This is a genomic window from Aeromonas sp. SE22 (assembly GCF_038739755.1).
In the GTDB taxonomy this organism is placed as follows: domain Bacteria; phylum Pseudomonadota; class Gammaproteobacteria; order Enterobacterales; family Aeromonadaceae; genus Aeromonas; species Aeromonas jandaei.
Genome location: NZ_JBCGFD010000003.1, coordinates 114653 through 172323, shown reverse-complemented (window position 1 = coordinate 172323; position 57671 = coordinate 114653). Strand labels below are relative to the sequence as shown.

Annotated in this window: 49 protein-coding genes, 1 tRNA gene and 1 pseudogene (1 of these 51 cut by a window edge); 40 read left to right on the top strand and 11 right to left on the bottom strand. The window is 52.6% G+C overall.

From position 1 onward, the window contains the following. Nucleotides 1–134 precede the first annotated feature (134 nt). A complete protein-coding gene (locus AAHA39_RS07775; protein ID WP_320656877.1) occupies nt 135–1559 on the bottom strand; it encodes a hypothetical protein in 1425 nt (474 codons plus the stop codon). A gap of 449 nt (nt 1560–2008) precedes the next feature. On the opposite strand from AAHA39_RS07775, the gene AAHA39_RS07770 reads away from it, so the two are divergent. From AAHA39_RS07770 to mcrC, 4 genes are all read left to right on the top strand, one after another. Then, complete coding sequence (locus AAHA39_RS07770; RefSeq protein ID WP_136501422.1) at nt 2009–2212, top strand: helix-turn-helix transcriptional regulator; 204 nt, start codon at nt 2009–2011, stop codon at nt 2210–2212. A 363-nt stretch (nt 2213–2575) separates the two neighbouring features. Further along, a complete protein-coding gene (locus AAHA39_RS07765) occupies nt 2576–3541 on the top strand; it encodes a YagK/YfjJ domain-containing protein (protein WP_320656876.1) in 966 nt (321 codons plus the stop codon). Nucleotides 3542–3995: 454 nt separating this feature from the next. Beyond that, the gene (locus AAHA39_RS07760) at nt 3996–6203 is read left to right on the top strand and encodes an McrB family protein (protein WP_160882119.1); all 2208 of its coding nucleotides are present in this window, start codon (nt 3996–3998) and stop codon (nt 6201–6203) included. Nucleotides 6204–6205: 2 nt separating this feature from the next. Beyond that, the gene (mcrC, locus tag AAHA39_RS07755; protein WP_320656875.1) at nt 6206–7381 is read left to right on the top strand and encodes a 5-methylcytosine-specific restriction endonuclease system specificity protein McrC; all 1176 of its coding nucleotides are present in this window, start codon (nt 6206–6208) and stop codon (nt 7379–7381) included. A gap of 192 nt (nt 7382–7573) precedes the next feature. Here the strand turns inward: mcrC and AAHA39_RS07750 are convergent, their stop codons facing one another. Then, a complete protein-coding gene (locus AAHA39_RS07750; protein WP_320656874.1) occupies nt 7574–7918 on the bottom strand; it encodes a helix-turn-helix domain-containing protein in 345 nt (114 codons plus the stop codon). A gap of 270 nt (nt 7919–8188) precedes the next feature. Here AAHA39_RS07750 and AAHA39_RS07745 point away from each other — a divergent pair, with 270 nt between their 5' ends. From AAHA39_RS07745 to AAHA39_RS07640, 22 genes and pseudogenes are all read left to right on the top strand, one after another. Next, a complete protein-coding gene (locus AAHA39_RS07745; protein WP_320656873.1) occupies nt 8189–8554 on the top strand; it encodes a hypothetical protein in 366 nt (121 codons plus the stop codon). 17 nt (nt 8555–8571) lie between these two features. Then, nucleotides 8572–9258 carry a hypothetical protein gene (locus AAHA39_RS07740; protein ID WP_320656872.1) on the top strand — a complete coding sequence of 229 codons (687 nt, stop codon included), beginning with the start codon at nt 8572–8574 and terminating at the stop codon, nt 9256–9258. Nucleotides 9259–9342: 84 nt separating this feature from the next. Beyond that, a complete protein-coding gene (locus AAHA39_RS07735) occupies nt 9343–9906 on the top strand; it encodes a lecithin retinol acyltransferase family protein (protein ID WP_320656871.1) in 564 nt (187 codons plus the stop codon). A 35-nt stretch (nt 9907–9941) separates the two neighbouring features. Beyond that, the gene (locus tag AAHA39_RS07730) at nt 9942–10367 is read left to right on the top strand and encodes a DUF2787 family protein (RefSeq protein ID WP_320656901.1); all 426 of its coding nucleotides are present in this window, start codon (nt 9942–9944) and stop codon (nt 10365–10367) included. Nucleotides 10368–10377: 10 nt separating this feature from the next. Continuing rightward, the gene (locus tag AAHA39_RS07725) at nt 10378–10806 is read left to right on the top strand and encodes a hypothetical protein (RefSeq protein WP_320656870.1); all 429 of its coding nucleotides are present in this window, start codon (nt 10378–10380) and stop codon (nt 10804–10806) included. After that, nucleotides 10781–11092 carry a hypothetical protein gene (locus AAHA39_RS07720; RefSeq protein WP_320656900.1) on the top strand — a complete coding sequence of 104 codons (312 nt, stop codon included), beginning with the start codon at nt 10781–10783 and terminating at the stop codon, nt 11090–11092. Before AAHA39_RS07725 ends, AAHA39_RS07720 begins: the two co-directional genes overlap by 26 nt. Nucleotides 11093–11157: 65 nt before the next feature. Next, a complete protein-coding gene (gene radC / locus AAHA39_RS07715; RefSeq protein ID WP_265763432.1) occupies nt 11158–11655 on the top strand; it encodes a RadC family protein in 498 nt (165 codons plus the stop codon). After that, nucleotides 11652–11843: a hypothetical protein gene (locus AAHA39_RS07710; protein WP_290041077.1), complete on the top strand. Its 192-nt coding sequence runs from the start codon at nt 11652–11654 to the stop codon at nt 11841–11843. The genes radC and AAHA39_RS07710 overlap by 4 nt, the downstream gene beginning before the upstream one ends. Before the next feature lie 85 nt (nt 11844–11928). Further along, a complete protein-coding gene (locus tag AAHA39_RS07705; protein ID WP_320656869.1) occupies nt 11929–12435 on the top strand; it encodes a hypothetical protein in 507 nt (168 codons plus the stop codon). Then, complete coding sequence (locus AAHA39_RS07700; RefSeq protein WP_320656868.1) at nt 12435–12650, top strand: hypothetical protein; 216 nt, start codon at nt 12435–12437, stop codon at nt 12648–12650. Before AAHA39_RS07705 ends, AAHA39_RS07700 begins: the two co-directional genes overlap by 1 nt. Beyond that, nucleotides 12647–13009: a hypothetical protein gene (locus tag AAHA39_RS07695; protein ID WP_320656867.1), complete on the top strand. Its 363-nt coding sequence runs from the start codon at nt 12647–12649 to the stop codon at nt 13007–13009. Before AAHA39_RS07700 ends, AAHA39_RS07695 begins: the two co-directional genes overlap by 4 nt. Before the next feature lie 78 nt (nt 13010–13087). Further along, nucleotides 13088–13630: a hypothetical protein gene (locus AAHA39_RS07690; RefSeq protein ID WP_320656866.1), complete on the top strand. Its 543-nt coding sequence runs from the start codon at nt 13088–13090 to the stop codon at nt 13628–13630. A 442-nt stretch (nt 13631–14072) separates the two neighbouring features. After that, complete coding sequence (locus AAHA39_RS07685; protein ID WP_320656865.1) at nt 14073–14387, top strand: hypothetical protein; 315 nt, start codon at nt 14073–14075, stop codon at nt 14385–14387. Nucleotides 14388–14389: 2 nt separating this feature from the next. Next, a complete protein-coding gene (locus AAHA39_RS07680) occupies nt 14390–14806 on the top strand; it encodes a type IV toxin-antitoxin system YeeU family antitoxin (protein WP_320656864.1) in 417 nt (138 codons plus the stop codon). Nucleotides 14807–14944: 138 nt separating this feature from the next. Then, nucleotides 14945–15453: pseudogene (locus tag AAHA39_RS07675) on the top strand (JAB domain-containing protein). A gap of 99 nt (nt 15454–15552) precedes the next feature. Next, nucleotides 15553–16092: a hypothetical protein gene (locus AAHA39_RS07670; RefSeq protein WP_320656863.1), complete on the top strand. Its 540-nt coding sequence runs from the start codon at nt 15553–15555 to the stop codon at nt 16090–16092. Next, nucleotides 16092–18116 carry a DNA phosphorothioation-associated putative methyltransferase gene (locus AAHA39_RS07665; RefSeq protein WP_320656862.1) on the top strand — a complete coding sequence of 675 codons (2025 nt, stop codon included), beginning with the start codon at nt 16092–16094 and terminating at the stop codon, nt 18114–18116. Before AAHA39_RS07670 ends, AAHA39_RS07665 begins: the two co-directional genes overlap by 1 nt. Nucleotides 18117–18235: 119 nt before the next feature. After that, nucleotides 18236–19318 (top strand): DNA sulfur modification protein DndB, encoded by a 1083-nt coding sequence (dndB, locus tag AAHA39_RS07660; protein WP_268031512.1) that lies wholly within the window; start codon nt 18236–18238, stop codon nt 19316–19318. Next, nucleotides 19318–20952: a DNA phosphorothioation system sulfurtransferase DndC gene (gene dndC, locus AAHA39_RS07655; protein ID WP_268031513.1), complete on the top strand. Its 1635-nt coding sequence runs from the start codon at nt 19318–19320 to the stop codon at nt 20950–20952. The genes dndB and dndC overlap by 1 nt, the downstream gene beginning before the upstream one ends. Further along, nucleotides 20942–22951 (top strand): DNA sulfur modification protein DndD, encoded by a 2010-nt coding sequence (gene dndD, locus AAHA39_RS07650; RefSeq protein WP_268031514.1) that lies wholly within the window; start codon nt 20942–20944, stop codon nt 22949–22951. The genes dndC and dndD overlap by 11 nt, the downstream gene beginning before the upstream one ends. Continuing rightward, complete coding sequence (gene dndE / locus AAHA39_RS07645) at nt 22951–23298, top strand: DNA sulfur modification protein DndE (RefSeq protein WP_268031515.1); 348 nt, start codon at nt 22951–22953, stop codon at nt 23296–23298. Before dndD ends, dndE begins: the two co-directional genes overlap by 1 nt. A 1-nt stretch (nt 23299) precedes the next feature. After that, nucleotides 23300–24604, top strand: a complete 1305-nt coding sequence (locus AAHA39_RS07640) for a class I SAM-dependent methyltransferase (protein ID WP_268031516.1) — start codon at nt 23300–23302, stop codon at nt 24602–24604. A gap of 42 nt (nt 24605–24646) precedes the next feature. On the opposite strand, the gene AAHA39_RS07635 is transcribed toward AAHA39_RS07640, so the two are convergent. The 4 genes from AAHA39_RS07635 to dptF are packed head-to-tail and all read right to left on the bottom strand — an operon-like array spanning nt 24647 to nt 33450. Then, nucleotides 24647–25474 (bottom strand): restriction endonuclease, encoded by an 828-nt coding sequence (locus tag AAHA39_RS07635; protein ID WP_268031517.1) that lies wholly within the window; start codon nt 25472–25474, stop codon nt 24647–24649. Then, the gene (dptH, locus tag AAHA39_RS07630; RefSeq protein WP_320657327.1) at nt 25471–30546 is read right to left on the bottom strand and encodes a DNA phosphorothioation-dependent restriction protein DptH; all 5076 of its coding nucleotides are present in this window, start codon (nt 30544–30546) and stop codon (nt 25471–25473) included. The genes AAHA39_RS07635 and dptH overlap by 4 nt, the downstream gene beginning before the upstream one ends. Beyond that, entirely contained in the window at nt 30527–31834 is a 1308-nt protein-coding gene (gene dptG, locus AAHA39_RS07625) for a DNA phosphorothioation-dependent restriction protein DptG (RefSeq protein ID WP_320657328.1), read from the bottom strand. The genes dptH and dptG overlap by 20 nt, the downstream gene beginning before the upstream one ends. Before the next feature lie 2 nt (nt 31835–31836). Continuing rightward, the gene (gene dptF, locus AAHA39_RS07620) at nt 31837–33450 is read right to left on the bottom strand and encodes a DNA phosphorothioation-dependent restriction protein DptF (RefSeq protein ID WP_320657329.1); all 1614 of its coding nucleotides are present in this window, start codon (nt 33448–33450) and stop codon (nt 31837–31839) included. Between the two features lie 262 nt (nt 33451–33712). Between dptF and umuD the strand changes: the two genes are divergently transcribed. Further along, a complete protein-coding gene (gene umuD / locus AAHA39_RS07615; protein WP_320657330.1) occupies nt 33713–34156 on the top strand; it encodes a translesion error-prone DNA polymerase V autoproteolytic subunit in 444 nt (147 codons plus the stop codon). Then, nucleotides 34137–35396: a translesion error-prone DNA polymerase V subunit UmuC gene (gene umuC / locus AAHA39_RS07610; protein WP_320657331.1), complete on the top strand. Its 1260-nt coding sequence runs from the start codon at nt 34137–34139 to the stop codon at nt 35394–35396. Before umuD ends, umuC begins: the two co-directional genes overlap by 20 nt. 123 nt (nt 35397–35519) lie before the next feature. Here the strand turns inward: umuC and AAHA39_RS07605 are convergent. Together AAHA39_RS07605 and AAHA39_RS07600 are read right to left on the bottom strand one after the other, a co-directional pair. Beyond that, nucleotides 35520–35595 (bottom strand) — tRNA-Thr (locus tag AAHA39_RS07605). A gap of 86 nt (nt 35596–35681) precedes the next feature. Then, complete coding sequence (locus AAHA39_RS07600; protein ID WP_041208825.1) at nt 35682–36422, bottom strand: phosphatase; 741 nt, start codon at nt 36420–36422, stop codon at nt 35682–35684. Nucleotides 36423–36894: 472 nt separating this feature from the next. On the opposite strand from AAHA39_RS07600, the gene AAHA39_RS07595 reads away from it, so the two are divergent. The 3 genes from AAHA39_RS07595 (at nt 36895) to ruvC (ending at nt 40587) form a co-directional block, all read left to right on the top strand. After that, nucleotides 36895–37548, top strand: coding sequence for a TetR/AcrR family transcriptional regulator (locus AAHA39_RS07595; RefSeq protein WP_005334507.1), 654 nt, complete (start codon nt 36895–36897; stop codon nt 37546–37548). Between the two features lie 48 nt (nt 37549–37596). Beyond that, nucleotides 37597–39921: an acyl-CoA dehydrogenase gene (locus tag AAHA39_RS07590; protein ID WP_320657332.1), complete on the top strand. Its 2325-nt coding sequence runs from the start codon at nt 37597–37599 to the stop codon at nt 39919–39921. A gap of 144 nt (nt 39922–40065) precedes the next feature. Further along, entirely contained in the window at nt 40066–40587 is a 522-nt protein-coding gene (gene ruvC, locus AAHA39_RS07585; protein WP_320657333.1) for a crossover junction endodeoxyribonuclease RuvC, read from the top strand. A 96-nt stretch (nt 40588–40683) separates the two neighbouring features. Here ruvC and AAHA39_RS07580 read toward each other — a convergent pair whose 3' ends face one another. Beyond that, a complete protein-coding gene (locus tag AAHA39_RS07580; protein WP_320657336.1) occupies nt 40684–43785 on the bottom strand; it encodes a hypothetical protein in 3102 nt (1033 codons plus the stop codon). Between the two features lie 520 nt (nt 43786–44305). Between AAHA39_RS07580 and AAHA39_RS07575 the strand changes: the two genes are divergently transcribed. Next, nucleotides 44306–45238 carry a LysR family transcriptional regulator gene (locus tag AAHA39_RS07575; protein ID WP_320657337.1) on the top strand — a complete coding sequence of 311 codons (933 nt, stop codon included), beginning with the start codon at nt 44306–44308 and terminating at the stop codon, nt 45236–45238. Between the two features lie 82 nt (nt 45239–45320). On the opposite strand, the gene AAHA39_RS07570 is transcribed toward AAHA39_RS07575, so the two are convergent. Together AAHA39_RS07570 and malX are read right to left on the bottom strand one after the other, a co-directional pair. Beyond that, nucleotides 45321–46511, bottom strand: coding sequence for a MalY/PatB family protein (locus AAHA39_RS07570; RefSeq protein ID WP_320657334.1), 1191 nt, complete (start codon nt 46509–46511; stop codon nt 45321–45323). Between the two features lie 87 nt (nt 46512–46598). Beyond that, nucleotides 46599–48170: a maltose/glucose-specific PTS transporter subunit IIBC gene (malX, locus tag AAHA39_RS07565; protein WP_005353570.1), complete on the bottom strand. Its 1572-nt coding sequence runs from the start codon at nt 48168–48170 to the stop codon at nt 46599–46601. 280 nt (nt 48171–48450) lie between these two features. Between malX and AAHA39_RS07560 the strand changes: the two genes are divergently transcribed. The 8 genes from AAHA39_RS07560 to AAHA39_RS07525 form a co-directional block, all read left to right on the top strand. Continuing rightward, a complete protein-coding gene (locus AAHA39_RS07560; RefSeq protein WP_005344074.1) occupies nt 48451–49488 on the top strand; it encodes a Mal regulon transcriptional regulator MalI in 1038 nt (345 codons plus the stop codon). Between the two features lie 376 nt (nt 49489–49864). Continuing rightward, entirely contained in the window at nt 49865–50704 is an 840-nt protein-coding gene (locus AAHA39_RS07555; protein ID WP_208737959.1) for a hypothetical protein, read from the top strand. Between the two features lie 77 nt (nt 50705–50781). Further along, nucleotides 50782–51966: a hypothetical protein gene (locus AAHA39_RS07550; protein WP_342690009.1), complete on the top strand. Its 1185-nt coding sequence runs from the start codon at nt 50782–50784 to the stop codon at nt 51964–51966. A gap of 123 nt (nt 51967–52089) precedes the next feature. Next, nucleotides 52090–52605 (top strand): AAA family ATPase, encoded by a 516-nt coding sequence (locus AAHA39_RS07545; RefSeq protein ID WP_320656806.1) that lies wholly within the window; start codon nt 52090–52092, stop codon nt 52603–52605. Nucleotides 52606–53247: 642 nt separating this feature from the next. Further along, the gene (locus AAHA39_RS07540) at nt 53248–55158 is read left to right on the top strand and encodes a PTS fructose transporter subunit IIABC (protein ID WP_320656805.1); all 1911 of its coding nucleotides are present in this window, start codon (nt 53248–53250) and stop codon (nt 55156–55158) included. A gap of 527 nt (nt 55159–55685) precedes the next feature. After that, entirely contained in the window at nt 55686–57092 is a 1407-nt protein-coding gene (uhpT, locus tag AAHA39_RS07535) for a hexose-6-phosphate:phosphate antiporter (RefSeq protein WP_156853287.1), read from the top strand. 206 nt (nt 57093–57298) lie between these two features. Continuing rightward, nucleotides 57299–57604, top strand: coding sequence for a PTS fructose transporter subunit IIB (locus AAHA39_RS07530; protein ID WP_033114409.1), 306 nt, complete (start codon nt 57299–57301; stop codon nt 57602–57604). Then, a protein-coding gene (locus tag AAHA39_RS07525; RefSeq protein ID WP_320656804.1) for a PTS sugar transporter subunit IIA crosses the window boundary here: on the top strand, nt 57604–57671 show its beginning. Its footprint extends 700 nt past the window's final position; 68 of the gene's 768 nt are visible here — the first part of the coding sequence; its start codon is at nt 57604–57606; its stop codon lies beyond the right edge, outside the window. Before AAHA39_RS07530 ends, AAHA39_RS07525 begins: the two co-directional genes overlap by 1 nt.

Genomic DNA, 57671 nt, shown 5'->3' with positions numbered 1-57671 from the left:
GAAAGCACAGATATGAGCAATACTTCGCTCGAGCCATGAAAGTATAACGCCAAAAGCTGCGAATTTAGTTTTTTAGCGTGCTTGAGTAATCCATTGCTAAATTTTGTGGATTTACTTTAATCCTTAGGCTGTTGCTAAAATTTATATTTAGATCTATTCCTTACTGGCTTGCGTTGTGCTCCCTTACCAAATGAACGTGCTTTTTTACCATTTGAAAGGATTGTGTCCACATGGGCTAAAATATCCTGCCTAAATAGAGATTCTAACTCTTCATATAAAGCATGACTACTATTAACACCATCCATCAAATTAAACTCATACCGATCTCCAGGATAAGCAAAAACATCCCCTTCGCCGTCTTTTATGATAGTACTTTTCCAGAGCTGCCCGATCGTCTCTCTTATGTCAAGTTTATGCTCCCACCCTCGACCTAAAAACAAAAAAACATGCATGTAGTATCCTCTGACAGAGCAATAGTCCAACTTCCAAATATATCCATCTACATGCCTAAACAATGGATTTCTCAAGCAGTTTATGAAAAGCTTGCGCCGTCCTTCTACTAACTCTTCTAGCTTATCTTTGAAGCCTTCGGCTTGGGAAGCAATTTTCAATGGTTCCTTATCCAAGCCTTTTGTTTCAGGCTGTGTAGCTACATTACTTGACTCAATATGGATGTCATCATATTTAGCATACATATTTTCTATTTCTTGTTTGAAACCCAAGCTAAACCTGACCACATAACGAGCTTTCCCTTCCTCTTTTTCTTTTACGTAGCCAAATATGGATTTAATATTTTGCTCAACATTAAATACTCTCACCCTTACACTTTCTTTATAGCTGTTCGAGTCAAAGACAACGTTAAGAAAGCTTACCAATCCACCAATAACATCATCTGAGTAATATTCATTGAAATCAATATCACCATCAATTGACAGTCTATGAAACTTTATAGCTTTAATAAAGTATGGCACTGCAGGGTGCACATTGAAACGCCTCCCAAAGTCTTCATCTGAAATAAATGCGTTAATATTTGAAGAAATTAGCTTTCTAAGTATTTTTCTAACCTCTTTCTTCTGTGCCGCACTATACACAGGCAATAAATTCTTTTGACTTGCCATTCGCTCCTTTATTAATTCGAATGCCTTACTAACACTCTTCTCATCTTCCAAATTACTTATTTCAAAAATCCGCCGACCAATCATAGGTAAATGGTAGTAACTGTATTTTCGAATAGTCCTAATATATCTAAGCAACATAAAAATTCGTTCAAAGAAATCAGCGTCACCCGAAACAATCCGACTTCTTTTCAGGTAATGGCGCCGATCCACCCCAAAAGATTTTATAAAACGAAGTCTATAGTCATCAATTTCAGATGTTTTGAGCATAAGGCCTCTACTTATCGTAGCTGCAATATGGGCATAAGTTCTATTTCTTTGAGCTGCTTTCAGTAGGGAATCGCTATACTCATAAATTGAAAACTTTTTAATTATTTCTTCTGTTTCACCCTTATCTACTCTCCTCCTTTCTTCTTTTGCTATCACATCAATTTCGTCAGTCATGAGTTTTCTCCTTTTACGTCACTAGCTGTGATGATGAATTACTTGTCTATCAAACAACCATAACTCCGCCTGAATATCACGATAAAAATGCAAAGAAGCAAACGTAGACATCTAGATGGCTCGGCTGCACACTTAGCTGTAAATCACGATACACAACCATGATCACACTTAACATGGGAAGTGACTTTGCATGGCAAAGCGAAACTCTTTTGAGTTTTCAATCATCCTTCATGGGCTATGTGCATGCTCCTACCTGTATGGCTATTACTCCGGCTATCGCTACCTATGCGCACCGAGAGGGTGACCATTCCAAACCATAGAAAGTTACCAATATGAAGGCACATACTTGTATTTGGCATCATGACCACTCAGCTCGCTGAACTACCATCTTTTTTTTAACTGGCTCGCTCTTCTGATGAAACAACCCACTACATCATCAGGAGTACACCATGAACAACACCATCAAAGTCCTGCGCATCAAAGACCTCACCAACAAGATTGGCATGGCCAGGTCTACTATCTATGACTGGCTTAACCCCAAGTCTCCTCGTTATGACGAGACATTTCCTAAACCTTTCAAGATAGGTCAGTCCTCTATTGGCTGGTTTGAGCACGATATTGATAGCTGGCTTATTGGTAGAAGCCAGTCTTGAATGCCCTTAGTGAGCTCCATAACTTCCAGTGTTATAAATCATGCCTTGATAGGCTAATGGATTAGGGAAATAGCCATTCCTTCTTATATATGTTTTTTGGTATTTTCGTAGGTGAGGCAGGCATATCACATTTAGGTATATTTATTATTTAATATCACTTCTATTCAATACTATTCCTACGCTATGTACAGCCACCCATATACACCCAATAACCATTACCACTATCGCGTACCATTACATCACTCCCATGTGGTGGTCATGCTACCACCAACATAGTTAGCCAATACCACTCCATCAATCGCCCCTATATACGCGTGTGTCTATCACACAGCGTAGGGTTACTCCTGCCTAAGCGAGGCCTTCATGTTTAACTCAGTCAGACTATTAGATATCCTATCCATAACAGACCTGTTCCAAAATACAACGCTCCCTATTGTCAGGGCTGTTGATTCAGCCCTAGGTAAGTCACGCATCACTTGCATTGACCGTAGGCTATCAACCAAACTCTTTAATGTATTGGATACTGTGTGTCATTATTTTTATTGTCATGAGGAGGTATCGTCAGCGCATCCAACGGTAGCGCTATTCCTAACGCATATGCGAGAGGTTTATGGATTGCACCTCATCCATGAGAGATCTCTCGATAGTGATGTCGGTGACGAATTAGCCAGGGATATCAATAACGCTCTGTATGCGTTTCTAAGAGAGCTCAAGAGTAAGGCGCACCGTAAGCGCCTCAATAACCTCAAACGCGCTGAGAACCGCAATCAGCTCAGTATAGCGACTTATGTTAATAGCCTATTCGACCAGCATGCCAAGCTATTAGTCATCCGATTGGATATCGGCTATCACGAAGACTACTACGACCAGCTCACGTTAGACCTCGTGACGAATGACCTACGTTGTTACCTTCGTCGAATACAGAATAAATATCCTGCATTGATGGGGTATATCTGGAAACTGGAGTACGGTGTTGATAGACATTTTCATACCCACATTACGTTCATTTTTAATGGGGCTGTACACCAACGAGATATCTCGCTGAGTAGAGCGCTGGGGGATCTGTGGGAGGATATGACCGACAATAACGGGACCTATTTCAACTGCCAGGTCAGGCGGGAGGAATATCAGAGATGGGGTACTGATGGGATTGGGATGGTGCACTACAGCGATACAGTCAAGCGTATACACCTGATTAATGCGCTGAGTTATCTGACCAAGCTGGATACGCAGATATTGGCGGGATTGCCAGCCGGTCGTCGGACCTTCGGGCGTATGGAGATCAGCCGCACTCCCTCTCGCAGGGGCAGACCACGGAGTGCTGACTAATCATCTGATCATGCCAAAGCGGTTCACATACCTCCAGTTGATTTCTGAGCTCAGTGAGCCGTCAGCGTAAGTCCCAACACAACTGCAATGCTGATAAGTCTAAAGGAACCTATGGTATTGCAATGGTGAAATACGATGAGCCGGAGGAGGAGATGAGACAGACCTAGGCTTCGCAGCGAAAACTTGGAGTGGTATCGTAAGGCTCCCCACAAGGGGCCTGATCATGACAGCATGAACAAAACCTAATTATTACCACCAGCGACTTCAACTTTAAGAGCCATCGGGGTGGCGACTCAGTCCGACAAGGCCCTCATCGCCCTAATGAAACGGTAATAGCATGTGAAACTGCTGAGGTAACACGGCTTCGGCTGCTGCATCCATAGCTCCACATCGGATCCTTTCGAGATCGATGAGGGTGATTGGAAACTAGGAAAATAATAATGGAGACCTGGATATGAATTCTAAACCTGAAGGCGCCGGGGCTAGAGCCTGTTGGTTTGTTGGTGCTTCATACGGCGGCACTGATGATCAAACCCTCCGTTTTCTGCAGGGAGGTATTTGGGAAAATGGGTATCAGGACAAATACCTCGACGCAGTGAAGTCCATCCAGGTGGGGGACCGTATTGCGATAAAGTCCTCCTATACGCGGAAGCACGATCTTCCCTTTGATAACCGAGACCAAACCGTTTCCGTTATGGCTATCAAAGCTATTGGCACGGTAAGAGAGAATCGTGGTGACGGCCGCACCTTGACGGTTGACTGGAAACCTTTCGACCCTCCGCGTGAGTGGTATTTCTACACCAATAGAAGCACGGTCTGGCGGGTCTTGCCTGGCGACTGGACCACAGACGCTTTGATCGGATTCACATTCGAGGAAAAGGCACAAGACATCAACCGGTTCCGCAACGCCCCTTACTGGCGAGAACGTTTCGGTGACAGCACCGTCGACAAACGCCGCTTTAGCTGGACCCACTTTTACGAGGCGATAGCCGACAAACTAGTTACCTTTCGGAATAGGCGAGATGAGCTGATTGCCGGAATCCACGTTATTGCCTCTAAAGTGAATAGTCTTTCAAACCTGCAGGACCAATTCGCGGATGGTTCCTCTGGCCCCATTAAGGACATCTGCCCATTTACGGCCATGGGCATATTTAACCGTGGGATCACCGATGCAAATCGCAAAGCTATTGCGAGCGAGCTTGCCAGTCTGCTTGGAGTGTCTGAGCCTGTTCCAGACTCCTTTGAAGGGATACCCATTCTCAACAATCAGAAGTCATGGTTTTTCGGGTTCGACAACAAGCGCCAACCAGATGATATTGACACCCTCTGGGAAGTCTTTGCCCAGGCAATCGCTTTTGCGGAATCGGATGATGTAGAGACTCGGTCGGCATTTGTCTCAGCCTACGACAACGCGACGCAGCGCTATGGGGTGGGGTGGAACCTTACCATGGGGTTGTACTGGATTCGTCCCTGGAATTTTCCAACCCTTGATGGCCAGTCCCAGCGTTACATCAACAAGAAACTCAACATTCAGATTGATATGAACGGTCCTAAGGGACGCTGTAATGCTACTGATTATCTGGCAATGCTGGACACCCTTGAGGCTCGCTTCCAAGAGGATGCGTATCCTGTTCACTCATTTCCGGAGTTGTCACTTGCCGCTTGGCTTTTCAAGGATAGTGCGACATCTGCCCACCCTAATGCCACAGACCCTGATGTGCAGGATGACGAAGGGGATGCCACATCCGAGGTAGAGGTAACGGCTGCACCCATTGAACCTTACTCCGTCGATGACATTATTACGGATGGATGTTTTATTGCGCGGGAAAAACTAGAAAAGATTCTCGAGCGTCTTCGGACCAAGAAAAACTTGATCCTCCAAGGGCCACCTGGCACAGGAAAGACCTGGCTGGCCAAGCGATTGGCTTTCGCTTTGATGGGGCAACGCGACGATAGCAAAGTCCGTGCTGTGCAGTTTCATCCAAATTTATCTTACGAGGATTTTATTCGGGGTTGGCGGCCGGTGGGGGACGGTAAACTCACGCTTGTGGATGGACCTTTTGTAGAGATGATGAAGGCGGCCTCGAAAGCTCCAACGTTGAGGCATGTTGTAGTCATTGAAGAGATTAATCGCGGGAATCCAGCACAGATTTTCGGTGAGATGCTTACGCTCCTTGAGGCGGATAAAAGAACCCCGAATGAGGCCCTTGAGCTTTCCTACAAACGGTCAGATGGCGAACGTGTTTTTATCCCAGACAACCTCTATGTCATCGGTACGATGAATATTGCTGACCGTTCCCTTGCGTTGGTCGATCTGGCGTTGCGTCGCCGCTTTGCCTTCATTGAGCTTGAGCCCATGTTCGGCAAGCTCTGGCGCGATTGGGTTCAATCTCACTGCGGTATTGATTCAGAAATTCTTGTCGAAATCGAGAAACGTCTCATTGCCCTCAATAACGAAATTTCAGCCGACATTAGCCTCGGGTCTCAGTTCAGGGTGGGACACAGTTATGTCACACCACCGTTTGGTATTCCGATCAGTGATGCCCGGGAATGGTTCCGCCAGGTGGTCGATACGGAGATCGGTCCGTTGCTCAATGAATACTGGTTCGATTCGCTCGAAAAGTCCCAGAAGGCTAGAGCGTGTTTGTTGGAAGGATTCTGATCGTGACACCTGAAGTGGCCAATTTGATGTCAGACGCCGAGGAAGAGATTGGCCGTATCGGTAGCATCCCGGTGCGTAATCTTTGGCTGCTGATGCTGTATGCATCTGATTTATTTAGAGATATAGAAAAGGCGAAGGTCGCCGTAGAGGATAACCCTGATGACATCCCAGACCTAGTTGCAGAAATTCTGTGCCGTCGCGTCGAGCGTCGTATTCGGCGCAACTTGAGTTATGGCTATCAATCCCGTGAGGCTGTTCTTGGCCGCGTGCGTGGGCGTATTGACCAACTGAACACAGAAAGGCGTCGATTACTTGATCGCGGAAAGGTTGCTTGCCGATTCGATGAGTTGACCATCGATACAACCCGAAACTGCTTTGTACGGGCAGCTCTGGAAGAAATATCCAAAGTCGTTCGCCGTAGGTCGTTGGCACACCGATGCAGATCGTTGGCAGCAAGCTTGAAACGCATGGGGGTAATTGGAAAACGTCCCAATCGTAGCGAGGTATCCATGGATCGCTTCGGGAGGCTCGACGCAGATGATAAGCCGATGTTGGCTGCGGCTCATCTGGCTTTCAATATTGCCCTTCCTACAGAGGCCACTGGCGCAAAACAATTATCGTTGCCGGATAGAGACATTACTTGGATTCGGAAGCTTTACGAGAAAGGGATCGCCGGATTCTATGATGTCGTGCTTTCCAAGAGCGGGTGGCGCGTCGATGCGGGCAAAACAATGAGCTGGCAGATTGAAAGAAAGACTCTCGGCATAGACAAGATCCTTCCCTCGATGCGAACCGACATCATCCTAGACCACTCGGATGCGGGACGCCGTATCGTCATTGACACGAAGTTCAACTCCGTTGTGAAACGTGGCTGGTATCGGGAAGAAACACTTCGCAGCGGATATCTCTATCAGATTTACGCCTACTTGAGGTCTCAGGAAGGTAAAGGTGACCCTCTAGCCGAAAACGCCTCTGGGTTGCTCCTTCATCCCTCGGTTGGCTATATGGTATACGAGGCTGTCGTGATCCAGAACCATGAGATTCGATTTGCCACCGTAGATCTGGGCTCGTCGGCTAGAGAAATCCGAGAGCAGCTTTTGCAGGTTTTGGCATTTCCTCCAGAATACTATTCCACGGAAAGTCACCTTGAAAATAAAACTGGGAAGGACTCCTTATGAGTATCTGACAACCATGAGGCAATATGGGTGATCAGTTAGAGGTCCCAGTTATCGCGCAGCCAGTACGACTGAAAACAATTTCGGATAGATATCATCAGGAGACATCAAGCACAGATCGCACTAAATCCACTTGAGAGCACCATTGTTGCCTCCCAAGTTATCAGGTCTGTCATCGGTACACACTACGAGCCATTAAGGTGCCAGTCGTGCCACCAGCTTATCAACCACCTCCATCACCAGCTCTCTGTCGGCTGCATCGAGCTTGGCTAACTGTTGGCTGAGCACAATGCCTTGTTCGATGGGGCGGTTGCTGGTCTCACGCAGAAAGTCTGCAAGCTCACACTCAAACAGCTGAGCCAGCTCAGCGAGCCGCACGACCGTCGGCACTACGAGACCTCGCTCCATTCGAGAGACGGCTTCCATACCTATCTTTAAGTGCTCTGCCACTTGCTCCTGAGTCAGCCCCGCCTGCTGGCGTTGGCGTCCAATCGCTTTGCCCACGCTCTTGGCCAACTCTTCAGAGTTGATGCTTGTCATACGTCCTCCAGTCAACCCTGATAGTTGACTATGGACTTTTATTGACATTAAGGACCCTTTGCGATGAGTATCGCCTTATTAGATCTAATCCGGTGAAATAGTCACCCCAACATCGAAAGGAGTTCGACACGACCTAACCTCAATCCATCCCCTTGGTGGCATTTGGCTATCAGCCTGCACCACCATTAACCCATTACGTTTACACCCGTTAGTCCGACAGGCTCGCCTCGTCGGTCAGGCATCCCTTTGCCATTTTATTAAGGAGAGATCATGAATCGCACACTGCTTTATCCCTTACTGCTGGCCTCTGGCCTATCACTGAGTGCCTGCAATGCAGAGTCTGCCGATGGCCCAGAATTCAATCTAGACGTGGAGTACACCGCTATTGGACGGCCTCAGATCGTCGTCACCTCGCTCAACGATCAAGTCACTATTCAGAAAGTGCTGATCAATGGCGGCAAGAGTAAATGCCGGGTGATGCTGCGCAATGATATCGGTGGTCAGCTTGGGGGGACCCATTTCCCACTCAAGCTCAATTACACCGAAAGCTGGCGACTGGTCATGACCGAACCGTGCCGATTGAGAGAGGTCACCCTCTTCACCAATCTGGGCAATGCCTCTTACACCATTGAATAAGTCGTCTGGAGAGTGACATGACAGAAAGAATCAAACTGGCACTGTGGTGCACATGGTTATCGCTGTTTGCCTTACCGGCCTGGGCGGCGCCTGAATTCACGGTGCCAACAGTCACTAAGCGGGTACCGGCCAACGTTGAAGGCACCCTCAATTTCGCCAGCATGCAGTTTTGGATAGAGACCTCGAAAGGGGAACGCATCATGCTGATGCCGCAGGATGAAGATGAGCCAAGGCTCATACCCAGTGTCAGCCAGCCGGTTGCCCTGAACGGTTTTATGCTCACCTATTCAGATGGCAGTCGTTACTTCGAGCCCTCCTTTGCACCTGCGTCAGCTGCATCAAGTACCACGTCATTTACCATCGTGAAAAATGGTGATGACAACATCGAGATCCGGCATGGGGGTGAAGTGCTGCTGCGCACCGATGAATATGACGCCATCAAACTCACGCACCGTTTGCCGCTGGCCAACGGGCAGGCGGTCTTGTTTGAGCTGCACAGTGGCGGAGTGGCATGCCCGGTGCTCTACCAGTTAGCTATTGCTCAAGCGGGGGCGCTGACCATGCTTTCACAACCCTTTGGTACCTGCAGCGATGAAGGCAAGCTGACCCCCGCCCCCAACGGTTTCACCCTCGACCTGCCCGGCAATCCCAGCGAGCGCTGGGTATGGGATGCCAGCAGCTTGACGCTGCGAAAGCAGTCCTGACCACAAGTCTCCACACATTCACCACCATCAGGGCACCTTCGGGTGCCCTCTTTTTTATGTCGAATTTTATTTAAGGAACGGTTCATGCCATTACCACAATCAGGGGACCACCTTGTTTCCCCCCGCACCGGTTACCAGCACCACGGTCTCTATCTGGGGGACCATCTGGTCATCCATTACCAAGGGGTCAGTGCCGGAATACATTCCGGTCAGATAGCTATCACCACGCTTGCCGAGTTTAGCCAAGGGCGGGGCTATCGCATCCAGCACCATAGCGCACGCGCCTATAACCGGGAGGAGAGTATCGACCGCGCTTACTCGCGTCTTGGAGAGGCGCACTACAGCACGCTCTTTAACAACTGCGAGCACTTCGTGCTCTGGTGTATCGAGGGCTTTCACTACAGCAAGCAGATTAGCCAGCTGATTGCCACGGGGTGTATCGCACATCAGGCGCTTCGCACTGTGGCTCGGCAGCCTACCCTTGCGGCCTTGCCTGGCATGGTTACCAGCACGGCACTGAACCCATCAGCAACTACCGCTGTGACCGCCGCAGTCGGTGCGTTGCTGGGGAGCTCGGCCACCTCGCTGGCGGCGCCTTTGGCTGCAACCTACGGCCTCTACCGCGCCTGGCGCTGGTTCAGGGATTAACGGTTCTCAAATTCGATACGAAAGGACACACCATGATGACCATGCCATTTCACCTGGCAGGGATGGCCCTGCCGATTTCCCCCGAGCTGCCTGACTTGCTGCGCAGCGCCGTGCAGGAACAACCGCTCGACCTCACCCACCTATCGACCCTGACTTTTAACTTTCGCAGCCCCAACTACAGTGCCGAAACGGGTGGCGTACATCCGGTAGAGCTGCGGCTTATTCGGGGACTACACGGCTGGGTATTCGATTACATCACCGACTTCAGTTATCAGGGAGTGGGCCAGGATGCCGAGCTCTGCAAGGAGCTCGACTTCAACCTCTCCTGCGACGAGCATTACCTACAAGGCTGGGGGCCACTGCCCGGCGTGGAAGCGCGGGAACTGTTCGCCCTGTGGCAGAGCAATTTCATGAGCTACGCCCAGTTGGGGTATTTCTCCGTTACGGTCAGTGGGGATTAGGAGGTGTGTGATGACTAACGGACTGCCGCTCTCTCACTATTCACGCCAGTGGCTTGGACTGGTCGCGGCTAAAGCTAAGCTGCTGCCGATTCGCCAGGGCGAGCGCTGGTTGCTGCACCTGACGCCTTGTAGCAAACATGCACGCACCGTCACGCTACATCTGCGCTGGTCTGGCGTGCAGTGGCAACTGCTCTCCCTCACCAATGCCGAGGATTGGCGCACCATGAGTCAGCATGTCGATGAAATCTGCGTGAACCCCACTCGTAGCTGTTTCTGGCGCTGCCAAGCAGGACCTGTCCCGCTCTCTGAGCAGCCCCGCGTGCTGGGGAGCTTTTTGAGCGACCTGCAGCGTAGCTGCATTCATCACGGCTATTGCGTGGAGAGTGACCCCTTACCCCAAGAGGAGGCACATGATGCCCAAACAACCGATCGCCGTTGAGCTTGGAGCGATTAATCGGGATGGCGAGACGCAGGTGGTACGTGACAGTGGCCTACCCGTGCAGGGCTACAGTGTCTACCTGCGAGCAGTGGAAGCCAGCGGTCTTGCCTTGGCCACCTGGGTGGCAGACTACGACACAATCGGCCCTGCCTATGAACTGGGAGAACGGCTGAGTTTGGCACTCGCTATCCCGTTCAACGTACTGGTCCCCGGACCACTGATACCGGTGCAGAGAGAAGCCATAGCTGTAGCAGGAAACCCAGCAGACCACTCCACGGCAAACTGAACACCACCACAGTTTCACCCCGACATGCTCCATGCGCGCCGGGGTTTTGTTTATTTGGAGACCCCATGCGTTACCACAAACTCAAAGCCGGGGAATGCCCCGGCACGTATGTCGTCACCGAGCCGGTGACAGAGCAAGACCTGCTGCGTATTGCCAACCAAATTGCCCGCAAGCGCCTAGCCAAAGGCACCGCTATTACCAGTACTACAGAGGCCACCGAGCGACTGCAAACCCTGTTGCAGGATCGGGAGCATGAAGTGTTTGGCGCACTTTTCCTCGACTCCCAACATCGCGTACTGGCTTTTGAGGAGCTGTTTCGTGGCACCTTGGACAGTGCCAGCATCTACCCACGGGAAGTGGTCAAGCGGGCCTTGCTGCTTAACAGCGGGGCCATTATCGCGGTCCACAATCACCCCAGTGGTGACCCGGAACCCAGCTACTCTGACCGGGTCTTTACCCAAGCCCTCAAAGAGGCCTTGGCGCTGGTGGATGTCCGGTTGCTTGACCATCTGGTGGTCGGTGCTGAGGGCGTGGTATCCCTGAAAGGGAGAGGCCAGCTATGAACCAGACTCCAGGCAAAACCCACCTCACCACCCTCGATATCCTCCTCGAGCTGCGCGGCTGGCTGGCAGATAACGTCCAGATGCAGGCAGATCCCGCCATCGTGGCCTACCTGCCTAACGGCTACCAGCTCACCCAGGCTGACTGCATCGAGGTCATTGATGTGCTGCTACATCAGCTGCGCGATTAGCCAATCCGGATCATCAGGTCCAACACCATCACTCACAAGGCCACCTCACCAAAAGTGGCCTTTTGCATTTCAAGGAGCTATTTCCATGTCTGCCTTCATGATTGATCGCAAGGACTACCTGGCCTTTGCCGTGCAGTTGCACCGCTTTTGCAATGCCCCCATGCCACCGCACTACACCCTTGAGTTGCTGCGCACCCTCTGGTGGAACTCACCAATGGATGTCACCAGTACCTGGACGTGGCGGGTAGACCGGTTAGTGCGACTGATGATGCTCGCCAACCGGCGGGCAGTCTGGCATCGCTATCAGTTAGGACGCCATCAAGAGCAGAAGGAACCACGCCAGCACTGCTCGACCAAGCTGGGACAGATTAAACCTGCCCACCGTTACCACCAGGCACCACTCACCGATAGCGAGCTGGTGGCGCTGTACAAATTCACCTGCTGCGCCCTGTACCAATCGAGTGAATGGAGCGGGAGCCCTGAGCGGGCTCCCCGGCTGGTGAAGGTGATTCAGCAGTTGCAACAGGCTCTCGCGCAAGACGTGCTGACCCGGTTGTCACTGTGGGAGCAAGCCCCCTGGGGGGAGATGTGATGAACCTTTCCATCACTCTGACAGTGACAAGCTCACCATCGAGCTCAACCGCCCAGATAGCACAACGTATCTCTGATGACATGGCACACCTGCATCACCGTCTCGGGGATGGGGTCAGCGATGAACTGGGCATCAGCATCAGTTACCTCGTTGAACAGTTTGCGCTGCTGGCAACGGCTTACCGAGCACCTGAAGAAATGGAGAAACATCAATGATTGAGTTCAACGACAGCTTTAGCCAGGCCGCCGTAGCGGAGGCCATGTGTGCCCATCCAGCACTCGCCAAGCTCATCAATCAGCAGTTGATGCTGCCGGGCTTTGCCTATGCCCACGATGTAGAGGGGCGGCGTATTGGTGACCCGCTGGTGGCCCCCAACCCGGTGTTGCACAAGACCACGCTCTTTGTCAGTCCACGGGATATGCGTGAGCACCTGCCACATGAGATTAACTTCGCCCGCTTTCGCTGCGCCTGTAATGCAGCGGGTCAGCCGGTCGGTGAGTGGCAACGGGTAATTGTCGGGGCCTACGTCAACCACGGTAGTGATGACAAGCCGGATTGGAGTAGTCACACCTGAGCCACGACCACCAGCACACACAAAACCCCATACAGCCCCTCACTCCGAGGGGCTGTTTGCATTTTAAGGAACCCAACCATGCACGACCTACGTGATTACAAGACCCTGACCGCTCGGCAGATCACCACTACCATCGGTCAGCTGAACCACAACACCGCGCCGAAGATAATGACCCACCTGGGATTGCGGGCTAGGCAGCCGCAACCACTCGGTAATGGCCGTAGTAGAGCCAAAGCCCTCAAGCTGCTGCGCAGAGTAAAGAAGGCTCACAAAGCAGGGCGTATCCCGTTCGAGCTCACTGTGACAGGTTGCCGCATCGACCGAGGCAGCCATCAAGCGGACCGTTACTACTACGACCGCACGCTGCTGGCCCAGGGCTGGCAGCAATACGATACCGAGGAAGACGCCTGGTATTTCGGCATCTGGATTAACACAGAGAAGCTGGAGACCTTTACCTACGCCGAGGGGGATACCAGTCATGTGATTGCGCCAAACGTCGAGGCGTTTCGTGCCGAGCTGGCGTGGCTCTACCAGTACCACCCACAAGCCCCGGCGTTTATCAGCATCGACCCAGAGGCGGGCGTTGTGACACGCCACTTTGAAGCCAAACCGGAGGTGTGACATGACGAAGAACATCTCCATCAAGGTGCCCGGCAAACATCCGCAAACTGGCGAGCTCACCACCTTTGAGCTCAAGGGCTAGCGCATCGATATCGACATCGGCGGCCAAGCAGTGCCCTTCCTAATTCACGGGAGGGGTATAGGGACGTCGCTCACCCACATCCCTAGTGGCTAACGCATTGCGCTGATCGGTGGCTGGCTCACCGCGCGTTACGCCATACCTGAAAATAAGCCCAGCAGAGCGGCCTGTGCCCAGATGGCCATAGACCGGCTGGTGGCTCAATACGGCTCGCGGCACCTGCTGGACCGACTCAATTGCAAGCCGGTTATCAACGAGGCGACTGACTGCGCTCGTTGACGCCCGACTGTCTCGCTCATCCACAAACAGCATAAAGGGCCAACCCTTCCAGGCTGGCCCTTTGCATCATTGGAGTCACCGAACATGACCCGTCTTATCACCGGACTCGAGGTGCATAGCTATGCCCCCGAGCTTAACAAATTGCATCTGCGCAACCGGCAGACGTTACCCGCTCCCGGCATCACCACCATCAAAGAGGCCAAGACCCGTCTATTTGGTCGTTGGCAGCCAGGGCATCAGGTGACCATCACCGTGAGCCATCCTGACTACGTCAATCTCTCCCGGCTCTACCGAGGGCGACTGACAAACCTGACAGACCTCCCAGAGCACCTGACCAGACTACGCCAGCGCCACAACGTACCCGGCACCTGTATAGACATTCAACTGAGGTATCGCTAATCATGACCACAACCCATTCCGAAGTACCTACCGCAGAGACGGAACACTCTGTAGCTCCCCAAACCTACACGCGTGATCTCGGTATTAGCTGGGGTCTGCCACGTGATATAACACCACGCTTTGGTGCTCGTCTGATACAAAGCAGCTACCGACTCGATTTTCTATCCGATCGAGCCAGTCTAATCGGTGAGTGGAGTCAGATTCAGATAGACAAGCTCGACGAAGCTTTACCGGAGATCATCAAAGCAATGGAAACCAAACTGTTAACGGGCGATCTGGATGCCCAACACCAGCACTGCATCACTATCCAGCACGGTGGTTTCACCTGTGAAGCTGATAGCCTTGGCAGTCACGGCTATGTCTATATCGCGATTTACCCCACGATAAGCGCGGACATCACTCACTGCGCCAAGGCGTGATCGCATATCCACTGGTGGCCACACTGATACCGTGGTTATGATTCACTACTGACTAACCCAGCGTTTTCCCCTTCACTAAATACCTCTCCAACCCTGCTACGCCCATTGCGGTGGGGCGATGGCATATGGAGCACAATCATGTTGCATCACAAACTGATCGCCGGGGAGCTCCCCGGCACCTATCTGTCACTGAGCTGATTAACGAAGAGGGTCTGTTGACTATCGCCCACAAGATTGCCCGTCAGAAACTGGCCAAAGGAGAAGCGATTACCGGCAAACACTTGGCACAGCTGGCACTACAAACCCTATTGCAGAGCAGAGAGCATGAAGTATTTGCCATGCTGCTCTTGGACAACCAGCATAGGATCCTGGCATATGAGGAGCTGTTTCGCGGCACGCTCAGTAGTGCCTCTGTTTACCCAAGAGAAGTTGTTAAACGTGCGCTGGAGCTCAATGCAGCTGCGCTGATGCTGGTGCATAACCATCCATCTGCTCACCTAGAGCCCAGCTGGGCGGATATTGTGAGCACTCAGCACCTGCAGAATGCAGTGGCTCTGGTTGATATCCGGCGGCTAGATCATCTCGTGGCAGGGAGTGAAGGAGCTGTATCTCTCACTGAGACAGGAGTCATACGACGAACAATTTGATGAAATTCAGCCCCATAACAGAAAATGCTCTTCATTTGAAGAGCATTTTCTGTACATATAGTTCTAGATTTTTTTTGCTTCAAAGCGACTAAATGCACCATGGAACTAACCCATGCCTGTAGCAACTACTTTACCTTCGAAATGCTGTTTCACTGCGGAGAAACTTGGCAAGGATTGCAGTGTGAGAACTCACCTCAGCAAAAAGCCAGCTGGCTCGCCTATCAGGCTCTGGCACAAAAACTACTCGATCCCTTGGTCGAGCAATTTGGCATGCCGCTCATCAGCTTTGGATTTTGCGGCCATCGATTACGTCGCGTCATACAGGGCAAGCCTCAACCTCGCATCGCTCCTCGGTTAGATCAGCATGCGGCTTGCGAACTGAACCGACAAGGCCAATTGATCTGCCCCCGCCAAGGTGCAGCTATCGACCTAATGTATTCAACTCACAACAGCACAGAGATCGCCAATTGGCTCGCCTGCAACACGCCCTTTGATCGCATCTACTTTTATGGGCCAGATCGGCCGCTGCACCTGAGTCACGGCCCCGAGCAATGTCGCGCAATGACTCATCTTATTGAGTATAAAGAGCGACGGCTGCCGCGCACACTCGCTCTCTCTACCTTGCAAGGATGGCTTTGATGCTGACTCCGTCACGTTTTCACGAGCTGGTTGCCACCCTTCCCTATAAAAAAGAGCTGCCCGAAGCTGTCTATCTACACAGAGAAACGCTGCAGCACACTTGTTCGCTCTTAAGCCAATTTGTCTGCGCCGTGGCCAAGGCCCTTAAACTGTCAGACGATGAGTGGCATCTGGTCAAACTGGCCAAACGCGATTTTCGCCTTTCATTGCTGTGCTACCCCACCTTCTTCGAAGAGGCCTACCCCAGCCTCAAGCAGAGCGTGACCGTTGATCTGGCCAAACTGAGCCATACCGTTACCCGCTACGATAGCCTGGACAATCCCCCCATTCTGCATCGCAAAGAGAGCATGCTGCTCCCTGATCACCCACAGGCAGAGAGCTGTCGCCAGATCACCGAAGAGGGGGTGTTGGCAGGGCTTTACGCTCATCCCCGCATGATTGGCTTCAAAGCATCGTGGGAGCGGCTTATCGCAAGACATGGATACCAACTGGTTGATGGGCGCCTGTTTCGCACCTCCGCCCTGCCGCCCGAAGAGGGGGGCCCACAAATTGATCGCCATAAAACCGCGTTGGTTCGCCATGAACTCTCAGCCCCCATGAAGATGCTGGCACGCCATGGTTATCTCAACGGCGACTATGCGCTGTTTGATTACGGTTGCGGCCGGGGGGATGACCTGCGGGAGCTGGAAGCACACGGTATTGACGCGCTGGGCTGGGACCCGAACTTTCGCCCGGATGGGGAGAAGGTGGTCTCCCATCTGGTCAATCTCGGTTTTGTGATCAACGTGATTGAGGATCAAGATGAGCGGATGGAGGCGCTGCTCGGCGCCTGGGAGCTGACCCAAACCCTGCTGGTCGTCTCGGCCATGCTGGCCAACGACAGCTTTATTGCCCAGTTCACCCCTTATAAAGATGGCGTTATCACCTCGCGCAACACCTTTCAGCGCTACTACAACCAAAGCGAGCTCAAGCACTACATAGACAGAACACTCGATGAAAATGCCATCGCCGTGGGGCCCGGCATCTTTTACGTGTTCAAAGACAAGCTCGAAGAGCAGCGCTTTTTGGCACAACGTCAACGCCGAAACCACAGCTGGCAACAGCTGACCTCGCCCACGCCCAACCATCAGGCCGCAGCAGCACTACTGATCACTCGCCATCAACCGCTGTTTGAAGCCTTCTGGCAGCGGGCGCTGACCCTTGGCCGAATTCCAGCCAATGACGAGTTTGAACAAAGCGACGAGTTAAGAGAGATAGCAGGCAGCCATCGCAAAGCAATGACCCTGCTTGGCCAGCATTTTGACCTTGCCCAGTTAAAGCAGGCCGAGCTGGAGCGGCAGCAAGATTTGCTGGTCTACCTGGCACTCAACCTGTTTGGCAAACGCCAAACCTATACCCACTACCCCAGCGAGCTGCAGCGGGATATCAAAGCCTTTTTCGGTGGCAACCCGCAGGCACAGCAGGCCGCCAAAGCACTGCTCTACCAGATTGCGGATATCGCCCTCATCAACCAGGCCTGCGAGCTGGCCCATCAACTGCTACCCAACAGCCTGCTCTATCCCAGCCATTCACTGCTGCTACACAAATGCTTTATTGCGCAATTACCGCCGCTGCTGCGTGTCTACCTCGGCGCGGCTTGCCAGCTCTACGGTGACTTGACCGATATCGACGTGATCAAGCTGCACATCCGCTCCGGCAAGGTGAGCCTGATGGGGTATGACGACTTCAGCAAACCCATCCCCCATCTGGTGGAGCGGGTGAAGATCAAGATGGCCGAGCAGGAGGTCGATTTCTTCGACTATATGGATGAGCACAAACGCCCCCCGCTACTCAATAAAAGCTATTTGATGGACCCTGAGCATCCAGATTGGGATAAGCAGAGATCGCTGGAGTTGCGCCTCGGCAAGCTCATGGCACTCGACCTTGCCCAAGACCTAAACCTCAGCCGGCACGAGTTTGAGCAAAACCTTGCTCGGGCAGGTAAGCGAGTCCTAGGGTTCAAAATATGCTCAATTTTGACGTAAAACCTTCTAAAACTTCACAAATTGCTCATGAAAAGGGCCTTTTAATGCTTTTTCACATGCATTACGTTAAAAAATTACGTAAAATTTGACGTAATCACTTCAGCGTTAAAGTCCAGCTTATGAGCACCTTTGACTCCCATTATTGTTATGCGTTTCCGGCAGTGCGAGGAATACAGGCAGGGCGCCCCTTTTACATCGCAACCTGTCCGCTTCGCATCATCCCCAAGATTTTCAGCTTTGATGAGCGTGAAGTGCCGCCAGAGCTGAGGGCCCAGCGCTCGCTCAACAAATCCCGGATCCCGGAAATGGTTCGCTATCTACTTGATAATCCGAAAGACTACGTATTCTCGGCTTTGACAGCCTCGATTGCAGTGGATGTTGAGTTTGATGAGCACCCCAACTCAAACAATCTCGGTATACTGCGCATCCCTATGGATGCTCAGATCCTGATCAACGATGGCCAGCACAGACGCAAAGCCATTGAAGAGGCGATGGAAGAGCGCCCCGAATTAGGGCAGGACAATATTCCAGTTTTGTTTTTTGTTGATGAGGGTCTGCAGAGGAGCCAACAAATGTTTGCTGACCTCAACAAATACGCAGTCAAACCCAGCCCTTCCTTGGGGACTCTCTATGACCACAGGGATCAATCTTCAGAACTCGCCAGACACTTGGCGATGACAACCGAGCCGTTCGTGGGCCTGACCGAACTTGAAAAGTCCAGTATCTCTGCCCTGTCAAACAAGCTCTTTACCCTGAGCAGCATTAAACAAGCAACCAGGGCCTTACTGGGTAAGGGCCCGAAAGAGGGCTTTAGCGATGCTGAGGCCAACCTGGCATGCTCATTTTGGCAAGGGGTCTATCGCAATATGCCAGATTGGCAGATGGCCAATCGCAAAGAGGTCTCACCGGCTCAACTCAGACAAGAGTATGTCCACGCCCATGGAGTTGGCCTGCATGCATTAGGCATGATGGGGCGTAGCCTTATCTGCGAACACCCTGATACTTGGCAAGATGACTTGGCACAACTTAAAAATATCGATTGGCGCAAGACCAATCCTGAATGGCTGCGCCGTACCATGTTGCATGGCAAACTGAGTAAATCGACTACCGCGATACAGCTCACTTGCAACGCCCTTAAACAAGCATTGAACCTTTCCCTCACTCCTGAGGAAAAGGTGCTCGAAGAGCAGGTTGTACAATAATGAGCACCTTACAAATGGCCCATGACCTGGCCGACTATGAAGACTTTATCAATCTCGAGCCTTTCGCCGGTAAACTGTTGGCCGATTATGTGGCCGAGGTTCAGCGCATCTACTGCGCCGACAAGCGCCCCTGGGTAATTGGCTATAGCGGTGGCAAAGACTCATCTGCTGTCGTCACTCTCGTCTACCTAGCACTGCTAGGCCTTGAACCTGAGCTGCGTAGTAAACCCATCTTCGTTGTCTCATCGGATACCCTCGTTGAAACACCGGTCGTGGTTGACCTCATCATCAAGACCATGAAGCAAATTGAAGCCGGTGCTAAGCGTGATGGCTTGCCAATCACGGCTCATCCAGTTGTACCTAAGACCAATGAGACCTTTTGGGTCAACCTGCTCGGCAAAGGCTATCCAGCACCCACTCGTAATTTCCGTTGGTGTACAGAGCGGATGAAGATCAACCCGGTCAGTGACTTTATAAAAGACAAGGTCAGCCAGTTTGAAGAAGTGATAGTCGTGCTTGGATCTCGCAGCAGCGAGAGTGCTTCCCGTGCTCAAGTGATTGCCAAGCACAAAATTGATGGTACCCGTCTTGCCCGCCATACCACACTGGCCAATGCCTTCATCTACACCCCCATCGATACCTGGGATGTGGAAGACGTCTGGAAGCTACTGCGTGGCGCCTTCAAATATTCCCCTGATGATGTTGAGGAATGGGAAAGTCCATGGGGCGGCAACAATCGCCCACTCTGGACACTGTATATGGACTCATCAGGCCAAGGTGAATGTCCACTCGTCATCGATGAGAGTACTCCCTCTTGCGGTAACTCACGCTTTGGTTGCTGGACCTGCACCGTGGTCACCAAAGACAGGGCCATGGAGAGCCTGATTCAAAACGGTGAGGATTGGATGCTCCCTTTATTGAAGTTTCGTGATCTACTGGCAAAAACCACAGATCCGGAGCAGAAAGACACATATCGAAACTATAAGCGACGCACTGGCAAGGTAAGTTACCAATATGCTAAAGAGGGGGAGGACATTGCCAGCGAACGTAAGCATGTACCCGGCCCTTATTGGCTCAAATATCGTCAGCAGTGGCTGCGAGATCTGCTCAGCACAGAGAAAGCCCTCAATGAGCAGGGCCATAGCATCACCCTGATTACCGAGCCCGAGCTACACGAAATCCGCCAACAGTGGCTAAAAGATCCCAACGAGCCAGATTGGGAGGACTCTCTCCCCCACATCTATCGTGATGTCTATGCCAAAGACCTCAATTGGATTGTCGATGATCAGTCTCGCTTCGATGCCAGCGATGCCGAGCTCTTGGAACAACTCACGGCTCACTATGAAGTAGAGCCCGAGATGGTCATGAAACTAATTGAACTCGAAATATCACTGGAGGGGCTGAGTAAACGCCAAGGGGTCTTTGACAAGATTGGCAACATCCTGAAACAGGACTGGGGCTCTTTGGAAGATATCCAGCAAAAACAGGTCACATTGCAAAAAAGAAATCAGCGTGACCAACACCAAAAGACCATTAACGATATAGAGGCTGAGCTTAAAAAAGTGCAGTCACAACTAAACGATGCCCATGACATGAGCCGTCTGCTGAACGAGGTAGTCACAGATGATAATTAAGAGCCTCACCTTGCATGACTTCCGTGTATTTCGTGGCAGCCATCAGATTGACCTAGCACCTCGCCCACGTCTGCTTCAGGATGGGAGCAAACTCAATGATCGCCCCATAGTACTGTTTGGTGGCCTCAATGGTGCCGGCAAAACCTCAATACTAACGGCCATTAGACTGGCTCTCTATGGTCGCCTCGCATTTGACGGTCTCTATAGCCAGCAAGACTATATCGATCTTCTAGCCGCCCTAGTCCATAACGGTGTCAATGATACTCAACGTCCTGATAAGGCGAGTATCGAACTCTGTTTTACCTACAATAAGGCCGGTGTTGAATCTGAGTTCACCGTTATCCGCAGTTGGAAACGGGGGAAAAAAGATCGCCTGATGCTACTCCAGGATGGCAAGGCAAAAGAGGAACTCGATTACGATCAGTGCCAAGGTTTTCTTAATGAGCTTATCCCTCATGGTATTGCGGATCTCTTCTTCTTCGATGGCGAGAAGATTGCTGAGTTGGCTGAAGATGAATCAGGCAAGGTATTGAAAACTGCCGTTCGCCGTTTGCTGGGGCTGGATCTTGTCAGCAAGCTGCAAAGTGATCTTGGGATCTATCTTAAGCGGGTAGATGCACAGTGCCTTGGAGCTCAGCAGCAAAAGCGCCTAGCAACATTGGAGGCCGAGTGCGCCCGACATGGCGCAGACGCAGAGCACCTTCGCGTCAAAGCAGGTTATAAACATAACGACATTGAACGGCTGACCATTCAAATTAAAAAAATGGAAGCACAATTCGCTGCAGAAGGGGGGGCGTTTGCTCTCACCAAAGCACAAGAGCAGCAACGTGTCGACCTACTGCTCAAAGAAAAAGAACAGCTAGAAAAACAGATCCGCCATGAGATGGAGACCTATCTGCCTCTCTCGTTGGCCCCCAATACCTTGGCCCACTTACTTGCTCAGCTCGAGACCGAAGCTTGCCTGAAGCAGACACAACACTTCACCACAGAGCTCACCCACTTCCTGCAAGCCTTGCAGGGAGAAGTTGCCTTCCAATCGGCGCAGGCGGGCAAAATTGCCGCCGAGGCAATCGAGAGCCAGCTCTCGCAATATCTGGCCAATAAACCACAAGGCAAAGTTCATCTCGATATTTCGGAGCGTGAGTTTGGTGTTATCGAGCAGCTTATCAAGCAAGAGAGCATGCACGCTAACAAGCGTTTCCGTGCATCTAGAGATCGACTGCAAGAGGTTGAGCACGCCTTGGAGCAGGCCGCAACTAATATAGCCAGAGCACCTGAGGATGAGCAGCTCCTCAACCTTTTCAAAGCGTTGCGAGCCCTCGATAACAAACGGCAGCAGGAGATCCATCACTACCAGAAGCTACTTGAAGAAGCCAAGCAGGCTCTTAATAAACAACTGCTTGTGGCACGGGACATTCAAAAACTCCACGATAAAGTGCGAAGTCAATTTAATGACAATAGTGCAGTTCAGCATGCCCATGAAACCATTAAGCTACTGGATGAATATAGTGATGTCTTGACCATGGCTAGGGTAAAGCGATTGGAGGCTGCGTTTTCAATTGCCTACCGTAAGCTCGCCCGCAAAGAAGATTTGCAAATCCAGGCCAGGATCAATCCGGCCTCTTTCGATGTGGAGCTTGTCGATGAGCAAGGTGTTAGCATCAATCGCAAGCTGCTCTCTGCCGGTGAGAAACAGATATATGCCATCGCTATTCTTGAAGCCTTGGCAAAAACCTCGGGTCGACAATTGCCTGTCATTATCGATACACCGCTGGGCAGGCTAGACTCGCACCACAGAGATAAGCTGATCGAACACTATTTCCCACAAGCGAGCCATCAGGTCGTGCTCCTCTCAACAGATACCGAGGTCGATCAACGCTACTTTGCAGAACAGCTGCGCGACGACATATCCCACTCCTATCAGCTGATGTTTGATGGTTTGATGAAGTGTTCGTATCTAAAAGATGGCTACTTCTGGCAACAAAAGGAGGCTTGCTAATGCTCCCTAACCGCATGCAATTAACACAACAAACTGAAGAGCAGTTAAAGCGGCTAAAGAGCATGACTGGGGTAACGCCCAACATAGCTGCTCGCATTGCTTTTTTCCGCTCGATAGAGTCAGGATTTCGCTACCAAGGTGACCAACGAAAACTCGATGGGTCTCTGGTGCTGGATAAGATCACCTGGCTGGGAGACACCGCTCAGATCACCGAGTTATTGCTCGAACTGACATACCCTGAGTTAGATCAAAAAGAGAGAGTAAAAGCCTGGGCATTTCATGTAGAAGATGGAATTTCAGCATTACGAAATCATAAAAAATTATTGGAGTTTTCTTCTGGGATTTGACATGAAAAATATTGATAGCCATCTGCAATCGACACTGAACTCACGCGATCATTATTTAACACTGTCATGTGGAACTAGTACGCCAGATAAAAAAGATTTTTTATTTGGCTTTAGCTCTACAGAAACAACAGCAATGACAGGAGTCCTCACTTCATTCGTATCCCTTGCTTTAGCATTTGCGACTATCTATAAATACGGCAAAGACATAAAACATATTCAGGAAAAACACGACCTAGATAAAAAGCAAATAAAGGATGCAGCAGTGAAAGAAAAGTTAGAGAAATTTTTCGGACCACTGGCATCTCTATTAGAAGAATCAAGAATATTATACGCTCACTTCGCGATATCAGAGAAAGAGACTCTAAGTATACATGGGGGGTACTTTCGTACCCTCAGATATATAACCACTGGCGATAATTTAGATAACTTAAATATTCATGACAAGGCTATTCTAGAGCAAATTGTAACCATTTCAGATAAAATCACTACTTTAATAGAAAACCATTCTGGGTTAGTTGATAACCCGGAACTTCATAGTCTACTTGGCAAGTTATGCTCACATTATAGAATCATACGCCTAGCATTTGATGGAAAACTCAAAGACCAACATGACAATTTGGAAAACATAGTTTTTCCATTAGAAATAAATGGTGCAATTGATAATGAAATCAGAAAACTGGAGTCACAGACATTAGAAAAAAACTATAACAAAAAGAAATCAAAAACAATCATCTATTATAATGAAAATGCTTTTGATTATTATCATAAAACATATACAGTGGACATGGATGATATCTACAAACGGGTCAGAAAATACATTCCAAACGGAACCAGAATATTAGATGCTGGCTGTGGCGTAGGCCGTGATACTGAGTATTTTATAAAACATGGATTTAAAGTTACCTCTTTTGATGCCTCAAAAGAAATGGTTTCTTTTTGCAACCAATATAGCTTTGCTTACTGTGAACAACTAGACTTTAAAGATATAAATTACCCACCCATATTTTCCCTAATATGGGCATGTGCATCACTACATCACCTCAATAAACTGGATTTTGAGCATGCTATAAAACGTCTTTTCAAAGCTACACTATATAATGGATATATATATTTCTCATTAAAAAAGAAAAGCAATAACGTAGAATCTTCGAAAAGGAAATTTTATTTTTATGACGATGAATATTTGTACAATCTTTTAGAAAATGAACTCGGCATGATTCTTGTTGAAAGGTGGGAAAGCCAAGGGAAAACATGTAATACGAGAGATATTTTCTTAAATTACGTCTTCTATAAAAATAGAATTTGAATAAATGAGCAGAGCATTACTTTTGCTCTGCTCAAACATATATCAAAAATCAAAGAAATTCCGGTCAACTTCTAATATTTCAAAAGTGTCGACTATGGCAACGCCCATGCCATGCTGTACAAGTAAGTCGCATAGCTGAATACCGTCTATAAGAGTTACATTCATTCCTTGAGCTTTAGTCGCACTCAATAACGCTTGCTCTGTAAATGAAGAAGATGAGAAGAAAACTCCCTTTCTTGCTCCTTTTAAAGCCATCGCCCCAACGAATTCTCTGATTTCACTAGGAGGCACTTTATTATGCTTATATCTTTTAGCCTGAATATATATCTTTTCTAAGCCCAACTTGTCTTCGTTTATTATTCCATCAATTCCTTCATCACCAGCCCCCCCTACAACTTTTCCAGCCAGAGACTCATGCCAGCCATACCCCATCTTTAATAATAACTTTACAACAAGCTGCTCAAAAAAAGCGGGATCAGATGCATTTATACAATCTAGTAATTGCTGCTTGATGGACCTAACATGCTCATTATGCTTTATATAAATAATTTCTTCAGGCAATTGTTCCTTGGTTGTTTTTTCTTTTGTGCTTTTTTCTACCAATGGTTCATTAACGATTTTCCCATCCCACAAAGAATATAAAGTCTTTCCTGATGAAAGACCACTTTCCACAAATATCTTCCTAGGTGATGAGCTCGGAAAATCAAGACCAAAACAATGCTTTCTTATTTTGCTTCTGACGACAGACGCAGGATCTTTTGCTCCAAAACAATAATATCCCCCATCAATTATAGAGTCATATATCTCTTTATGTGTGAGTGGCCGATTTGAATCAAGCAGGACTTTTTCTATTGCTTCTATAATTGTCATGGAATTAGCTCCCAAAATGCCCGATCCCGCATCATAGACATTTTTTTCTCTCCATCGATATAGAGACTGAAATGTTTATCCAGCTTGCGGATCTGTTCCATTAACTCTTCCTGATCGGCCTTATCATCCTTATTAAAGATTGCCTTAATATCTGCATTTTTTATCTCGGCAACGCGGTGCACCACCCAAGTCAAGATATAAGAGCCATAGTTGTTCTCCCCTGTCTTAAAGTGGCTTAAGTCTTGGGTTGAGAGAATAACTCCTACCCCATACTCGCGCCCTTCTTTTAGGATTTTTCGCAGGCTGGGGAAGTCCTGCGACATAAAGTTGTCAGCCTCATCGACCAGAATCATCTTGGTGATCTGGCGATAATCCCCTGCAACCTTGGGCTTACCGCGCTTTTGCATCTGCGAGTAGAAGAGATCCAAGGTCAGGGCCACCACCAAGCTTTGGATCTGGGGGGAGTAGCCCGCCAGCTCGATCACCGTCACTCCCTCGAGCAACTCATAGAGCGAGCTCACTCCATCAGGTTGGGTCTCAAAGATCTCGTAAGTGACCAAAGAGTCGAGCGCCGCATAGAGAGAGTCTTCATCAATCTTCTCTTGCTCCATATAGAGATCCCAGACCTGAGCCAGGGTCGGTGCAGGCTTTGACCAGGTGCTAGCGTCGGATTTGCTGATCCCGGCCAACTCATAGGCATCGAGGATCAGCTTGCGCAGCCGCAGCTGCTGCTTGGGCCCCAGGCCAAACGCCTTGGCAAGGGTCTCTGAAAAGCCCGTTGCCGTGTGCACCGGCAGCATGGGCATATCCCCATAGAGCGAGAGCGGGTTATAGGGCAGGCGGTGCAGCTTTAGCTTGCGGCTCTGGTTTGCTTCACTAAAGGCATCGTCCACATAGTCTGACTTGTAGTCGAAGATAAGCAGACCAATCCGTGCCCCCTCGACATTGTTGTCTTGCTGGCGCATTAGCTGAGTGATCAGCGACTTGGTAAATTGGGTCTTGCCGGTGCCCATGGTGCCAATAATACCGGTATTGGTATTCATAAAGCGGGCAGTATTGGTGGGCTCCCAATAGAGGGGGCTCTTATAAAAGGCATCGTGACCAAAGAGCACCTTTAAGGGCTCACGCCCCTGAGACTGTGGGGCCGTCTCGGTCGACGGCGCAGGAATGGCCACTGGCGCCTCGTCCTGTGCTGCGATCACAGGCTCGATGCCACTCACCTTCACGGGGGGCTGCGCCACCTCACCTTCGCACTGGGGCATCAGGCAAAATTGGCGGGGCACCTGGCACTGCTCGACCAAACGCTGGATCGATGTATCCATCTTGCTGGCAATCAAGGCTGGCAGCAGGGAGTATGGGAGCTCAATTTGCAACACGTTTTGCCCTGTGGTCTGGTAACTCGGCTTAAAACAGCTGTCGTTTTCCACATGGGCCACCACCATGGCCTCTACATAATCGGGTAGAGCGCCTAGCTGATAATCCCCTCGCATCCACCACTCTCGTCTATCGAGCAGCGGCTGCAGTTGTGCTCGCTCTAGCACCCCATAGAGGCAGAGCTTATCGACCTGCATCAATACCTGGCGGATAAAAAGACCCCGATAGAGACGGCTGGCAAAGGTGTCTTGCCCCAGCACCTCTTCACTCAGGTAACGCTTCAGTTCCACCGCCTGCTGCCCAGCATAGGCATAATCGGGCCGCACTCCCGTCTTCACCTCGAGGGGCATCAGATAGAGACGATCCTCTTTAAAACCGACGAAGAGCACATCATCCGAAATCGCCCCCTTGCGATAGCCCTGCACCTGACGAGAGAACTCGCTATCGCTCATCTTAAGCCCCACATTGCCCGACACCCGGATCATCTCGGCTACCGACAGGGGCACCCAGCAGATATCGGATTGGCGCAGCAAGGCCGAGGCAAACTTATAGGCCCCTATGATGCCATTCTTCTCTTTGCGCTCCTTGGGATTCGCAGTCAGCATCTTAAGCAGCCACTCGCCGTTGAAGGCGTTAAATTCGGTCAGCAGCACCTCACCTTGCCCATGCCCCTCTTTTTGCAGCAAACGTTGAAAGAGCTCGACCTGCTGGGTCACCGTAATGGCGTCATAACCGGCAGCGCTGGTGTATTGGTCCGAATAGTGGATGAGCACCACATCCTGCTGATTAGCAAAGAAGTCGAGGGTCACCTTGGGATCTATGATTGTGGTCCAAAGAGAGCTCTTATAAGAGCGCTGCAGCAGGGATTGAAAATCGGCACTGACAGCAAGCCCTAGGCTCGTCTCTAGATATGGAGTATTACTCTGATGAGCAGGCTTCCACAGGTTTGCTATTCGATGAGCCAATCGTAGGGTTTGATGGGGCAGGTAATCGACCCCACGTAGTCCAAAGGAGGTGAAGTAAGCACCATTTTGGATCTCTGCAGCTTCCCCAGCGATCAATCCATCGCACAGCACGCCGCTCATCGCCATCTCACTCTTGATATCACGACACTCTACCGGCTCTTTATTGCGAAAGAATGCCAAATGGGAATAGGCGAAGGACTCTTCCCCCTTGGGCAGGGTGAACTTGCTATAAGTTAGTCTGCTTCTGATGAGATCAATCAACATATCGGCATCAGCGCGCTGTTTTCCACTATTTAAACCCAACCAGACCTTAAGCTCTTCATAGGCTTGCGTCTCGGCGAAGCGGTCGAAGTCATTAAATTGCAACCGCTCGTCATAACAGTTGACGTGGATGGCGATAGACTGCTCTTTGTGCTGTTTGAAATGCTCGACCAGACCCAAGAAGAGCTCTCCACTCCCCCCCTGATTGATGGCATTGATAATCAGGCTACTCTTGGCCCCTGCACTAAAGAGACGGGCATAAGCCTGAGTGAACTCTGCCAGCTTATCGCGCACCAGACGTTTGATGTAATCAAAACTCTCCTGCTTTTGCGGCACCACGTTGAACCAAAAACAGTTTTCCCGGACAACCTGAAGATGGGCATAGCCTGAGTCGTTGTCATAGACAAAGGGCAAGAGGCCAGAGGCAACAAGGCGCTCTCGGGTAACATCGGGCAGCTCAGCAAAACTATGACCCTCTTCGCTCTCGGGCTCACTCAAAATGGCACTGACCAGCGCTAGGTAATAGGCCAACACCAGAGGATGCAGAGGGGTTAACTTCAGAATTCCTTCATGGCGGTACAGTCCCACTCGCATCAATCGTTTCTGCTCTTGGGTCAAAACACTGCTAGGCACAATTGAGGCGAGTGCCTCTTCATAGGCCTCCACCACCCCCTGCACCAGAGCACAATAGTGTTGCCCCCAGGCCACTAAACTAGGGAGACTTTTCTTCTGGTTTAGGTAGGTAAAAAGTGTTGTATAAGCCGCTGACAGTGCAGGCGAAAAATTGTTCAACTCGGCTGACGTGAGTGTATCGTCATCGCTTAGATAGAGCAGTTGCTCGTCCACCATGCGAGCCTCGAGCTTAAGCAGTTGCTGACGGATGCCCACCACGCCACTCTCGGCGTTATCAAAGACGATGCGCCCATTGGCACGATTATATTCAGCATTGCGCTCATCATGAAAAAGCCGGCTAAAACGGGTCTTATCGAAAAGTAAAGGGAGCGTGATCCCATCATCAGCGGCTGGCCCCTCAACATTAATAGTAAGTTGGCGATCGCCATTTCGAAGGGTAAAGATGGTTTGCTCATTTGACTCAGCCAAACGCTCAAAATCTGCCCAGCCCACAGCTCGACAATCAACCTCGACCTGATCTTCCTCTAGGATTCTACAGCTATCTAGCTGAGCATTAACGCGCAGTCGGTTCTCTTCAAGCTGCAGGGTCAACCAGGTTTTACCATTACCGGGCTCGACCCGGTAACGGTGCAAAATCTCGTCGAGATAGAAGTCCCCCTCTTCCAGCAACAGGCAACGAAACTTGTACTCTTCGGCTCGGTTATCTCGTTTAAGTTCGATGCTAAAGAAGGTGGGCTCGCCGGTCACCGGCACCACTAGACTAGCCTTGCAGCGCTTTCCGCCAGCTCGGCTCACGGTGATATTCACCAATTTACTCAAGGCCCGGTTGTGCTTTAGCTGCAATTGTTGAGCCTCAAGATCGTTGCCGAGAAAATTGAGCAAAAGGGAGCACTGAGTTGCCCCTTTTGGCATCACCAGCATCAGGCTCACCTCGCGCAGGCCAGCTTTGGTCTGTGCCTTGGCACGTTGATGAACGACTCCTTCTTGCAGCGTTACTTCATCAAGTAGAAGCTTTTGTGCCTTATTGGCTGCAATCTCTTGTAACAGACTCTCGAGACAGAGCTGGCGCCAACGGTCATCTTGAAAATGCTCACGAACAAAATGAGAGCTGAACTCCTTTAGAATGTTTTCCAGTTGGTCACGGTCGTAGTGTTCAACCGCCTCTTCAATATCCCGGCGAAGTTCGCGATTTTGTTGTAGGCGCTGGCTAATATGCTCCCTATTGCCACTGCAACTAAGCAGAAGTGGATCGTTAAAGAGGTGAAGCTCGTCGAAATCGAGCTCCACATCTTTGTCCAAGGCCCTAAAAAGAGAGGCAAACCCGAAAACAGTCGAGCCGTCGGCCTTGATTAACTTAAGCTGCTCTTCGAGCAAGCAGGCTGAGAGGTCACGACGGGGGTGGCCAATATCAATTAGCTCGTAGAGCTTCTTTGAAATCTGTTCAGGGTGCCAAATCGCACCTTTTCCCCCGAGATCGAATGCACTGTTGTTCAGGGTATCAAGCATGCTGTTATGGATGATCAATAGCGCGGCATTATTAAACGCCCCACCCCGTCCCGCGACTAGATCTCGCAAGTGAGAGATGTAGTTTTCACTAAAGCCCTCCCCTTCCCCATGCAAGACGGGTATAAGCGCGACGCCGTTGCAATTCAGCATAGGTAAGGTGACCCCATCGATCACAAGCGAACCTGCCGAGTGGCCCAAAAGTGCATCAAAAAGCGCCTGACCATTTTCAGCACTAGGAGACTTAAACTGATAACGGGCTCCCGCCTCAAGCTGACCGCCGATCCATTCGATCAGCGACTGTACCAAAAACTGTTCAAAGGGTCTTACGGACATACACGGCGTCTCCACTATCACTCATTCGCTCGACATTTCCCATGCGTTCATAGAAGGCCACCAGCACTTCTAGGGTCTGGTTATCAAGATAAAAACCACGCTGCTCGAACCCCTTGCGCAACTCGTGCAATCGCAATTTCTCTGCTTTACCTATGGTAAGGTTGGTCAGCAATAACAGCTGATCTTGGTTAAGAACCAGAGTTCGCCCTGCTGCACCACGGGCTTGGATAAAGTCGTTAAGCAGGTACCGATCAAGCTCCTTGATATAATTCTGATATACTGTAGTTCTGCCTGAGTCCGAGAATTGTTCAATCGACAATTTCCTTAGGCATTCAAATGCATCTTTGATATTAGAAACAGGAGGGATCTTCACTCGGTCGTCATATCTATCACTAATAAACTCCTGCAGATACTTATTAAATACTTCAAGCAACTCAGGTTGGTTATGATAATTAACCGCATCTTGATAAATCTGCCAAAGTGGGCGTGGTCGCATACCTCGCTGTAACGCATCAAAAGCTGACAGCAACGGAAAGACTCGTTCACGAGCCGATGCAAGTAGCTTGTAACCATAACGCTTAACGCTAGTGCGCTCTGCACTCGCCTTTTCCGAGTCGAGAATAAAGTAGAGGGGACGACTCTTTGGTTCTTCCCAATCGGTGATATTAAGGGCAAGTTGAGCACAATAAGAAAAAGCATAAAGCTTGAGCATCTTGGGCAAGGTTTGTAGCAGATAGTGAGGATGCTCGGCCAGAAATTTTATATCCTCAATAAACACTTTGTTAAGGAATGGTAGATAGGGTTGCTCATTATTTTCCAGAGCAATCCCAAACTGAAGATTTTCACGCAAAATACCCAACATATCCTGTTCAACAAAGTTAAGGTTATCGTCGATATCCTCTACCTGTAAATCGCCTAATAGACCAGCAAATACTTTACTGAGTCGATAATCGGATGCGCTGATATCTAGGCTACCGTTTGTGCGGATCTTGGCCTCGAAGAGTAAAAAAAGTGGAGAAATATCATACAAAGACTTACTGGTAAAGTAGGCTCTTTCCAGCACTTGCCAAACCGAAGCATCATCTAGCCGCGAAAGAAAGTACTCCTTACACTCTTCTTGATAATCGGCCAGCTCATAAGTTTGTACCTGTTTACGTAAGACTTGGCTAAGTACAACCCCAGTAACTGTATCCCAGTGAAACTCATTACCCTTGTTTCGAATAGGCCAGTAGTTATCTAGGGTGTTGTTAGCGACTTTGAGAGTCTTATTAATAGGAAATGCGGTCACTGTTAAGCTCTCCCGTCTACGGTAATCACTTCATCATCTAGCTCTAGCCGATATGTATATGCCCCTTCGTAGTAGCTCAGGCGCGGGCTGGTTTTTGCCAAGGTACGAATTTGTTCAACCATTTCGTCAAGCAGAATGATGGCGTTCTTATCGTACCGATTAGGGCGATAACCGCAGTTCAGTTTGCCAATCAACTCGAACAAATTGAGTCCAATCACCATAGGGCTGAGCTCTGACTCGCCAACCTTGAGATAGGCACAAAAGTAATCATGCTTCTCGACATGCTCATACTGAATTCGCTTATAGTCAGCTTTGAGATCCAAGGGGGCCGCGACCTTAATACCCCCAAATTCTCCTAAGAAGATCTCACGCTTGCCCAGTTCAGGTGCATGCCGATTGGCATAAGTGAAGATAGCGGGGATCAAAACCTTGGTGTAAAACTGTCGCAAGCCATTTTGGGCATCGCTGCCTCCACCATATTGCCCATGCAACATCCACACGCAGGCATAACTCTCTAATAACTGCTCGTCGAAATCCCCCTTAAACTGATGGTGGTAGTCATTGCCAAACGAGCAATGCTTGAGTAGATAAAAGAGACGAATCAAAGATGGGGCCTTCCCCTCTCTAGGCTCGGAGAAATAGACCCCAATCTCGGCGAGTGATAGCAAAAAAGCATCTAGCATCGGATCGGGCAATCCCAGCTCGTAGCGCAATACAAATTGGTCGATAGCATTGGTGTGCAGTTGTGCGGGATCAAACTCGGCAATCTTCTGCGCCAACTCATTACTACCGCCTATAAAGAGGTTATCGAAAAGATAGCCATCACCGGTGAGCAACTGGTGTAGCAAGTCGAGCAAAGCTCGTGTTGTGATGAACTGATCCTTAAAAAGACGAGTTTTAAAGAGGGTAGTGATTATGGCTTCTTGGACCTCCTCACGACCTAATAAACGATAATTCGCTATCAACTTAGCATCTAGTTGGCACTGCTCGTCACTTTGAGCAATGAAATGGAATAGGTTGCTTTCAGATGGCTCGGTCAACTGACATAGCAGCTGACGCACAAAGGCCGAATAACCACCCTCCTCATCATTAAAACGAAACTTGGGGTAGGCTTCAAAATCTAAAAAGTAGTAAGCCCCTTCGGCTCTAAGCCCTCCACTTAAAAAGCTCTCGATCACCGATCTGAGTTCGGCATGTCGATCTGCCCCCTCTTTGGCGTAGTTGGCTAACATCCCGATATTGATCCCAACCACTAGAGGCCGCCGATCCTGCGTCCTTTTATCGAAGAGTTCATCAAGGGCCTCAATGGCTGATTGATGGGGAGAAAAACTATGGGTGGCGTCTAAGTGGAATCGATAGTGCTTTTTATAACGTTCATAGCTGTGAGAGAGAATTTCAGATTTACCATCCCCACTACTGCCGCAGAGAAAAACACAGTCCCCCGACCGCAGGGTGCTCAATAAACGCTCAAATTCGAACTCAATCTCAGGTTTGACGTAGAGATAGTCTTTAAGCTTGTCATACACGTCTCTTGGTCTTTCTGAGGTGGTTTTTACAGAAAACGGCGATGATTTAGCCAAGACCCCGAGTGCCTTGCGAAGAGAGATTGTGCTCACGGTATAACCCTGTCATTCCATATCTGACAGATACTAACTGATTGAATCATTGGGAGACTACTAGAAAGGACCGTATTTATATGACTCTTTGATGTTCGTCATATCACACCATCCATATATGTGTTTTTGGTCGATGCTTACCTGACAGAATGCCCCAAATGTTAGTCACATCAACGTTGGTCATCACTGGCATATGGGTGGACTTGCGCTGGTTCAAAGGTGGTGCGCTATAATGACTGTATATAAATACAGGTGTTTTACCATGAAGCTGTTAACCCCAGACCCATCACCCGCCGAGGTGACCATCCCGCTGTTCTTGCACCGCGCCTCTTGCGGCTTTCCCAGCCCAGCCAGCGACTATCTGGAAGGGAAGTTGGACCTCAACACCCACTGCGTGCCGCACCCTGCAGCAACCTTCTATCTGCGTGCCGAGGGGGATAGCATGACCGGGGTCGGCATCTTTCCCGGTGACTTGCTGGTGGTCGATAAGAGCCTCACCCCGCGCCATGGTGATGTGGTGATTGCACTACTCGATGGTGGCTTCACGGTAAAGACCTTGCAGCTCAAGCCGAGGTTGCGGCTGTTGCCAGCCAATCCGGCGTTCACGCCTATCGACCCTTGTATGAGCCTCTCCCTGGAGTTGTTCGGAGTGGTCACCCATGTGATTGGCAATCTGAGGCAGCGTGATGGCTATAGCGCTCGTTGATGTAAACAACTTCTACGCCAGCTGTGAGCGGCTATTTCGCCCCGAGCTGCGTGGCCGCCCGATCGTGGTGCTCTCCAACAACGATGGATGCGTGGTGTCGCGCAGCCCCGAAGCCAAGGCGATGGGTATCAAGATGGCCGGGCCCTACTTCAAGATCCGCGAGCAGTTCGAGGCGCATGGCGGTGTGGCATTCAGCTCCAACTACGCACTCTATGGAGATATGTCTGGCCGGGTAATGAGCACGTTGGAGACCATGGCCCCCGAGCTGGAGGTCTACTCCATCGATGAAGCATTCCTGTCACTGTCGGAGTCGTTTGCCGGGGACCTTACAGCCTATGGACAACAGATCCGGCAGCGAGTGTGGCAGTGGACCGGCCTAACGGTAGGGGTCGGGATCGGCCCCACCAAGACCCTCGCCAAGCTGGCCAACTATGCAGCCAAGAAGTGGCCTGCCACTGGCGGCGTCGTGGACTTGCGTGACGATCTGCGCCGTGCCCGGCTGATGGCTATCACCCCGGTGGACGAGGTGTGGGGCATAGGACGGCGCTTGGGGGCCAAGTTGGTGGCTCAAGGCATCAACACCGTGGCTGACCTAGTGGCTAGCGACGCCAAAGGGTTACGCGCCCAATACGGCGTGGTGGTCGAGCGGATCGTACAGGAGCTGCGTGGCCTGCCTTGCGCAGAGCTGACCGTTGAACCGGCGGCGAAGCTGCAGATCCTCTCGAGCCGTTCCTTTGGGGAGCGCGTGACTGACCGTGGAGAAATGGCCCAAGCGTTGTCAGGCTTTATGGCTCGCGCAGCCGAGAAACTGCGGGCCGAGGGAATGTGTTGCCAGCGGGTGCACCTGTTCATGCGAACCAGCCCCTTTGATGAACGAGCCCCTTACTACAGTGAGCAGGCTGGCATCCGGCTGGTCTGCCCTAGCGATGATACCCGGTTGCTGCTGCAGCAAGTGAACGTGCTGCTACCGCAGATTTGGCGCGATGGTTACCGCTATCAGAAGGGTGGGGTCATGCTGAGTGAGTTCACCCCCAAGGGGCAGCAACAGGCTGACCTGTTTGCCCCGTCCTCCACTCAATCGGACGCGCTGATGGCCGTGATGGACCAGATCAAAGCCAAGGGATTGGGGCGCGTAGGCTTTGCCAGCCAAGGCACGGGGTCGCCTGAGTGGATGATGAGACAAGAGCACCTGAGCCCCTGTTACACCACACGCTGGGAGGACCTGCCGGTAGCTAGGTAAGTGGATACAGTAATGTGCCTACCGTTTGCTAAATGTGGTACCCCATGTGGTACCCCATGTGGTACCCCAAGCCAAAAATCACAAATGGTTAGCTTATCATCTAAGCTAACCATTTGTTTTATATGGTGCCGATAAGGGGAATCGAACTCCTGACCTTCGCATTACGAATGCGCTGCTCTACCAACTGAGCTATACCGGCTTGTTGCCAGTCAGATTCATGAAAAATGGCTGACGTGTCAATCGAGCCAACTCGATTTTATGAGTTGGCTCATGGTGTTAGCAATCTTAGAGCTCGACGAACTCGGGAATATGGGCCCGACCGCGACTCTCGAGAAAATCGAGCAGGGCCCGGGGGGAGCGCACCAGGATCCGCTCCAGCGGGAAGCCCGCTTCGGTCACCAGACGGTGGCAATGGTCAAAATCACCGAGGCTGAAAGCGACATGGGAATCGGAGCCGAAGGTGAGGTAGGCCCCCAGATCTCGCGCGGCTTCAACAATGGCACGGCAGTTACCTTCGCTACCCGGGCGTGAGTGAATGAAGGAGGAGTTGTTGATCTCCAGCGCCACCCGATAGTCCGCAGCCGCCTTGACCACCGCCTGAATGTCGATGGGAAATGAGGGGTTGCCCGGATGGCTGATCATATCGACCCGGCCGCTCTTGATGGCGTTGATCATCGCCTGGGTATGGGTTGCCTGATCGCAGGGAGGGAATACCTGCTCATGAAAACCCGCCATGATCATGTCGAGACGCGACTCATAGCGCTCGGGAAAATCGATCTCCCCGTCGAGGTTTTTGATGTTGGCCTCGATACCCCGCAGGATCCCCACTCCGTCCACCACTCTTGGCAGTATTGGCAAGTTGGCAAAATGCCAGACATGAGGGGCATCGGCCATCTCGGGGCCGTGATCCGTGGTGGCGAACAGCTTGATCCCTTTGGCTCTGGCGATGGGCAGATAGTCGTGGATGGTGCTGTAGGCGTGGGTGCTGGCAATGGTGTGAGTGTGGGTATCGACCGGGTACTTCATCTTCTCTCCCCTCATATTTTGAAGGGGCAGCATAACAAAGTAGGGGGAATTGGGCCACGCCGGCACTTGCCACACTTTGTCACAAAATACCGAGGAACTGACATAGTCTGAGCGGGGCTGACTGGCATACTGGCTCCCGTCGATACATGCCTGAACTCGCATCGACAGTTTGCCGTCAGGATGATGCAAACTCACTTTCCCCACCGTCGCTTCCCCGCGGCGGTTTTTTTTGCCTGTTTGCAGCCCTGCTGCCGTCAACCAGGCAAAAAAATGCCCAACTAGCAAGAAGCAGGTTGGGCGAGACTTAATGTTTAATTGCAGTGGCATAGATATAGAGTCTCGCGCTGTGGAGTTAGTTCCGACCTTTTTGCGCTTTTTCACAAAAAACATTCTGCTAACACCCGTTCACAATCTCTTGACACCTCGCGTTATGAAACGTACTTTTTAAACATTCGTTTAAGTGAGGTGTCCAGTGAGTAAAATCGATACCAAAAACCGTATTCTCGACGCCGCTGAAGTGCTGTTTGCCGAGCGGGGATTCGCCGATACCTCTTTGCGTCTGATCACCAGCGAGGCCGATGTCAATCTGGCTTCCGTGAACTATCACTTCGGCTCCAAGAAGGAGCTGATCCAGGCGGTGCTCGACCGCTATTTGAGTCTGTTCATGCCCGATCTGGATGCCCGCCTGCGGGTGCTGATGGAGCAGGAGCAGCTGACCCTGCTGCAACTCTTTGAAAGCTTTGTCGAACCGCTGATGAAACTCTCGGCTGTGCGGGCCAACGGCCCGGCCATCTTTATGCAGCTGCTGGGGCGCGGCTATATCGACAGTCAGGGTCACCTGCGCCGCTTTATCACCGCCCACTACGGCCCCATTTTGCAGCGGATCACCCAGGCTATCTCCAAGGCCAACCCGGCCCTCTCGCCAGCGGATCTCTTCTGGCGCCTGCACTTCACCCTGGGCACCGTCGTATTCACCATGGCCTCCGCCGATGCGCTGCGCGACATCGCTCTGGCCGATTTTGGCCAGCAACTCGATGTCGAGGGGCTGGTGCGCAACGTCATTCCTTATCTGGCGTCCGGAGTCGGGGCACCAGTGGAGTCGACCAGGCTCTCCCTGGCCGTGTAACAACCAACAATAAATCAACGGAAACAGTGAAATAGAAGGAACTTCGGTATGATCACATTGCTTGTCCTGCTGGTGCTGGCGATAGCCGTTGTGCTCGGCGTACCCTCCATCCGTAAAAAGGTGGTAACCCGTCCGGTGTTCGGCATCTTCAAAAAGATACTGCCGCCCTTGTCAGCTACCGAGCGGGAGGCCATGGAAGCCGGCTCCGTCTGGTGGGATGGCGAGTTGTTTCGCGGCAATCCCGACTGGAAAAAACTGCACGGCTACGGCAAGGCCGAGCTGACTGCAGAGGAGCAGGCCTTTATCGACAATCAGGTCGAAACCCTGCTCGCCATGGTTGACGACTTCAAGATCGTCAACGAAACCAAAGACCTGCCGGAGCCGGTGTGGGACTATCTGAAGAAGGAAGGCTTCTTCTCCCTGATCATCCCGAAATCCTACGGCGGCCGCGAATTCTCGGCGATTGCCAACTCAACCATCGTCACCCGCATTGCCACCAAGAGCCTGAGCGTGGCGGTTACCGTCATGGTGCCGAACTCCCTCGGCCCAGGCGAGCTGCTGATGCACTACGGCACCCAGGCCCAGAAAGATTTCTGGCTGCCGGGGCTGGCCAGTGGCAAAGAGGTGCCCTGCTTCGCCCTGACCGGGCCGGAAGCAGGCTCCGATGCAGGCGCCATTCCTGACAAGGGGATAGTCTGCAAGGGGATGCACAAGGGTGAAGAGGTGCTGGGTATTCGCCTCAACTGGAACAAGCGCTACATCACCCTGGCGCCTCGCGCCACCGTGCTGGGGCTGGCGTTCAAACTCTATGACCCGGAAAAACTGCTGGGTGACAAGGAAGAGCTGGGCATCACCTGCGCGCTTATCCCCACCAGCCACCCGGGCGTGCGCGTCGGCGATCGCCACTACCCCATGGGTCTGGCGTTCCTGAACGGCCCGACCTTCGGCAAAGATGTGTTCATTCCGCTCGACTGGATCATCGGCGGCCCGGATTACGCCGGCCGTGGCTGGCGCATGCTGGTGGAGTGCCTCTCCGCCGGGCGCGGCATCTCGCTGCCTGCCCTTGGCACTGCCTGTGGTCACATGGCGAGCCGCACCGTGGGCGCCTACTCCTATGTGCGCAAGCAGTTCGGCATGTCCATCGGCAAGTTTGAAGGTGTGCAGGAAGCGCTGGCCCGCATCGGTGGCCTCACCTATCAGCTGGAAGGGGCCCGTCGCATGACCGCAGGTTCGCTGGACTTGGGTCAGGCGCCGGCCATCGTCACCGCGATTTCCAAGTACCACATGACCGAGATGGCGCGCCAGATCATGGATGACTCCATGGACATCCACGCCGGTCGTGCCATCCAGCTGGGCCCGAAAAACTACACCGGCTACGCCTACATGGGGATTCCGGTAGCCATCACGGTGGAAGGGGCCAACATCCTGACCCGCAACCTGATGATCTTCGGGCAAGGGGCCACCCGCTGCCACCCGTACGTCTTTGCCGAGCTGGAAGCGGCGGCTGATACCGACGTGGAGCGCGGTCTTGAGAAGTTTGACGCCCTGCTGATGAAACACATCGCCTTTGGCGCCGGCAACTTCTTCGGTTCCCTGTTCCAGGGGTTGACTCTGGGTCAATTCAACAGCGCGCCGGTGGCCGGCGAAACCGCCCGTTACTACAAGCAGTTGTCTCGCATGAGTAAAGGGCTGGCCCTGTGCGCCGACGTCTCCATGCTGATGCTGGGTGGCGATCTCAAGCGCAAGGAGATGATCTCCGCCCGTCTGGGTGACGTGCTGAGCCACCTCTATCTGGCCTCCGCCACCCTCAAACACTACGAGGATCAGGGCCGTATGGTCTCCGATCTGCCGTTCGTGCAGTACGCGGTGGAGCGCAACCTCTACCTGATTGGCAAGGCGTTCGAGGGCTTCTTCCAGAACTTCCCGAACAAGGTGGTGGGTGCCGTGCTCAAGCGCGTGGTGTTCCCGTTCGGCGTCGGTTACAAAATGCCGGCCGACGATCGTTGCCACGCCATCTGTCTGGCCATGATGAAGCCGGGCGAGTTCCGCGACCGTCTGACCGCCCTCTGCTATGTAGGCAAAGACGAGGCGGATCCAGTCGGCCTGATGGAGCGTGCCTTCCAGGCCATGGTCGCAGTGCAGCCCTACGAGAAGAAACTGGTGCAGGCCCAGAAAGAGGGCAAACTGCCCCGCAAACTGGCGCTGCAGGAACTGGTGGAAGCTGCGCTGGCCAAATCGGTGCTGAGCAAGGATGAGGCAGACAAGCTGCTGGCCGCCGATGCCTTGCGCTATGACGCCATTCAGGTGGACAACTTCGCCCCGGGCGAGCTGGAGGGAATGGCGCAGTCCAGCCCCATCCATCACGCCGCCTGACAAGCGATAATCAAAAAGGCCCCTTTCGGGGCCTTTTTTATGGCAATAGCCACGCACTGACCGTTCGCACATCCTGCGTACAGCCAAGCAGGCCGGAGTTTGCTATCTTGCGGCCATCATTTGCGTTTAGAGCAAGCACAACCCATGAGCATTATTTTGGGCATAGACCCGGGATCGCGGATCACCGGCTACGGGGTTATCCGGGTCGTCGGCGGCAAGGCCGAATATCTGGGATCGGGTTGTATCCGCACCGACTGCGGTGAACTGCCCGAGCGCCTCAAGCAGGTCTATGACGGGGTATGCGAGATCATCACCCAGTTCAAGCCCACCGAATTTGCCATCGAACGGGTCTTTATGGCCCGCAACGCCGACTCGGCCCTGAAACTGGGGCAGGCCCGGGGCAGCGCCATCGTCGCCGCAGTCAACGCCTATCTACCGGTGAGCGAGTACTCTGCCACCCAGATCAAGCAGGCGGTGGTGGGCACCGGCGGCGCCAGCAAGGAGCAGGTGCAGCATATGGTGACCCATCTGCTGAAACTCTCCGCCACCCCGCAGGCGGATGCAGCGGATGCCCTCGGTGTGGCACTCTGCCACCTGCACACCCGCCAGAGCCTGATCAAGATGGCAGGACGTGCCAACAGCTCGGTACGTGGCCGCTATCGCTAAATCTTGTTCGCCCGCACTGCTCACCTCTGCATCGCCAAATAAAAAAACCGCCCCGGATATCCGGGGCGGTTTTGTTTGGACGTTTTGTTTGACCGCTTAGCGAGCCGAAATGGTGATGCTGGCGAGATCGATCAGATTGACAGCTCCCTTTTGACCGCCTGCATCGTTGTAGGTGTCGTTCGCCTTCAGGTAACTCATGTTGTAGAAATCGCTCACCCGAATGTCATACTCCCCGGCGGGCAGATCCACCACGAACGGCGTCGAGTCACGCAGCGGTTTGAGGTCGCCCTCTTTCATCACATGGGGCATCTGCACCATACCGCTGGCGACAACCTTGCCACCACTCACTACCGAGATCCGTTTCACCCCGTTGGTCACCCCCAGATTAATGGCATGCTGGGCATTGCTGTATTGCAAACGAATAGTACGCTTGCCATCCAGCTTGACCCCCTGCACCAGTAAGCTGTCGTCGGGGCGGCCCCAATCCTTGAGGTAAGGGACGGAAATGGCCCCATCGGCGGCGCTCACGCTGCCGGTATGGGAGACGTTGGCCGCATCGATGGCGATATGTTGCTGCGCTGGCTGATAGCAAACCGGCTTGGCATGATGGGAGCGGTTGCCAGACTCCGGATAGACTGCCTCTGCACTGTAGCAATAGGCTTGGCCCGGCTGTAACACCATGTCGTCAACCCAACTTGTCGCGCTATCCAACCCGGATGCCACCAGCTTGCCATCCCGATAGATGTTGTAGCTGAGCGCCCCTTTGTTGACATTGTCCTGCAGGGCCACCACCAGCTTGCCACTCTGCTCGCTAACCCCCTGCAAGGTCGGCTCGGTCGGTGCAAACACCTGCCGATTCTCGACATCCAGCGGCGCCACATCCTTGATCAGGCGCATCCCCTGATCGTCAGCCACGGCGGCACCGAGCGTCACCTCAATCCGGTTGCTGGCGGCCAGCATACCTTCACTGATCTGCTCGCCCACCGGAACGCCATTGAGCGTCACGCTCTGCACCGGATAGTAACTGCCCTCTCCGCCCAGCTCCGGCAGGTGCAGCACTATGTCGATCAGCTTGCCACGGTAGTTGAGCCCCTTGAGTGCGGCCTCGGGTTTGGCCCCCATCAGCTTATGCAAGTGAGCGGTGACGAACGGCTTGATCCGGATCCCCCCCTCTTCCACTTTGTAACCGAAGGCAGTGTCGGTCACCATGCCAAGGTAACCCCCGACAGACCAGAGTTGGCGCTGGGAGTTGATCACCGGCCCCGTCAAATCGGGATGGGTCAGATCCATCAGGGAGGGTTGACCGGAGAGCCACTCGAGGTTCTCCATGTTGGAGAGGTTCAGAGCTGCGCCGCGCATCAGGGAGTCGATATGGTGATCGACCACTGCAACGTTCTGCACCATGGCTGCAGCCTTCAGCCCGTAGGCGGAGACGAAGGGCCAGATGGCGCGGTTATGGTAAACCGGCATATCGGGTTGCTGCGGGAAGTAGACCGGCGCGCCATAAGGGCCCATGGGATAGCGGCTGATGATCTCTTTAGCCTGCGCCTCATCAGCAACACCGGCCAGAATGGCGAGGGATTCCCCCAATAGATCGAACTTGTAGGCCGGGCTCTGATCGGTAGTGGTGTTGATCAGGCTGGCATACATCTTCTCGTCAGCCAGCCAGAAAGCACGATTGATCGCCAGTTTCAGCTCACCCGCCCACTGGCTGTAGCGGCTCACCAGCTCATCATGACCCAGTTCGCCCGCCACCCGCGCAGCCAGCAGCAACCCCTGATAGTGGGTCACGTTGGTGGAGAGGGATTTGCTCATGCCGATGTGGGCGATATCGGCGGTGATCCACTTGGCATAGGTCTGGTCGCGCCAATCGAGGAAGGATTGCTCGCCGACATAGAGACCATCTGCGCTATCGAAGGCGGCCAGACGATCACTCTCAATGGTGTTGCTCAACCCTTCAAAGACCTCGGGCAAGAACGCGCTGCGTTCGGCATCCGGCAGGGCGGCCAGCACCCGCTCGGCCCCCAAGGCCCAGCTCATGCGATCGGTACTGATGGGCCAGCTGCCCCCGGTACCGGTATCCTGAATGATCTGGCGTCCTTGCGGGATCAAATTGTCCAGATCGCTTTTCAGCTCGGCTCTGAAATCAGAGAGCTTGAAGCGCAGGGAGTTGCGCGCGCGCAGCGGATCCAGCGCCCCCAATCCCAGATCGGTGGCATAGGAGAGATCCCGCGTCCAGACGTAATGCCACTTGGCGCCAGTTTCAAAACAGTCACACGGGATCGCCTGACCCCCGTTGTAACTGCCATCCTTGACCTGCGCCACGCTGTTCTGGCGCATCTCGTGGGTAGCCAGCGCAAACAGGGCATCAAAGACCATGTTGCCGGAGCGCAGGCGGGGCAGATCCGCTTGCTCCTGATAGGTAGTAAAGCTATCACCCGGATCTCGCAACTCCTGAGTGGTCGACTGCGCATAGCTACGATACTCGTCACTGGCCCGCTTGACCGAGAAGGTGGCCGTTTCCGTCACTCCGGGCTTATAGGTCTCATACTCACGCTTCTCGATCAGCTCATGCCCTTCATGGGGATTGATCATGCCCAAATCACTATCGCCTGCAACGCTGACCTGCAACAGAGGAGCATTCTCATCCTGGCTGGCATCCAGCAGGAACTTGTAATACCCCTCCTGCTCTACCCGCACGGTTGCCAGCTGGCACTGAGCATCGCAGCGCTGCATCTTGACCGGGTTGTTCAATGCAATGACGCCATTGAGCCCAAAGCCGATCCCCTCCTGCGCGGAGGCGATCTTAATCTTGTGCTCACCCGCCACCAGCTTGGCCACCATTACATACTGCTTGTCCCCCTGATAGACCATCTGCAGGACAGGCTCCAGATTGCCATCAATCCCTTTCAGATAGAGACTCTCGCTGTAATTGGGGTCATCACGCACCATGGAAAACTCGATGGCCGGTGCAGCCAGATCGGCATTGGTCACCTTGACCTGAATGTCGAGCAGCCCCTTTTCCGTCACCACCAGACGGTTGTTCTGCCCGTTGTTCTGGTAGTACATGGGGTAGACCTGACCGGGGAAGATGCTGGTCTCCTTGCGGGAATCCGCAGAGAAATCGGGATATTTGGTCCACTCGGGCCCGGCCACTTTGAACGGGGACATACCCGAGTTCATTTTCAGGTTGTCCAGACGATAGACACCATCCTTGAAGGTCAGTTTGAACTTCTCCTCACGACCCCAGCCGCTAAACTCACCGACCATATAGAGATCAAAATTCCAGGGCGCCTTCACCTCGGGTTTGGCCCCGTTATCGTTGCCGCTGGATGAGCTGTCGTTACAACCGGACAAAAGAACCCCGCCGCAGCATAACGCCACGGATAATGCCAATGGACGAATTTTCATATATTCCCTTCGTTACTTTTTTGTTTTTTTATTGAAACAGCATTGAGTAAAACTGTTTTTGCCAGTCTACGTGGTCAACATTCACCAGAAAAATAGACTGCAACCCAATAGGCATAGATAACATCTATAACCAGATGAAATTACGTGATCCACCGCACCAAACCGGCTATCAAGCGGTAAAAACGATTTGAATACAACGTGAAGGGAGCCACATAAAAATAGCCAGTCAGTAAGGGGGAATAATTGACAGCCCCGGGTGATTACACTAGCTTGGCGCACCACCCGCCCATAATCGGACGCCATGTTCGTGGACAAGCATCTAAGACAATTTATTGAAGTGGCCACCCACAAAAATGTCAGTCTGGCAGCCAGGCAAATGGGGCTCAGCCAACCGACGCTGACACACAACATGAGAAAACTTGAGGAGAGTCTGGGAACGACCTTGCTGGTCAGGCACGCGGGCGGCGTGACGCTCACCGCTGCCGGAGAGCTGCTGCTGGAACAGGCTCGCGTAATGCAGCGGATCTATGATGATACCCTCAGGCAGCTGGCCACCCTGCGCGAGCGCACCGCACGACCGCTAAACGTGGGCACCGGACATGCGTGGTGGCAACCGGTATTGCAACCTGTCACCGCCCGCTATCAGCAGGCCAACCCATCCTGCGCCATCAATATTGAAGTCGGCAACCATCTGCGTCTGCTCGATCTGCTGTTGGGCAATCATATCGATCTGTTTCTCGGACATGAAATTCACGGGCTGGCCAAAAATTACAGCCTGATATTTATCCCGCTATTTATTTCTCACGATGGGGTATTTGTCAGAGCGGGCCATCCCCTCACAGGGAAAATATGCAGCAAGCAGGATCTGGTCGATTATCCCAGCCTGCTGGTGACGCCGGATGAGGAGAAATATCTCCATCTGGTCGATGATTTGGCGAGAAAAAAGCAGGAACGTGCCGCCATGAAGTTAAATGACAAAATCATTTATAGCAGCAACTCCCTGCTCACCAGTATTGATATTGTCAATAACAGCAATGCTGTCATGCCTTATCCGGTGAGTATGGCCGGTTATTTTTCCCGATTCGGTATTGGCCAGCTGAATATGGGCGAAGAGTACAACAAGGGGACTATCGGTATTTATATCCCTCGCGAGAAGAACGATGAGCCCCATATTCAGATGTTGTGCCAAGACATTCAGGCTCAGGTCACTTGCAATAGCCCCTTGATCGCCACCTTCTGAGCCCGCAATAACCGAACCGAACGCCTCTATCAAGGTTACTGGCTGGATGAGTCAACGCCTCATCCAGCCAGAGGATCAATCCTTACCCCACCTCCCCCAGCGCGCCGATCATGGCGTCAAGCCCCTGGTCAACCTTCGAGCGCGGGCAGCCGACGTTAAGGCGGATATAACCTGTGCCTTCCGGGCCGTAGGTGTCACCGCGCATGATGGCGACTCGGTATTTCTCCACCAGCAAGGTTTGCAGCGCATCCATCCGCTCGGTGGAGTCGATGCCAAGGCCACGCAGGTCAATCCAGGCGAGATAGGTTCCCTCGGGCACCCGATAGTCGATGGCGGGGAAGGCGGCGTTGAGCCGCGCCGCCACATAGTCGAGGTTGCCGTGCAGATAGCTTTTCAGGGCATCGAGCCAGGTAGCGCCGTCCCGATAGGCGCTGATATGGGCCAGCACCCCGAGAATGGGCGGCGATGAGAGGCCGTGGGCCGCCTTGAGCCGTTGCAGATAGGCGGCGCGCGCCTCGGCGTTGGCGATAAAGGCATAGGCGCCGCCAAGGGCGGGAATATTGAAGGATTTGGAGCCCGAGCTCACCAGCGCCCAGTGATCGTCCGGCGCTACTTCGCTCCACGGCAGGTAGCGGGCAAAGCTCACATCCATATGGATGTCGTCCGAGATCACCTTGACCCCGTGGCGCTGGCAGATAGAGGCCATCCGGCCGAGTTCATCCCGCGTCCAGACCCGGCCGGTGGGATTGTGGGGGCTGCAGAGCAGCAAAATCCGGCAATCGGGACGAGCCGCTTGCTGCTCGAAACATTCCCAGTCGATCTGGTAACTCCCCTCTGCTTTTTTGAGCGGGCAAGGCAGCAGCACCCGATCGTTGGCAGCCAGCATATTGCCGAAGGCATCGTAGGCGGGGGTGTGCACCAGCACTCCTTCGCCCGGCGCCGACCAGAGGCTCACCAGCTGGGCAATCACATAGATGACCGAGGGGCCGTAAACCAGCGTCTCGGGGTCGAGGCTCGCCCCGTAGCGGTGGGCAAACCAGTCGCTCACCGCCCCCTTGAAGTCGTCGTGATTCCAGCGGCTGTAGCCAAATACCCCGTGCTCAAGGCGCTTGGCCAGGGCTGCGCGAATGCAGGGGGCGGTCTCGAAATCCATGTCGGAGATGGTAAAGGGGAGCAGATCGGCATGGCCAAAACGGTCGGCTACATAGTCCCATTGGGTGCAGTAGGTACCGTGGCGGTCGACCACGCGGTCGAAGTCATAAATATCGTGCATGAAGTTTCTCCCTCCATAAACAGGAGACATATTGGGAGAGGCAAACAAGGGGGGCTTACGCCCCCCGTTCGGATCTTATTGGCCGGTTCAGGCCCCCATCAGGCTCTGCAGCTGGTTTTTCACCAGATGCACCTGCGGGCCGATCACCACCTGCAGGTTGTGCTCATCGAGCTTGATCACCCCGATGGCGCCGTTTGCCTTCAATACCTTGTCATCGACCCGGCTCATGTCCTGCACCGACATCCGCAGGCGGGTGATGCAGTTATCGAGCGCCAGAATGTTATCGGCCCCGCCCAGGGCGTTAAGGATGATTTCACCGTTGTAACCGCTGTTGCCGGCCTTCTTGCCTGCGGGCTGAGCAGTCTCGCTGGTCTCGATTTCACGGCCGGGGGTTTTGAGGTTAAAGCGCACGATGGCGAAGCGGAACACGCTGTAGTAGATGGCAAACCAGATGGCGGCCGCGACCGGCACCAGATACCACTTGGTGGCGGTGCCCTGCAGCACGCCGAACACCAGAAAATCGATGAGGTTGCCGTCGGTGTTGCCGATGGTGACGCCAAGCAGCCCCATGGTCATAAAGCCCAGACCGGTCAGGATGGCGTGAATGACGTAGAGCACCGGTGCCACGAACAGGAACAGGAACTCCAGCGGCTCGGTGATGCCACCGATGACGCAGGCCACCACGCCGGAGACCAGCAGCGCCTTGATCTTGCCGCGATTTTCCGGACGGGCGCAGTGATACATGGCAAGCGCCGCACCCGGCAGGCCGCCGAGGAAGGCTGGCATCTTGCCCTGCGAGAGGAAGGAGGTGGCAGAGACCGAGAAGCCGGAAGTGTCGGCGCAGGAGAGCTCGGCGTAGAAGATATTGAGGGCGCCGCTCACCTCGTGACCACATACCAGCTGGGTGCCGCCCGCTTCGGTAAAGCGGATCAGCGCCACCAGAATGTGGTGCAGGCCGAGCGGCAGCAGCAGACGCTCACCGGTACCGAACAGGAAGGGGCCGAAGGGACCGGCGTGGGAGATGAGCGCCCCGATGCCGTTGATGCCAGCAGCAAACCAGGGCCAGACGAACGGCACGACCAAGCCGACCACACCCAGCACCAGCGCGGTGATGATGGGCACGAAGCGGGCACCGCCGAAGAAGGCGAGCGCATCGGGCATCTTGTAGGTGTAGAAACGGGCGTGGAGCTTCGCGACGATCACCCCGACGATGATGGCCCCCAGAATCCCGGTGTCGATGGAGCTGATGCCGAGGATCGATTTCACCCCGTAGGCCTTCTCCGCCGCCGCGTCACCGATGACGTTGGCCACGGTGAGGTAGAAGTTGATGGAGAGGTTGAGCGCCGCATAGCCGACGAAACCGGCAAAGGCCGCGACCCCCTTCTCTTCTCGCGCCAGCCCGAGCGGAATGGCCACTGCGAACATCACCGGCAGGTAGATAAAGGCCACCAGCCCCACCTTGGTCATCCAGAGGAACAGCAGTTGCAGCACGGTATTGTCGAGGAAGGGCATGCTCTGCTTGACCGCATCGCTGGTGAGCGAGCTGCCGACACCGAGCAGGATGCCCGAGAAGGCCAGCAGGGCAACCGGCAACATAAAGGTCTTGCCGAGGCTCTGCAGGAACTCCCAGATGGTGGATTTGGCTTGAGGCTTGGCCATGAAACGGCTCCTTGTGAATAGACAGCAATATCTGCGGCTGCCCTCCCCCGCTCGAGGCAATCTCGAAGCAAAAGGCGCGGGTCAGCATCAGGTTTTGCCGGATGATAAAACGTTTTATCAATTTACAAGTGCCGACAGGATCACAGAATAATGGGGCTGGCTGGCAGCAGGATCCAAATTTGTGAGCCGGATCGGCCAGATGGTGATGTAACGTTTCACTTGGCAACCCAAGCAGGTATGCTGGGGCCTCGCTCTCAACTGCCCGTCGCCCATTCGCCCTATGTCGCCCAAATCCCTCTCTGCCAAAGCCACCAAGATCACCGATGTCGCCCAGCGGGCGGGAGTGTCGGTCACCACCGTCTCCATGGTGCTCAACGGCAAGGGGCGCATCTCGCCGGCCACCGCCGAGCGGGTGCAGCAGGCGATAAAAGAGCTCGACTACGTGCCCAACAGCGCCGCCGCCAACCTGCGCAGCCAGCAGTCCAATCTGGTGGGGCTGATCCTGCGCGACATCACCGACCCCTTCTATACCGAGGTGACCGCCGGGGTGAGCGAGGTGCTGGAGCAGCAAGGCTATCTGCTGTTTCTGACCCAGTGCGGCCACAGCCCGGAGCGGCTGCAGCAGAGCATCCACTCCCTGTCGCGGCAGGGGGTGGCGGGCATCATCTTCAATCCGGTGCGCGGCGCGGCGGCCAAAACCCTGGAGACCCTGCTCGATTCCGAGCTGCCGGTGGTGTGCGCCGCCCGCTCCTACTATCGCGATGACGTGGACTTTATCGGCCCTGACAACACCCACGCCGCCAAGCAGGCCACCACCTATCTTATCGAGCAGGGCCACCGCCATATCGCCTATGTCGGCGGGCGGGCCGATTCCCTCACCCGCGCCGAGCGCATCGGCGGCTACTGCGCCAGCCTGCTGCAATATGGCCTGCCCTTCAAACCGGAGTGGGTACTGGAGTGCGAGCGCACCCAGCGCAGCGCCGCCGACACCATCGCCCAGCTGCTGCACCAGCACCCCAAGGTGACCGCCGTGCTCTGCCACTACCCCGAGGTGGCGCTCGGCGCCATCTATGGCGTCGAGGCGAGCGGCCGCACCGTGGGCAAGGACAACTACATCGGCCAGCAGGTGGCCCTGCTCGGTTTTGACGATGTGGCGGAGGCAGAACTCACCTCCCCCGCCCTCACCTTTGTCAGCTCACCGGCCCGCGAAATCGGCCGTCAGGCGGCAAGACGACTGCTGACCCGGATGCAGCAACCCGAGCTCGCCCCCAACCGCCATATCATCACCCCCAATCTGCAAAAACGGGAGTCGGCCTGAGTTGTGGCGCACAGGTAGGGGCAACGCTCTACCTGCGGTCACTGTCCCAAGCGGGCGAATAGCAGCCGCTTAATAAGTAATTTATTGATCTCTGGCAGGTTTTTGCCCGACTGCGGTTTTACCCTGCTCCTCTCTCGACTAATATGCTCCACTTGGCAACCACTCTTGCAGAGATAACCCTGTGCAGCCGTTTCGCCATCCACCACATCGCCGGAAAACAGCAGCAGGCTGGAGGCTGTAATCCACGGGCGGTAGCGTGGTGTGGGATAGTTAGTGCAAAACAATACCCAACATATAAACATTGTTTGGCCTGCCAGAGCGAGATGAGTGCTGATATGGCAGGGCCGCATATGCAATAAACCATTAGGTAAATTTTATGAGTTTTAAACAACTCCTAACCATTTTATTTAAAAAAAGCCAAACTCTTTGTAAAAACCTCAACCGCAGCCAAAAATTTTTCTTTTTCGGAACAATCCTTATTTTTCCGACGCTAGTGTTTTATATTTTATCGATGAGTAAAGCATCAATTGCATTTATATGTTTTTCATTTTTACTACTATTATTTGGCATCATTTCCGACTTGTTACTTTTATATGGAAAAGTTTGGGATACTTTTATTGGAAAAGGCATCATTCTCATAAGTTATGCCATGTGCACTACCATTTCATATGCTCTTGCATCTCAGTTAGTAAATGATGTTATTGCTTTTGATTCATCAAAGCTAACTAATTCAATTACATTTACATCTATATTATTAATACCTGTTTTTATTTTAGGATTTAGCTTTTTATTATTTATTGGGATCTTTATATTTGGTCAATTCTATCTGATTATTGCATCTACATTAGAAAACCTAAAAGATGACGAATGCTTTAATCTTATGACAATTGTCCCAAAAGAGTGTTATCCAAAAGCAACATTCATATCAAGATTAATCATTTATCCATTAGTTATTGGTAGTTTCCTATCTTTTGGTAGTGATATGATGCCTGCATATGGTAAGAGGGTAGAGTCATGGACTAAATGGTTCATTTATAACCTAGAAGCAGTAAAACATTCCCGATGTGAAATTAAAAACAATGATTCGAAGGTTATTGTCATCAATGAGAATGAAATTGTCATTGCAACAAAAAATAATGATTCATACATGTTTACTCCAGCAATATGTATTCCAAGGATAAAGTCTAACACTATTGATAAGCAACAAAGCAAATAGTCAAGACCACTATCAAAACCCATATCTAAATTATATAATCGAGAGCATTTAAATTGCCAAATTTATTGACAAAGACAATGTCAAGAAAAACCAACAAAATAGATAAAGAAGTTATCAAACTAGCAAATACCATTAAAAATGCTAAAAAACATAAATACCGATACATAGACCCTGATGCAGTAAAGAAAATAATGGGGAAATGGTCACCAATTTCCATCATAAGCTTTTCATATCTATTAGAGTGTTTCTTAACCGCCATGAATGACACCGGAATAAGTATCATGGATGCTAATGGTGCATATCAATCAGATATATATAATGTTCCCACAGCTTTAAAAGGCATCGCTGATAAGTTGCTTAATTCAAATCGATGTTATCAGCAAGGAAAATGGAACTTATTTAATGATTTGGATTTTGATGTTGTACATCAATGCATCCCAGGTAGGGCGGTAACAACTCAAGTAAAGCCTTACTTTGCCTTTGATGAATACAAAAGAACAAAGGATGAATCTAGGATAGTTATACATGCAATCGTAGATGAATTTGAAGGCACACCTTGGGCAATATCATTTCCTTTACAATACATAATGAAAGATTTTCCGAAAGTTGAAAATCAGCACTCTGGCTATTGCCATAAAATTGCTTTTTTAGATAACAATGGAAGAGTTGAAAATGAATATGTATATATTGGAGTAACTAGCCGAGATTGGCTCAAGCGGATGAATGAACACTTTCGTGAGATAAAATTAGGGAGTAACAAGCTATTCCATAAGACTTGGCGGGAGTTTACTGGAAACAAAAATACATTATTAAGCAGCGAGTTAATTGTAAATGATCACTCTTATGAGCAAATAATGGCATGGGAGGAAACAATGGTAGATCGACTTATGAAGGATAATCGTTCGCTAAATATGATTCCTGGTGGATTTAAAGGCATGCAATACCTTTATAAACACAGTTTACTAAAACAAGACAAGGTTTCACTATCAGAAAGAGATGCTGCAATCGAGGAATACCAGAAGCTTCACCCCAAAGCTGGTATAGCAAACTTATTTATAAGCAACTTATGGAAAGATAAAGAATACGCTGCAAAGGTTATTTGTAGTTCAGATGAAAGACTCTCTGTAGAACAAGTTATAAAAATTCGTGAATTAAGCGCACTGAATTACACGGATGTGGAAATTCTGAAAATTGTTGACGCCAGAAATTTACTTCAAGTCCAGAGAGTTATGAAAGGTATAACTTATAGTCGAATAACTTAAATAACATCTATTTGAGATGGTATTTTGGCCGTAGGTTCAAATAGCGAAGCGTATTCGGACATTCGCGTCATCACCTCAACTTTCCAGCATCCAGATATCCGTTCCAGAAAAGAGCACTCATAGATGAAACGTATTCTGATTATTGGCAACTCGGGATCGGGCAAGAGCTGGTTGGCGGCTCGATTGGCTGAGGGGTTAACTATCCGCGAGGTCAATCTGGACCCCATTGTCTGGCAGCCGGGCGGCTTTAACCAAAAACGGCCCCAGCATGAGATTGATCATGCCATTCAAACCCTTGCTCAAGAGCCCTCATGGGTGGTCGAAGGGGTATTTGGTGCCCTGGCCGAGCAACTGCTTGATGCCGCCGATACCCTGCTTTTTCTTGATCTCGACTGGTCTGTATGCCGTGATTCACTGCTATCGCGCGGATCACAAAGTGCCAGGCAACGGGATACAGTGGCAGCCGAAGAGAGCTTTCAACAACTGCTGGTGTGGGCATCGGAATATGGGCAGCGAGCCGGTAAAAGCTCCCGCCAATTCCATCGCAAGCTGTTTGATCGATTCCCAAACGACAAGCACCGTTTCACGACTCGGGCAGGGGTAAATAGCTATCTCACGCACCTGACCACTCATAGCTAACGGGGTAGCCTGTAGGTTCGAATAGCGGAGCATATTCGGACGTTCGCGTTATCACCTCTATCTTTTCAGCCATCCCCTCTCTTGCCACCACACTATCGGCCCAAACAGGCGGTGCAATTCACTTTGTTCATTGCACCCTACCGTGCGTCTATGGCTGTGTTGTTTCTTGCCCGTTGTGGTGGGCTGTCTGGCATCGATGGCACAACCCATTTCTCCAGCTTGTTCTGCTCGCGCCTCCCCTGCGCCCCCCTCTCGCTTCCCGCCAGCGGGGCCATTTCTGTGCGTTGGCTCACATCCCGCCGCCGTTTTTCACCTCACAAATTTATAGAAAGAGTGCTCCCATCCACTGAGTAAAAACTCACCGCTCGACCAAAGCGCTGAACCACGAACAAACACAACCAATTGATTTTAATCATCAATAAAAATATGAGCGATTCAATCCGCCCCCGTTTCAGCAGCTGTTCAGCTTTGCGATCAGGGTCACACTCAAGGTGATAGCGCACAAAAATCCAGTTATTCGCACATTTGTCCGATAGGGTGACCTCTCCCCCGGCGCGATAATAGTCGGGTCAATTTTGTCTGCATGCCGGCCTGCAAGGGCGGCATGCCAACAGGCTCCGGCAACGGAGCGGGGAGAGCGCCATGATAACCACCTTGATCAATGAACATCTGATCAATCTCGATTTGAAAGCTACCGCCAAGGAAGAGGTCTTCACCGAGATGGCCCGCCTGCTGGTCGCGCAAGGCAAGGTCAGCGACGAGCAGCAGTTCGTCAAGGATCTGTGGGCCCGTGAAGAGCTGGACAACACCGGCTTTGAAGAGGGTGTTGCCCTGCCCCACGCCAAGAGTGCGGCGGTCAGCACCCCGGCAGTCGCCATCGGCATCAGCCGCAACGGCATCGACTACGGCGCCGAAGATGGCAAGCCGTCCAAACTGTTCTTCATGATTGCCTCCCCGGCAGGTGGCGCCAACCACCATATCGAGGTGCTGGCCGAGCTCTCCGCCAAGCTGATTGAAGAGGGCTTTATCGATGCCCTGCTGGCAGCCAAAACCCCGGCCGATGCGCTGGCACTGCTGCTGGCCAAGAAAGAGGAAGCGGCTGCCGCACCTGCGGCCAACAAGGGGCTGATCATCGGTGTCACCGGTTGCCCGGCCGGTATCGCCCACACCTATCTGGCGGCCGAGTCGCTGGAGCGCGCCGCCAAGGAGCTGGGTTATGAGGTGAAGGTGGAGACCAACGGCTCCATCGGCGTCAAGAACAGCCCGACTGCGGACGAGATCGCCCGCGCCACCGCCATCGTGGTGGCCTGCGACAAGCAGGTGGACATGGCCCGCTTTGCCGGCAAGCCCCTCATCAAGACCGGCGTAAAAGCCCCCATCAAGGATGGCAAGGGTCTGATTGAGCAGGCCCTGAAAGCCCCCGCCTATGTGGCGGACAAGGATGAGAAGAAGGGTGACGAGAAGCGCGCCAGCGGCGGCAGCTCGGATCTCTATCGCTACCTGATGAACGGCGTATCGCACATGATCCCGTTCGTGGTGACCGGTGGTCTGCTGATCGCCCTGTCACTGGCCATCGGCGGCAACCCGACCCCGAGCGGCATGCAGATCCCGGAAGGGAGCATGTGGAACCAGATCCTCAACGTGGGCGTGGCCGCCTTCACTCTGATGATCCCCATTCTGGCGGGCTATATCGCCTATGCCATCGGTGACCGTCCGGCTCTGGCCCCGGGCTTTATCGGCGGCTGGATCGCCAACAACGGCAGCTTCTACGGCGCTGATGCCGGTACCGGCTTTATCGGTGCCATCATTGCGGGCCTGTTGGTCGGCTATCTGGTGCGCTGGATTGCCACCCGTCAGTACCACAAGATGGTGCAACCGCTGGTGCCAATCCTGATCGCCCCCATCGTCGGTTCCCTGTTTATCGCTGCGGTATTCATCTTCATCATCGGTGCTCCCATTGCCGACATGATGACCGGCCTCAACGCCATGCTGCTCTCCATGAGTGGTGGCAGTCTGGTGCTGCTGGGTATCGTTCTGGGTGGTATGGCGGGCTTTGATATGGGTGGCCCGGTCAACAAGGTGGCCTTCCTCTTCTCCGTCGGCATGATCGCCTCCGGTCAGACCCAGTTCATGGGGGCCATGGCCTGCGCCATCCCGGCTGCGCCCCTTGGCATGTCGCTGGCTACCGTGCTCGGTCGCAAGCTCGGCATCTTTGACGAGTCCGAGATCGAAGCGGGCAAAGCCGCCGGTGCCATGGGTCTGGTGGGTATCTCCGAAGGTGCGATTCCGTTCGCCGCCCGTGACCCGCTGGCCGTCATTCCGGCCAACGTGTTGGGCAGCATGACCGCCGCTGTGATGGCCTTCCTGTTCGGCATCACCAACAGCGTTGCCCACGGTGGCCCTATCGTGGCTCTGCTGGGTGCCGTCAACAAGCCGCTGCTGGCCCTGCTCTGCATGATCTGCGGTGCTATCGTCACCGGCGTGGTCGCTGTTGCCCTGAAAAAGCTGCGGGTAAAAAAGAGTGACGAGGTGACCCTGGCCAAGGCGGCCTGAGTTCCTCCTCCCCGAGCCACAAACGCTCGCGAACCATAACAATGAGGCCACCCCGGGGTGGCCTCTGCTGTTTCCTTGTCTTTTCCTTGTCTTTTCCTTGTCGGCCTCAACACCGCCTTAATCGCGCCCTCTCTTGCCACGCCAAAGCCGCGCCTCGTTTCCCGCGCCATTCCCTCTCCCTCCACCCCGATACCGGCGGAAATATCGCCAATTCCGGGTCAGCTCTGTGATTGCACTCACGCTTTGCCCGCGAAATCGCAAAAACTAGGAAATTTTCCTAATTGCCCTAGGGATGGCTCTCAAGCCATTTATTGCCCCTCTGATTAGAGTCACCCCACCTGATGTCGTGACCCGCACCACGACGGGCAACATGCCCCGTCCTTCGGCAGCGGGCCCGGGTTTACACGGGCAGAAGCAGGCCAGCCGGCCACCCTTTTGCCCCCTTTCCGTGGCGTGACCTCCCATAACTGCACAACAACGCAAGGGGCGCGGCGGAATAGCGTCTATCTCGCAGAGGATGAACGAAAATGTTGAAATTTCTTGAACAGGTCCGGGTCCCCACCCTCGACCTGCCGGTAGAAGCCCGGCGCAAACTCTGGTTCAAGCCGTTTATGCAATCCTATCTGGTTGTATTTATTGGCTATCTGACCATGTATCTGATCCGCAAGAACTTCAACATTGCGCAGAATGACATGATCCAGTCCTACGGTCTCTCCATGACCGAGCTCGGCATGATCGGCCTTGGCTTCTCCATCACCTACGGGGTGGGCAAGACCATCGTCTCCTACTATGCCGACGGCAAGAACACCAAGCAGTTCCTGCCACTGATGCTGATCCTCTCCGCACTCTGCATGCTGGGCTTCAGTGCCAGCATGGGCGGCACCGGTTTCAGCCTCTACTTCATGATCTTCTTCTACGCCCTGAGCGGTTTCTTCCAGAGCTGTGGCGGCTCCTGCAGCTACTCCACCATCACCAAGTGGACTCCCCGCAACAAGCGCGGCACCTATCTGGGTATGTGGAACCTCTCCCACAACGTGGGCGGTGCCGGTGCGGCCGGTGTGGCGCTGTTCGGTGCCAACTACCTGTTTGATGGCCACGTGCTCGGCATGTTCATCTTCCCCTCCATCATCGCGCTGATCGTCGGCTTTATCGGCCTGCGCTTTGGTAGCGATTCGCCGGAAGCCTATGGCCTTGGCAAGGTGGAAGAGCTGTTTGACGAAGTGGCGAGCGAAGAGGATATCGCCACCGAGGAGCAGAAGCTGACCAAGTGGCAGATCTTCGTGAAGTACGTGCTGCTCAACAAGGTGATCTGGCTGCTCTGCTTTGCCAACATCTTCCTCTATGTGGTGCGTATCGGTATCGACCAGTGGTCTACCGTCTATGCCCACCAGGAGCTGGGCTTCTCCAAAGACGTGGCCATTCAGGGCTTTACCTTCTTCGAAGTGGGCGCTCTGGTCGGCACCCTGATGTGGGGCTACCTCTCCGATCTGGCCAACGGCCGTCGTGGTCTGGTGGCTTGCGTGGCACTGGCGCTCATCATCGCGACTCTGGGTCTCTACCAGCACGCCACCACCCAGTTCATGTTCCTGGGCTCCCTGTTCACCCTGGGCTTCCTGGTGTTTGGCCCGCAACTGCTGATCGGCGTCGCCGCCGTGGGCTTCGTCCCCAAGCAGGGCATCAGCGTGGCCGATGGCGTCAAGGGCACCTTCGCTTATCTGATTGGTGACAGCTTCGCCAAGCTGGGTCTGGGCATGATCGCCGATGGTACCCCCATCTTCGGCCTGACCGGCTGGACCGGCACCTTCGCGGCGCTGGACATGGCAGCAGCCGCCTGTCTGGTACTGATGGCCTGCGTGGCGATTGCCGAAGAGCGCAAGATCCGCCGCATCAAGCGCGAGCTGAAAGCCGCCGAGCTGGCCGCCCAGACCGCCTGATAGTCATCACAACAGACGCAGATTGTTCAGGGCTACCCACACGGGTAGCCCTTTTTGTTTAGCCAAACTAAATACTCAAGTGACCCTTTTGCGCCATTTTTGCGGCCCAAAGCCCTATCGAGATCCCACTTTTGGCCGGGGCTTTTGGCAAAAAATCCCCGCCGGCGTTATCTTGTTGGCCCCCCGTTTCGCACAGTCCAGAGCCAATGAAGATCATTGCCGTCACCGCCTGCCCGACCGGCATCGCCCACACCTATATGGCAGCCGAAGCGCTGCAAAAAGCCGCCGCCGCCCTCGGCCTCAAGATCAAGGTCGAAACCCAGGGCGCCATGGGGATGGAGAACTCCCTCACCGCCCGCGACATCGCCAGCGCCGATCTGGTGCTGATCGCCTCCGACATCGACATCGAGCAGAAGGAGCGTTTCCTCGGCTGCCATATCCATCGGGTGAGCCTCGAAACCGTACTGCTCGATGCGCAGGCGGTGCTGAGATCACTACCCCGGCCCAGCTGATGCTAAGCCGCGAGATCACCTTCTACTGCCATCAGGGGATGAGCATTGCCCGCACCAAGCAGCTGAG

What these genes read in the sequence shown, in the direction of transcription:
- AAHA39_RS07770 (WP_136501422.1), top strand. Translation starts at nt 2,009, where the DNA reads ATGAACAACACCATCAAAGTCCTGCGCATCAAAGACCTCACCAACAAG.
- AAHA39_RS07530 (WP_033114409.1), top strand. Translation starts at nt 57,299, where the DNA reads ATGAAGATCATTGCCGTCACCGCCTGCCCGACCGGCATCGCCCACACC.
- umuC (WP_320657331.1), top strand. Translation starts at nt 34,137, where the DNA reads ATGGCTATAGCGCTCGTTGATGTAAACAACTTCTACGCCAGCTGTGAG.
- dndD (WP_268031514.1), top strand. Translation starts at nt 20,942, where the DNA reads ATGATAATTAAGAGCCTCACCTTGCATGACTTCCGTGTATTTCGTGGC.
- dndB (WP_268031512.1), top strand. Translation starts at nt 18,236, where the DNA reads ATGAGCACCTTTGACTCCCATTATTGTTATGCGTTTCCGGCAGTGCGA.
- AAHA39_RS07695 (WP_320656867.1), top strand. Translation starts at nt 12,647, where the DNA reads ATGATTGAGTTCAACGACAGCTTTAGCCAGGCCGCCGTAGCGGAGGCC.
- AAHA39_RS07685 (WP_320656865.1), top strand. Translation starts at nt 14,073, where the DNA reads ATGACCCGTCTTATCACCGGACTCGAGGTGCATAGCTATGCCCCCGAG.
- AAHA39_RS07775 (WP_320656877.1), bottom strand. Translation starts at nt 1,559, where the DNA reads ATGACTGACGAAATTGATGTGATAGCAAAAGAAGAAAGGAGGAGAGTA.
- AAHA39_RS07710 (WP_290041077.1), top strand. Translation starts at nt 11,652, where the DNA reads ATGAACCAGACTCCAGGCAAAACCCACCTCACCACCCTCGATATCCTC.
- AAHA39_RS07745 (WP_320656873.1), top strand. Translation starts at nt 8,189, where the DNA reads ATGAATCGCACACTGCTTTATCCCTTACTGCTGGCCTCTGGCCTATCA.
- dndE (WP_268031515.1), top strand. Translation starts at nt 22,951, where the DNA reads ATGCTCCCTAACCGCATGCAATTAACACAACAAACTGAAGAGCAGTTA.
- AAHA39_RS07680 (WP_320656864.1), top strand. Translation starts at nt 14,390, where the DNA reads ATGACCACAACCCATTCCGAAGTACCTACCGCAGAGACGGAACACTCT.
- AAHA39_RS07550 (WP_342690009.1), top strand. Translation starts at nt 50,782, where the DNA reads ATGTCAAGAAAAACCAACAAAATAGATAAAGAAGTTATCAAACTAGCA.
- uhpT (WP_156853287.1), top strand. Translation starts at nt 55,686, where the DNA reads ATGTTGAAATTTCTTGAACAGGTCCGGGTCCCCACCCTCGACCTGCCG.
- AAHA39_RS07640 (WP_268031516.1), top strand. Translation starts at nt 23,300, where the DNA reads ATGAAAAATATTGATAGCCATCTGCAATCGACACTGAACTCACGCGAT.
- AAHA39_RS07740 (WP_320656872.1), top strand. Translation starts at nt 8,572, where the DNA reads ATGACAGAAAGAATCAAACTGGCACTGTGGTGCACATGGTTATCGCTG.
- AAHA39_RS07635 (WP_268031517.1), bottom strand. Translation starts at nt 25,474, where the DNA reads ATGACAATTATAGAAGCAATAGAAAAAGTCCTGCTTGATTCAAATCGG.
- AAHA39_RS07590 (WP_320657332.1), top strand. Translation starts at nt 37,597, where the DNA reads ATGATCACATTGCTTGTCCTGCTGGTGCTGGCGATAGCCGTTGTGCTC.
- AAHA39_RS07720 (WP_320656900.1), top strand. Translation starts at nt 10,781, where the DNA reads ATGCCCAAACAACCGATCGCCGTTGAGCTTGGAGCGATTAATCGGGAT.
- radC (WP_265763432.1), top strand. Translation starts at nt 11,158, where the DNA reads ATGCGTTACCACAAACTCAAAGCCGGGGAATGCCCCGGCACGTATGTC.
- AAHA39_RS07735 (WP_320656871.1), top strand. Translation starts at nt 9,343, where the DNA reads ATGCCATTACCACAATCAGGGGACCACCTTGTTTCCCCCCGCACCGGT.
- AAHA39_RS07570 (WP_320657334.1), bottom strand. Translation starts at nt 46,511, where the DNA reads ATGCACGATATTTATGACTTCGACCGCGTGGTCGACCGCCACGGTACC.
- AAHA39_RS07750 (WP_320656874.1), bottom strand. Translation starts at nt 7,918, where the DNA reads ATGACAAGCATCAACTCTGAAGAGTTGGCCAAGAGCGTGGGCAAAGCG.
- dptH (WP_320657327.1), bottom strand. Translation starts at nt 30,546, where the DNA reads ATGTCCGTAAGACCCTTTGAACAGTTTTTGGTACAGTCGCTGATCGAA.
- AAHA39_RS07700 (WP_320656868.1), top strand. Translation starts at nt 12,435, where the DNA reads ATGAACCTTTCCATCACTCTGACAGTGACAAGCTCACCATCGAGCTCA.
- AAHA39_RS07705 (WP_320656869.1), top strand. Translation starts at nt 11,929, where the DNA reads ATGTCTGCCTTCATGATTGATCGCAAGGACTACCTGGCCTTTGCCGTG.
- AAHA39_RS07555 (WP_208737959.1), top strand. Translation starts at nt 49,865, where the DNA reads ATGAGTTTTAAACAACTCCTAACCATTTTATTTAAAAAAAGCCAAACT.
- dndC (WP_268031513.1), top strand. Translation starts at nt 19,318, where the DNA reads ATGAGCACCTTACAAATGGCCCATGACCTGGCCGACTATGAAGACTTT.
- AAHA39_RS07690 (WP_320656866.1), top strand. Translation starts at nt 13,088, where the DNA reads ATGCACGACCTACGTGATTACAAGACCCTGACCGCTCGGCAGATCACC.
- AAHA39_RS07670 (WP_320656863.1), top strand. Translation starts at nt 15,553, where the DNA reads ATGGAACTAACCCATGCCTGTAGCAACTACTTTACCTTCGAAATGCTG.
- AAHA39_RS07540 (WP_320656805.1), top strand. Translation starts at nt 53,248, where the DNA reads ATGATAACCACCTTGATCAATGAACATCTGATCAATCTCGATTTGAAA.
- AAHA39_RS07765 (WP_320656876.1), top strand. Translation starts at nt 2,576, where the DNA reads ATGTTTAACTCAGTCAGACTATTAGATATCCTATCCATAACAGACCTG.
- AAHA39_RS07600 (WP_041208825.1), bottom strand. Translation starts at nt 36,422, where the DNA reads ATGAAGTACCCGGTCGATACCCACACTCACACCATTGCCAGCACCCAC.
- AAHA39_RS07665 (WP_320656862.1), top strand. Translation starts at nt 16,092, where the DNA reads ATGCTGACTCCGTCACGTTTTCACGAGCTGGTTGCCACCCTTCCCTAT.
- malX (WP_005353570.1), bottom strand. Translation starts at nt 48,170, where the DNA reads ATGGCCAAGCCTCAAGCCAAATCCACCATCTGGGAGTTCCTGCAGAGC.
- AAHA39_RS07725 (WP_320656870.1), top strand. Translation starts at nt 10,378, where the DNA reads ATGACTAACGGACTGCCGCTCTCTCACTATTCACGCCAGTGGCTTGGA.
- AAHA39_RS07560 (WP_005344074.1), top strand. Translation starts at nt 48,451, where the DNA reads ATGTCGCCCAAATCCCTCTCTGCCAAAGCCACCAAGATCACCGATGTC.
- AAHA39_RS07760 (WP_160882119.1), top strand. Translation starts at nt 3,996, where the DNA reads ATGAATTCTAAACCTGAAGGCGCCGGGGCTAGAGCCTGTTGGTTTGTT.
- ruvC (WP_320657333.1), top strand. Translation starts at nt 40,066, where the DNA reads ATGAGCATTATTTTGGGCATAGACCCGGGATCGCGGATCACCGGCTAC.
- AAHA39_RS07545 (WP_320656806.1), top strand. Translation starts at nt 52,090, where the DNA reads ATGAAACGTATTCTGATTATTGGCAACTCGGGATCGGGCAAGAGCTGG.
- umuD (WP_320657330.1), top strand. Translation starts at nt 33,713, where the DNA reads ATGAAGCTGTTAACCCCAGACCCATCACCCGCCGAGGTGACCATCCCG.
- AAHA39_RS07730 (WP_320656901.1), top strand. Translation starts at nt 9,942, where the DNA reads ATGACCATGCCATTTCACCTGGCAGGGATGGCCCTGCCGATTTCCCCC.